Source organism: Cellulosimicrobium sp. TH-20 (genome assembly GCF_002105775.1).
GTDB lineage: Bacteria > Actinomycetota > Actinomycetes > Actinomycetales > Cellulomonadaceae > Cellulosimicrobium > Cellulosimicrobium funkei.
This window is the reverse complement of the sequence record NZ_CP020857.1, coordinates 3,608,059-3,665,729: the sequence shown is the minus strand read 5'-3', so window position 1 is coordinate 3,665,729 and position 57,671 is coordinate 3,608,059. Positions and strand designations below refer to the sequence as shown.

General features: G+C 74.7%; 54 protein-coding genes (2 of these 54 only partly in view). 40 read left to right on the top strand and 14 right to left on the bottom strand.

Going from position 1 to position 57,671, the window contains the following annotated elements; genetic code table 11:
• From B8281_RS16395 to B8281_RS16360, 8 genes are all read left to right on the top strand, one after another.
• A protein-coding gene (locus B8281_RS16395) for a BCCT family transporter (protein WP_085388267.1) crosses the window boundary here: on the top strand, positions 1–1,691 show its 3' portion. It extends 202 nt beyond the left edge of the window; the window shows 1,691 of its 1,893 coding nt (coding positions 203–1,893); the start codon falls outside the window, past its left edge; it ends in the stop codon at positions 1,689–1,691.
• 182 nt (positions 1,692–1,873) lie between these two features.
• On the top strand, positions 1,874–3,784 hold the full coding sequence (gene typA, locus B8281_RS16390; protein ID WP_021479795.1) for a translational GTPase TypA: 1,911 nt from the start codon (positions 1,874–1,876) through the stop codon (positions 3,782–3,784).
• 13 nt (positions 3,785–3,797) lie between these two features.
• The gene (locus tag B8281_RS16385) at positions 3,798–4,808 is read left to right on the top strand and encodes a PIG-L family deacetylase (protein ID WP_232322601.1); all 1,011 of its coding nucleotides are present in this window, start codon (positions 3,798–3,800) and stop codon (positions 4,806–4,808) included.
• A 10-nt stretch (positions 4,809–4,818) separates the two neighbouring features.
• Positions 4,819–5,268 carry a hypothetical protein gene (locus B8281_RS16380; protein ID WP_185981318.1) on the top strand — a complete coding sequence of 150 codons (450 nt, stop codon included), beginning with the start codon at positions 4,819–4,821 and terminating at the stop codon, positions 5,266–5,268.
• A 76-nt stretch (positions 5,269–5,344) separates the two neighbouring features.
• Positions 5,345–8,686: a VanW family protein gene (locus B8281_RS19895; RefSeq protein WP_085388266.1), complete on the top strand. Its 3,342-nt coding sequence runs from the start codon at positions 5,345–5,347 to the stop codon at positions 8,684–8,686.
• Between the two features lie 31 nt (positions 8,687–8,717).
• Entirely contained in the window at positions 8,718–9,617 is a 900-nt protein-coding gene (locus B8281_RS16370) for a hypothetical protein (RefSeq protein WP_085388265.1), read from the top strand.
• Positions 9,614–10,561, top strand: a complete 948-nt coding sequence (locus tag B8281_RS16365) for a prephenate dehydratase domain-containing protein (RefSeq protein WP_232322600.1) — start codon at positions 9,614–9,616, stop codon at positions 10,559–10,561. The genes B8281_RS16370 and B8281_RS16365 overlap by 4 nt, the downstream gene beginning before the upstream one ends.
• On the top strand, positions 10,555–11,559 hold the full coding sequence (locus B8281_RS16360) for a prephenate dehydrogenase/arogenate dehydrogenase family protein (RefSeq protein ID WP_232322599.1): 1,005 nt from the start codon (positions 10,555–10,557) through the stop codon (positions 11,557–11,559). Before B8281_RS16365 ends, B8281_RS16360 begins: the two co-directional genes overlap by 7 nt.
• Before the next feature lie 98 nt (positions 11,560–11,657).
• Here the strand turns inward: B8281_RS16360 and B8281_RS16355 are convergent, their stop codons facing one another.
• On the bottom strand, positions 11,658–11,960 hold the full coding sequence (locus B8281_RS16355; RefSeq protein WP_034651460.1) for a hypothetical protein: 303 nt from the start codon (positions 11,958–11,960) through the stop codon (positions 11,658–11,660).
• 154 nt (positions 11,961–12,114) lie between these two features.
• On the opposite strand from B8281_RS16355, the gene fdxA reads away from it, so the two are divergent.
• The 3 genes from fdxA (at position 12,115) to B8281_RS16340 (ending at position 15,008) form a co-directional block, all read left to right on the top strand.
• Entirely contained in the window at positions 12,115–12,432 is a 318-nt protein-coding gene (gene fdxA / locus B8281_RS16350; RefSeq protein ID WP_024841122.1) for a ferredoxin, read from the top strand.
• A gap of 19 nt (positions 12,433–12,451) precedes the next feature.
• On the top strand, positions 12,452–13,594 hold the full coding sequence (dapC, locus tag B8281_RS16345) for a succinyldiaminopimelate transaminase (protein ID WP_085388264.1): 1,143 nt from the start codon (positions 12,452–12,454) through the stop codon (positions 13,592–13,594).
• Between the two features lie 115 nt (positions 13,595–13,709).
• Positions 13,710–15,008: a citrate synthase gene (locus tag B8281_RS16340; RefSeq protein ID WP_085388263.1), complete on the top strand. Its 1,299-nt coding sequence runs from the start codon at positions 13,710–13,712 to the stop codon at positions 15,006–15,008.
• A gap of 192 nt (positions 15,009–15,200) precedes the next feature.
• Here B8281_RS16340 and B8281_RS16335 read toward each other — a convergent pair whose 3' ends face one another.
• Both B8281_RS16335 and dapD read right to left on the bottom strand, forming a co-directional pair.
• The gene (locus B8281_RS16335; protein ID WP_198163086.1) at positions 15,201–16,178 is read right to left on the bottom strand and encodes a hypothetical protein; all 978 of its coding nucleotides are present in this window, start codon (positions 16,176–16,178) and stop codon (positions 15,201–15,203) included.
• A gap of 32 nt (positions 16,179–16,210) precedes the next feature.
• On the bottom strand, positions 16,211–17,203 hold the full coding sequence (gene dapD / locus B8281_RS16330) for a 2,3,4,5-tetrahydropyridine-2,6-dicarboxylate N-succinyltransferase (protein ID WP_051876515.1): 993 nt from the start codon (positions 17,201–17,203) through the stop codon (positions 16,211–16,213).
• A 35-nt stretch (positions 17,204–17,238) separates the two neighbouring features.
• Here dapD and dapE point away from each other — a divergent pair, with 35 nt between their 5' ends.
• From dapE to B8281_RS16300, 6 genes are all read left to right on the top strand, one after another.
• Complete coding sequence (gene dapE / locus B8281_RS16325; RefSeq protein WP_043656457.1) at positions 17,239–18,366, top strand: succinyl-diaminopimelate desuccinylase; 1,128 nt, start codon at positions 17,239–17,241, stop codon at positions 18,364–18,366.
• 10 nt (positions 18,367–18,376) lie between these two features.
• A complete protein-coding gene (locus B8281_RS16320) occupies positions 18,377–19,216 on the top strand; it encodes a TIGR00730 family Rossman fold protein (RefSeq protein WP_085388262.1) in 840 nt (279 codons plus the stop codon).
• Between the two features lie 13 nt (positions 19,217–19,229).
• On the top strand, positions 19,230–20,225 hold the full coding sequence (gene folP, locus B8281_RS16315; RefSeq protein ID WP_198163085.1) for a dihydropteroate synthase: 996 nt from the start codon (positions 19,230–19,232) through the stop codon (positions 20,223–20,225).
• Positions 20,222–21,439, top strand: a complete 1,218-nt coding sequence (locus tag B8281_RS16310) for a hypothetical protein (protein ID WP_085388261.1) — start codon at positions 20,222–20,224, stop codon at positions 21,437–21,439. The genes folP and B8281_RS16310 overlap by 4 nt, the downstream gene beginning before the upstream one ends.
• 122 nt (positions 21,440–21,561) lie before the next feature.
• Complete coding sequence (locus B8281_RS16305; protein WP_064506638.1) at positions 21,562–21,729, top strand: DUF3117 domain-containing protein; 168 nt, start codon at positions 21,562–21,564, stop codon at positions 21,727–21,729.
• 78 nt (positions 21,730–21,807) lie between these two features.
• Positions 21,808–23,355 carry a M17 family metallopeptidase gene (locus B8281_RS16300; RefSeq protein WP_232322598.1) on the top strand — a complete coding sequence of 516 codons (1,548 nt, stop codon included), beginning with the start codon at positions 21,808–21,810 and terminating at the stop codon, positions 23,353–23,355.
• Between the two features lie 9 nt (positions 23,356–23,364).
• Here B8281_RS16300 and B8281_RS16295 read toward each other — a convergent pair whose 3' ends face one another.
• Positions 23,365–23,970 (bottom strand): O-methyltransferase, encoded by a 606-nt coding sequence (locus B8281_RS16295; protein WP_369824879.1) that lies wholly within the window; start codon positions 23,968–23,970, stop codon positions 23,365–23,367.
• A gap of 243 nt (positions 23,971–24,213) precedes the next feature.
• On the opposite strand from B8281_RS16295, the gene sigE reads away from it, so the two are divergent.
• The 7 genes from sigE (at position 24,214) to B8281_RS16260 (ending at position 30,500) form a co-directional block, all read left to right on the top strand.
• The gene (gene sigE / locus B8281_RS16290) at positions 24,214–24,831 is read left to right on the top strand and encodes an RNA polymerase sigma factor SigE (protein ID WP_232322597.1); all 618 of its coding nucleotides are present in this window, start codon (positions 24,214–24,216) and stop codon (positions 24,829–24,831) included.
• Positions 24,828–25,796, top strand: coding sequence for a zf-HC2 domain-containing protein (locus B8281_RS16285; RefSeq protein ID WP_085388258.1), 969 nt, complete (start codon positions 24,828–24,830; stop codon positions 25,794–25,796). The genes sigE and B8281_RS16285 overlap by 4 nt, the downstream gene beginning before the upstream one ends.
• Positions 25,793–27,232 carry a S1C family serine protease gene (locus tag B8281_RS16280; protein ID WP_085388257.1) on the top strand — a complete coding sequence of 480 codons (1,440 nt, stop codon included), beginning with the start codon at positions 25,793–25,795 and terminating at the stop codon, positions 27,230–27,232. The genes B8281_RS16285 and B8281_RS16280 overlap by 4 nt, the downstream gene beginning before the upstream one ends.
• Before the next feature lie 9 nt (positions 27,233–27,241).
• Complete coding sequence (locus tag B8281_RS16275; protein WP_034651176.1) at positions 27,242–27,583, top strand: twin-arginine translocase TatA/TatE family subunit; 342 nt, start codon at positions 27,242–27,244, stop codon at positions 27,581–27,583.
• Positions 27,584–27,650: 67 nt separating this feature from the next.
• Entirely contained in the window at positions 27,651–28,742 is a 1,092-nt protein-coding gene (gene trpS, locus B8281_RS16270) for a tryptophan--tRNA ligase (RefSeq protein WP_081599752.1), read from the top strand.
• Complete coding sequence (locus B8281_RS16265) at positions 28,739–29,302, top strand: 2'-5' RNA ligase family protein (protein ID WP_085388256.1); 564 nt, start codon at positions 28,739–28,741, stop codon at positions 29,300–29,302. The genes trpS and B8281_RS16265 overlap by 4 nt, the downstream gene beginning before the upstream one ends.
• A gap of 10 nt (positions 29,303–29,312) precedes the next feature.
• Positions 29,313–30,500: a YihY/virulence factor BrkB family protein gene (locus tag B8281_RS16260; protein ID WP_198163084.1), complete on the top strand. Its 1,188-nt coding sequence runs from the start codon at positions 29,313–29,315 to the stop codon at positions 30,498–30,500.
• Positions 30,501–30,715: 215 nt separating this feature from the next.
• Here the strand turns inward: B8281_RS16260 and B8281_RS16255 are convergent, their stop codons facing one another.
• The 4 genes from B8281_RS16255 to sdhC all read right to left on the bottom strand — a co-directional run bounded on the left by B8281_RS16255 (position 30,716) and on the right by sdhC (position 34,183).
• Complete coding sequence (locus B8281_RS16255) at positions 30,716–31,483, bottom strand: succinate dehydrogenase iron-sulfur subunit (protein WP_034651163.1); 768 nt, start codon at positions 31,481–31,483, stop codon at positions 30,716–30,718.
• The gene (sdhA, locus tag B8281_RS16250) at positions 31,483–33,315 is read right to left on the bottom strand and encodes a succinate dehydrogenase flavoprotein subunit (RefSeq protein WP_021481377.1); all 1,833 of its coding nucleotides are present in this window, start codon (positions 33,313–33,315) and stop codon (positions 31,483–31,485) included. The genes B8281_RS16255 and sdhA overlap by 1 nt, the downstream gene beginning before the upstream one ends.
• Positions 33,316–33,386: 71 nt before the next feature.
• Positions 33,387–33,845 (bottom strand): succinate dehydrogenase hydrophobic membrane anchor subunit, encoded by a 459-nt coding sequence (locus B8281_RS16245; RefSeq protein WP_021481378.1) that lies wholly within the window; start codon positions 33,843–33,845, stop codon positions 33,387–33,389.
• Positions 33,845–34,183, bottom strand: a complete 339-nt coding sequence (gene sdhC, locus B8281_RS16240) for a succinate dehydrogenase, cytochrome b556 subunit (protein ID WP_369824977.1) — start codon at positions 34,181–34,183, stop codon at positions 33,845–33,847. Before sdhC ends, B8281_RS16245 begins: the two co-directional genes overlap by 1 nt.
• 279 nt (positions 34,184–34,462) lie before the next feature.
• Here sdhC and B8281_RS16235 point away from each other — a divergent pair, with 279 nt between their 5' ends.
• The 14 genes from B8281_RS16235 to deoC all read left to right on the top strand — a co-directional run bounded on the left by B8281_RS16235 (position 34,463) and on the right by deoC (position 48,340).
• Positions 34,463–35,611, top strand: a complete 1,149-nt coding sequence (locus B8281_RS16235) for a mannose-1-phosphate guanylyltransferase (protein ID WP_043651340.1) — start codon at positions 34,463–34,465, stop codon at positions 35,609–35,611.
• Entirely contained in the window at positions 35,608–36,837 is a 1,230-nt protein-coding gene (locus B8281_RS16230) for an amidohydrolase (protein ID WP_034651153.1), read from the top strand. Before B8281_RS16235 ends, B8281_RS16230 begins: the two co-directional genes overlap by 4 nt.
• A 226-nt stretch (positions 36,838–37,063) precedes the next feature.
• Positions 37,064–38,176: a BMP family protein gene (locus tag B8281_RS16225; RefSeq protein ID WP_034651151.1), complete on the top strand. Its 1,113-nt coding sequence runs from the start codon at positions 37,064–37,066 to the stop codon at positions 38,174–38,176.
• Between the two features lie 204 nt (positions 38,177–38,380).
• Positions 38,381–40,003 carry an ABC transporter ATP-binding protein gene (locus tag B8281_RS16220; protein WP_051027470.1) on the top strand — a complete coding sequence of 541 codons (1,623 nt, stop codon included), beginning with the start codon at positions 38,381–38,383 and terminating at the stop codon, positions 40,001–40,003.
• Complete coding sequence (locus B8281_RS16215) at positions 40,000–41,316, top strand: ABC transporter permease (RefSeq protein WP_076405246.1); 1,317 nt, start codon at positions 40,000–40,002, stop codon at positions 41,314–41,316. Before B8281_RS16220 ends, B8281_RS16215 begins: the two co-directional genes overlap by 4 nt.
• On the top strand, positions 41,313–42,608 hold the full coding sequence (locus tag B8281_RS16210; RefSeq protein WP_034651148.1) for an ABC transporter permease: 1,296 nt from the start codon (positions 41,313–41,315) through the stop codon (positions 42,606–42,608). The genes B8281_RS16215 and B8281_RS16210 overlap by 4 nt, the downstream gene beginning before the upstream one ends.
• Before the next feature lie 120 nt (positions 42,609–42,728).
• On the top strand, positions 42,729–43,079 hold the full coding sequence (locus B8281_RS16205; RefSeq protein ID WP_044144426.1) for a cytidine deaminase: 351 nt from the start codon (positions 42,729–42,731) through the stop codon (positions 43,077–43,079).
• 29 nt (positions 43,080–43,108) lie between these two features.
• Entirely contained in the window at positions 43,109–44,443 is a 1,335-nt protein-coding gene (locus B8281_RS16200; protein WP_085388819.1) for a thymidine phosphorylase, read from the top strand.
• A 2-nt stretch (positions 44,444–44,445) separates the two neighbouring features.
• A complete protein-coding gene (locus tag B8281_RS16195) occupies positions 44,446–44,853 on the top strand; it encodes a YidH family protein (RefSeq protein WP_034651145.1) in 408 nt (135 codons plus the stop codon).
• A gap of 2 nt (positions 44,854–44,855) precedes the next feature.
• Complete coding sequence (locus B8281_RS16190) at positions 44,856–45,200, top strand: DUF202 domain-containing protein (RefSeq protein ID WP_157446660.1); 345 nt, start codon at positions 44,856–44,858, stop codon at positions 45,198–45,200.
• Complete coding sequence (locus B8281_RS16185; protein WP_085388252.1) at positions 45,197–46,156, top strand: hypothetical protein; 960 nt, start codon at positions 45,197–45,199, stop codon at positions 46,154–46,156. Before B8281_RS16190 ends, B8281_RS16185 begins: the two co-directional genes overlap by 4 nt.
• 28 nt (positions 46,157–46,184) lie before the next feature.
• A complete protein-coding gene (locus B8281_RS16180; RefSeq protein WP_009863298.1) occupies positions 46,185–46,424 on the top strand; it encodes a hypothetical protein in 240 nt (79 codons plus the stop codon).
• A 63-nt stretch (positions 46,425–46,487) separates the two neighbouring features.
• The gene (locus B8281_RS16175; protein WP_085388251.1) at positions 46,488–47,618 is read left to right on the top strand and encodes an adenosine deaminase; all 1,131 of its coding nucleotides are present in this window, start codon (positions 46,488–46,490) and stop codon (positions 47,616–47,618) included.
• Positions 47,615–48,340, top strand: a complete 726-nt coding sequence (gene deoC, locus B8281_RS16170; protein WP_232322596.1) for a deoxyribose-phosphate aldolase — start codon at positions 47,615–47,617, stop codon at positions 48,338–48,340. Before B8281_RS16175 ends, deoC begins: the two co-directional genes overlap by 4 nt.
• A 102-nt stretch (positions 48,341–48,442) precedes the next feature.
• Here deoC and B8281_RS16165 read toward each other — a convergent pair whose 3' ends face one another.
• Complete coding sequence (locus tag B8281_RS16165) at positions 48,443–50,287, bottom strand: phospho-sugar mutase (RefSeq protein ID WP_085388249.1); 1,845 nt, start codon at positions 50,285–50,287, stop codon at positions 48,443–48,445.
• Between the two features lies 1 nt (position 50,288).
• Positions 50,289–51,140, bottom strand: coding sequence for a purine-nucleoside phosphorylase (locus B8281_RS16160; RefSeq protein WP_043651298.1), 852 nt, complete (start codon positions 51,138–51,140; stop codon positions 50,289–50,291).
• Positions 51,141–51,261: 121 nt separating this feature from the next.
• On the opposite strand from B8281_RS16160, the gene B8281_RS16155 reads away from it, so the two are divergent.
• Positions 51,262–52,725 carry an NAD(P)H-quinone dehydrogenase gene (locus tag B8281_RS16155; protein WP_043651301.1) on the top strand — a complete coding sequence of 488 codons (1,464 nt, stop codon included), beginning with the start codon at positions 51,262–51,264 and terminating at the stop codon, positions 52,723–52,725.
• Between the two features lie 39 nt (positions 52,726–52,764).
• On the opposite strand, the gene B8281_RS16150 is transcribed toward B8281_RS16155, so the two are convergent.
• The 4 genes from B8281_RS16150 to B8281_RS16135 all read right to left on the bottom strand — a co-directional run bounded on the left by B8281_RS16150 (position 52,765) and on the right by B8281_RS16135 (position 56,547).
• A complete protein-coding gene (locus B8281_RS16150) occupies positions 52,765–53,346 on the bottom strand; it encodes a shikimate kinase (protein WP_085388248.1) in 582 nt (193 codons plus the stop codon).
• 1 nt (position 53,347) lies between these two features.
• The gene (locus tag B8281_RS16145; protein ID WP_085388247.1) at positions 53,348–53,821 is read right to left on the bottom strand and encodes a hypothetical protein; all 474 of its coding nucleotides are present in this window, start codon (positions 53,819–53,821) and stop codon (positions 53,348–53,350) included.
• An 82-nt stretch (positions 53,822–53,903) separates the two neighbouring features.
• A complete protein-coding gene (locus B8281_RS16140) occupies positions 53,904–55,919 on the bottom strand; it encodes an endonuclease/exonuclease/phosphatase family protein (protein ID WP_085388246.1) in 2,016 nt (671 codons plus the stop codon).
• A 91-nt stretch (positions 55,920–56,010) separates the two neighbouring features.
• Positions 56,011–56,547: an NUDIX domain-containing protein gene (locus tag B8281_RS16135; RefSeq protein WP_043651364.1), complete on the bottom strand. Its 537-nt coding sequence runs from the start codon at positions 56,545–56,547 to the stop codon at positions 56,011–56,013.
• A 106-nt stretch (positions 56,548–56,653) separates the two neighbouring features.
• Here B8281_RS16135 and B8281_RS16130 point away from each other — a divergent pair, with 106 nt between their 5' ends.
• Positions 56,654–57,671 carry the 5' portion of an MFS transporter gene (locus tag B8281_RS16130; protein WP_369824905.1) on the top strand. 281 nt of this gene lie beyond the right edge of the window, so only the first 1,018 of its 1,299 coding nucleotides appear in the window; the start codon lies at positions 56,654–56,656; its stop codon lies beyond the right edge, outside the window.

Here is a 57,671-nt window from a genome sequence, read left to right as displayed (position 1 = left end):
CGCACGATCCCGACGCCCCGCGGACGGGTCGGCCGGACCCGCGCGTCTTCTACCCGGCGGCGGGCATCATCCTGGTCTTCGTCCTGCTCACGGTGCTGTTCACGGACACCGTCACGTCCGTCATGGAGACCCTGCAGTCGGACGTGATCGGCGCCTTCGGGTGGTACTACGTCATCGTCGTCGCCGGCTTCGTGGTCTTCTCGCTGTGGATGGGTCTGAGCCGGTTCGGCGACATCGTGCTCGGCAAGGACGAGGAGACCCCGCTCTTCCGCCTGCCCGTGTGGTTCGCGATGCTGTTCGCCACCGGGATGGGTATCGGCCTCGTCTACTGGGGCGTCGCCGAGCCGCTCTCGCACTACGTGAACCCGAAGCCCGGCGTCGAGGGGAGCGACGCGTCGCTCGCGCAGGCCGCGATGGGGCAGAGCTACCTGCACTGGGGCATCCACGCGTGGGCGATCTACGTCGTCGCGGGCCTCGCGCTCGCGTACGCGATCCACCGCAAGGGCCGCCCCGTCTCGATCCGCTGGGCCCTCGAGCCGTTGTTCGGCGACCGCGTGAAGGGGCGCCTCGGCGACGTCATCGACGTCGTCGCGATCATCGGGACCGTCTTCGGCGTCGCGACGTCGCTCGGTTTCGGGGTCCTCCAGATCGCGGCCGGACTCGGGTACCTCGACGTCGTCGAACCGAGCACCGCGCTCGAGATCGGGCTCATCGCCGCGATCACGGCCCTCGCCACGCTCTCCGTCGTCTCGGGCCTGGGCAAGGGCATCAAGTGGCTGTCGAACGGCAACATGGTCCTCGCCGGCGTCGTGCTGGCGCTCGTGCTGGTTCTCGGCCCGACGCTGTTCCTCCTGCGCGAGTGGGTCCAGTCGCTCGGCTACTACCTGCAGAACGTCGTGCGCCTCACGTTCGACACCACCGCCTTCCAGGGCCAGGCCGGCCTCGAGTGGCAGTCGCAGTGGACGATCTTCTACTGGGGCTGGTGGATCTCCTGGGCCCCCTTCGTCGGGGTGTTCATCGCCCGGATCTCGCGCGGTCGCACGGTCCGCGAGTTCGTCCTCGGCACCCTCCTCGTCCCGACGATCGTCACGACGCTCTGGTTCTCCGTGTTCGGCGGGTCGGCGCTGTACCGCGAGCTCATGGAGCCCGGCAGCATGCTCGTCGACGGCGAGGTCGACACGGACACCGCGCTCTTCCAGCTGTTCGACGGCCTGCCTCTCGGGAACGTCCTCGCCGTGGTGGGGATCGTGCTCATCGTCGTCTTCTTCGTGACGTCGTCGGACTCCGGCTCGCTCGTCGTCGACATGCTCGCGAGCGGGGGTAACCCGAACCCGCCCACCTGGAGCCGCATCTTCTGGGCGGGTACTTCCGGCCTGCTGGCCATCGCGCTCCTGCTCGCGGGCGGTCTCCAGGCGCTGCAGACGGCGGCGATCCTCATCGCGCTGCCGTTCTCCGTGGTGATGATCGGGATGGCGGTGTCCACGGTGCGTGCGCTCCGGGTCGAGCACGCCGCGATCCTGCGCGCCGAGCGGCGCGCGGCGCGCGCCGCCCTCACCGAGCACGTGACGACGCGCGTCTCGGAGTCGATCTCCGAGCAGTGGGAGGAGCTCTACCCCGACCGCCCGGACCGGTGGCGCGCGCTCGTGCGTCGGCCGCGGCGCAAGACGCCCTCCGGAGGAGGCACCTCCTGAGGAGGCACCTCCGAACGGTGCACGACGGCGGGCATGGTGTCCCGAGCGCGGACCCGGTAGGATAGCCGGGCCCGGGTGACGGCCCGTGCTCCGTGATGCTGCGGCGGGCCGAGCCCGCCGTCGTGCGCGCTGAGGTGGCCGGCCGTCGTCGCCCCTCGTACCCCACGAAATGAGAACCGTAGATGTCTGTGCGCTCCGACCTGCGCAACGTGGCGATCGTCGCCCACGTCGACCACGGCAAGACCACGCTCGTCGACGCGATGCTGCGCCAGTCCGGCGCCTTCTCCGCGCACCAGCACGTGGACGAGCGCGTCATGGACTCCGGTGACCTCGAGCGCGAGAAGGGCATCACCATCCTCGCGAAGAACACCGCGGTGCGGTACGCCGGCCCGGCGGCCGCCGCGGTGGGCGAGCCCGACGGCATCACGATCAACGTCATCGACACCCCGGGCCACGCCGACTTCGGCGGCGAGGTCGAGCGCGGCCTGTCCATGGTCGACGGCGTCGTGCTGCTCGTGGACGCGAGCGAGGGCCCGCTCCCGCAGACCCGGTTCGTGCTCCGCAAGGCGCTCGCGGCGAAGCTCCCGGTGATCATCGTCGTCAACAAGGTCGACCGGCCCGACTCCCGCATCACCGAGGTCGTCGCCGAGGCGACCGACCTGCTGCTGGGCCTCGCGTCCGACCTCGCGGACGACGTGCCGGACCTCGACCTCGACGCGATCCTCGACGTCCCGGTCGTCTACGCGTCCGCGAAGGCCGGCCGCGCGTCGCTCGACCAGCCGCTGGACGGCCAGCTCCCCTCGAACGAGGACCTCGAGCCCCTGTTCACGACGATCCTCGAGAAGATCCCCGCGCCGACGTACGACGAGGGCGCGCCGCTCCAGGCGCACGTGACCAACCTCGACGCCTCGCCGTTCCTCGGGCGCCTCGCGCTGCTGCGCATCTTCAACGGCGAGCTCCGCAAGGGCCAGGTCGTCGCGTGGGCGCGCCACGACGGCACGCTCCAGAGCGTGAAGATCACCGAGCTGCTGGAGACGAAGGCGCTCGACCGCGTCCCCACGGACAAGGCCCGGCCCGGCGACATCGTCGCCGTCGCGGGCATCGCGGACATCACGATCGGCGAGACGCTCACCGACCCCGACGACCCGCGCCCGCTGCCGCTCATCACGGTCGACGACCCGGCCATCTCGATGACCATCGGCATCAACACCTCGCCGCTCGCGGGCAAGGGCGGCAAGGGCCACAAGGTCACGGCCCGCCAGGTCAAGGACCGCCTCGACGCCGAGCTCGTCGGCAACGTGTCGCTGCGCGTGCTCCCGACCGACCGCCCCGACGCGTGGGAGGTCCAGGGTCGCGGCGAGCTCGCGCTGGCGATCCTCGTCGAGCAGATGCGCCGCGAGGGCTTCGAGCTCACGGTCGGCAAGCCGCAGGTCGTCACGCGCACGATCGACGGCAAGACGCACGAGCCGATGGAGCGCATGACGATCGACGTCCCCGAGGAGTACCTCGGCGCGGTCACCCAGCTCCTCGCCCAGCGCAAGGGCCGCATGGAGACCATGTCGAACCACGGCACGGGCTGGATCCGCATGGAGTTCATGGTCCCGGCGCGCGGCCTCATCGGGTTCCGCACGCGGTTCCTCACCGAGACGCGCGGCACCGGCATCGCGTCGTCGATCTCCGAGGGCTACGAGCCGTGGGCCGGCGCGATCGAGACCCGCACCACGGGCTCGCTCGTCGCCGACCGTGCGGGCAAGGTGACGCCGTTCGCGATGATCAACCTCCAGGAGCGCGGCTCGTTCTTCGTCGACCCCACGCAGGAGGTCTACGAGGGCATGATCGTCGGCGAGAACTCGCGCAACGAGGACATGGACGTGAACATCACCAAGGAGAAGAAGCTCACGAACATGCGGTCCTCGACGGCCGACAACTTCGAGAACCTCGTGCCGCCGCGCCACCTCACGCTCGAGGAGTCGCTGGAGTTCGCGCGCGAGGACGAGTGCGTCGAGGTCACGCCCGAGGTCGTCCGCATCCGCAAGGTCGTCCTCGACCAGACCGAGCGCGCCCGCGCGGTCTCGCGCGCGAAGCGCGCCTGACGCCACCCCCGGGGTGACCGTCCCGCAGAGGCAGCAGGCCGCCGTCGTGCCCGACGGCGGCCTGCTGGCCGTCCACGCCCACCCCGACGACGAGACCCTGGCGACGGGCGCGCTGCTCGCGACCTGGGCTCGCGCGGGGGAGCCGGTCACCGCCGTGACGTGCACGCGGGGAGAGCGGGGCGAGGTGATCGACACGCCCGCGCACCCGACGGGCGTCGGGCACCTCGAGGGCGACGGGCCCGCGCTCGCGGCGTTCCGCGAGACCGAGCTCGCCCGCGCGCTCGCCGCGCTGGGTGTGCGGGACCACGTCTTCCTCGACACCGTCACGAGCCCGGTCGAGCCGTCCGACGGCGGCGCGACCGTGCGGTTCGAGGACTCGGGCATGGCCTGGGTCGCGCCGGGCGTGGCCGGCGGGGTCGCGACCGAGCAGCTCCCGCCGCGCGCGTTCGTCGGCGTCCCGCTCGACGAGGCCGCCGCCCGCCTGGCGGCGGTGGTCCGGGACCGGCGTCCCGCCGTCGTGGCGACGTACGAGGCGGGCGGCGGCTACGGCCACCCCGACCACGTCCGGGCCCACGATGTCACGGTCCGCGCGCTCGAGCTCCTCGCCGCGGACGGCGAGCCGCTGCCCGCGCTGTGGCAGGTCGTCGCCCCCGAGACCACGGTGCGCGCGGCACGCCGCGCCCTCGCCGAGCACCCCGGCGCGCTCGAGCTGCTCGCGGCCGACGCGCGGCTCACGCTCCCGGACCCGGACGAGGCGCTGCCCCCGCTCGCGCGTCCCGACGCGTCGCTGCCCGCGCTCGTGAGCGTGCCGGTGGGGCCCGTGCTCGACGACGTGCTCGGCGCGATGCGCGCGCACGCGACACAGGTCCAGCACGTGACGGCCGCCGCGGGGGGCGAGCCGGTGCTGCTCGGGTGGTACGCCCTGAGCAACGACGTGCTGGCGCCCGTCCCTTCACACGAGTTCTACGCTCCCTCCGGCCCTGCTCTCCCGGGCGACCAGGTCCCGCCCGGACCCACGCGTTAGCCTGGGGCCCGTGGAGACCGGTACGGGGCGGCTCGTGGGCCGCGGGGTGGCGTGCGCGCTCGTGGGCGCGCTCGTCGGGCTCGTCGGCACGGTCGCGCACCGGGCGCACCTCCTGGGCGTCGACCTCCCGGGCGGGGCCGGGCTCGGCATCGTGCTCGCCCTGCTCACCGTCCTCGCGGCGGCCACCCTGGCCCGCGCCTGGGGCGGGATGGCGGGTCTCCTGGGCTTCGGCATCGGGTGGGTCGTCGTCGTGCAGCTCCTCTCGCTCGAGGGGCCGGGAGGCGACGTGCTCGTCCCGAGCGAGCCCGTCGGGTACGTCTGGATCTACGGCGGCATGCTCGTGGTCGCCGCGGCGGCCTTCCTGCCCCGGTCGTGGTTCAGCGACCGCCCGGTCCGCACGGCCCAGCACGGGCGTCCCACCAGGCACGACGGACCCGAGAACCCCCTCGCGTCCCGCTAGTATTCGCCGTGCGGATCCCCGCACACCCCTCGTCGTCGCGCGGACCGCCGCGCGCCTTTCGTCACGGAGACAGTGGATGGGTCAGCCGACCGACCGAGACGCCGATCTCGACTCCCCTCAGGACGCCGTGCCGGAGCCCGCCGAGACGGTCGAGCCCGCGGCTCCCGAGACGGCGTCCGGCCCCGACGCGCAGCGTACCGACGCTTCCGGCGACGTCGCCCCGGGCGCTCCCACGCCGACGGACGAGCCGACGAGCGCGTCGACGGACGAGCCGACGAGCGCGCCGACGGACACCGCCCCGGACGGTCCCGCCCCCGCCGCGCCTGCGGACCCCGGTCCCGCGGGTGCCGGCCCGGCCGAGCCTGGCTCCGCACCCGGAGCGACCCCGGCGGACGACGCGCCGACGTCCGTGGAGCCGTCGGCGGTCGACGCGCCGGCCACCGGCGCAGCCACCGCCGACGCGTCCGCGGCTGGCTCTCCCGCCGCGGAGAGCCGCCCGGAGGTCGCCTCCTCGGAGCCGGTCGCCGCTGCGGAGCCGCTCGTGCCCTCGGAGCCTGTCGCGGTCCCCGAGCAGACGGCCGCGGCCCCCGAGCAGACGGCCGCGCAGCGCACCGCCGCCTCGGAGCAGCGCTCCGCGGTGCCGGACGACGCTAGCCCGGCACCCGCCGCGTCGTCAGACGCTGTGGATGCGAGCCCGGCCACCCACGCGGCGCCCGCAGCCGCGGCGGACGAGGCGCCCACCGAGACCCAGGTGACGACCGGCACGGTCGCGCACGCCGGCGCTCCGGTGAGCGCCGCCGTGGAGCCCGACGCCCAGGGCACCCCGGTCGAGCGCGGTCCCGACGCGTCCGTCGCGGAGTCGCCCGTCGCGGACGGGTCCGCGCCGGGCGGGTCGACGGCCGACCCGACCGAGGCGAGCGGCGAGCCGACGTCGACCACCCCCGACGCGCCGGTCGCCGGCGCTGCCGAGAGCCCGGCCCCTGTCGGCCACGCGGACGGCGGCACCACGGCCGAGAGCAGCCCGCGGACGGTGGGCACTCCAGGCGGCAGCGGTGCGGACGAGGCCGACGAGGAGCCGTACGTCCCGCGCGTGTTCGCGTTCGACCCGGACGTCCCCGCGGTTCTCGTCCCCGCACCGGGCGCACAGGCCGACTCCCCGGCCGCCCCGGCCGCGGGCACCGCCGACCGGGAGGCCCCGGCACCCGTCGCCCACACCTCGGTCGCCCCGGACACCACGCCCTCGGACGACACGGCCTCGGACGACACGGCCTCCGTCGCGACGGCCGCGGACGCCTCGTCCGCGAGCAGCGCGACACCGGACGACGCGACGTCGGCCGACCGGTCGGCCGCCGCGACCGGGGGAGACCCGGCCGACGAGCGCGCGGCCGAGCGGACCGCCGTCGTGCCCGTGGTGCCGACGCCGGCGGACGGCCCGGCTCGTCCCGCGGGCGAGGGGAGCGACGCCGCGCCCGACGCGACGCAGGTGATCCCACCCGTCGACCCGTGGTCGCGGCCCGCGCCCGTCGTGCGCACGTCGATCCTGTCGCCCGCGTCCCCCGACGAGCCGGCGAGCCCGGCGCCGGACGCCGCCGGCGCGACCGCTCCGACGGAGGCCACCGCAGGGGCCCCGGCCGAGAGCTCCGGTGCGACGGCCCCGGCGACTGCCGCGGGGACCGCCGCACCCAGCGCGTTCACGCCGGTCCCGCCCGACGACTCGCGCGAGGCCTCGCCCTTCGAGGGCTTCGACGAGGACGGGCCGCGGCGCGGCTGGGCCCGCGGGCTGCTGTGGACGGGGATCGCCGTCCTGGTCCTGGGCGGCCTGTACACCGGCGCCCAGTGGTTCTACTCCGACAAGGTCCCGAGCGGGACGAGCGTCGCCGGCGTCGACGTCGGTGGCCTGTCCCGGACGGCGGCCGAGGACCGGCTCGAGTCGGAGCTCGGGCCGCGCGCGGCCGAGCCGATCACGCTCGCGGCGGGCGAGGCGAGCACGACGCTCGACCCGGCGACGGCGGGCCTGACCTTCGACGCCGCGGGGACGGCCGAGGAGCTCACGTCGTTCTCGATGAACCCGGCGCGCCTGTGGCAGCACCTGTTCGGCGGCAAGGACGCGGAGCCCCTGGTCACGGTCGACGACGCGGCCCTCGACGCCCAGGTCGAGGCGCTGCGCGGCAGCCTGGAGATCGAGCCCGTGGACGGGGCCGTGCAGTTCGTCGACGGCGCGCCCACGAGCACGCCGGCCGCGGACGGCTCGGCGCTCGTCACGGACGAGGTGCCCGCGACCATCACGGAGAGCTGGCTCGTCACCGACGGGCCGGTCGAGCTGCCCACCGAGCCCGTCGAGCCCACGATCACGCAGGACGAGACGGACGCCGCGCTCGCCCTGGCGGAGAAGGTCGTGTCCGCGCCCGTCGTCGTCTCCGTCGGCGGCCAGTCGCCGGAGCTGCCCCCCGAGGCGCTCGCCGCGGCCGCCTCCTTCGCGGCGACGGACGGCGTCCTCACGCTGACCTTCGACGGCCCGGCGCTCGTGCAGTCCGTGGTCGACCGGACGAACGACCTGCTCACCGCGGCCGACGACGCGCACTTCGTCTTCCGGGACGGCGCGCCGGTGATCGAGGGCGGCCAGCCCGGCACGACGATCGACCCGGCGGCCATCGCGACGGCCGTCACGACGGCCGCCTCGGGCGACGAGCGCACGGCGACGGTCGAGCTCGTCGAGTCGGACCCGGAGCAGTCGGTCGCGGCGCTCGAGGCGCTGGGGATCAAGGAGAAGGTGTCGGAGTTCTCGACGCCCGTCCCCAACGTCCCCGTCCGCACCGCGAACCTGAAGCGCGGGGCGGAGAAGGTGAACGGGACGCTCGTCAAGCCGGGGGAGACCTTCTCGCTCGTCGACGCGCTCTCGCCCATCACGCTCGAGGGCGGCTACTACGCGGCCGGCATCGTCGAGAGCGGGCGCCACACCGAGGGCGTCGGCGGCGGCCTGTCGCAGATGGCCACGACCACGTACAACGCGGGCTTCTTCGCAGGGCTCGAGGACGTCGAGCACCGCCCGCACAGCTACTGGTTCGAGCGCTACCCCGCGGGCCGCGAGGCGACGATCTTCGTGGGCTCGATCGACATGAAGTTCAAGAACGACACCCCGTACGGCGTCCTCATGCAGTCCTGGGTCGGCGGCGGACAGCTGCACGTCGCGGTCTGGAGCACCAAGTACTACGACGTCGAGACGTCGTCGAGCGGCAAGTCGAACGTGGTCCAGCCGACGACCGTCACGCACTCGGGCGCCGACTGCGCCCCGACGCCCGCGGGCAGCCCCGGCTTCTCCATCACGAACTACCGCAAGGTCTACCGCGAGGGCGAGCTCGTCAAGGACGAGTCCTACCGGTGGACCTACAAGCCGGACAACGCGGTCGTCTGCGAGTAGACCCGGTCCACCCACGAACCACGGAGGTCCCATGCTCGGACGCAGCGAACGGGAGTCGGGAGCGCAGGCGCTGCTCGCGGCCACGGAGGCGGGATGGGTCGACGGCGACCCGACGGAGGCGCTGCTCGACCTCGGGTCGACGACGGCGACGCTGTCGACCGTCGCGAGCATCGACGCGCTGGCCGCCGTCGTGCACCTGGGCCACCCGGCACAGCCGTCGCACGAGCTCGAGCGCGCGCTGCTCGCGGCGCCGCCGTCGCTCGTGCTGACCGGCGCGTCGGCGGTGCCGTCGCAGTGGGTCTGGGTCGGCCGGTCGACGGCGGCCCGCGACCTGACGGGGCACGTGGTGGTCGACGAGGCGGGCATGCGCGACCGGCGCCACGTGCTGCGCACGATGGGCGTCAGCCCGTCGCTCGTCCCGACCCGCACCACGCTGGAGGAGCGGGTCGCGCTCGCCGGCGCCGACGGCAGCCTCGTCGTGGAGCGCTCGGTGGCCCACGGGCCGCTCGCCGCGCTCGGCTATGCCGAGCTCCCGGGGAGCGAGCTCCTCGGCGAGGGCGCGCCCGTCTGGTACGGGCTGCTGGAGAGCCGCGACGCGGCGCCGCGGGCGGAGGGCGTCGCCCAGGTGTGGCTCGCGTTCGGGCCCCGGGACGACCACCGCGGCTCGCTCCAGGAGACGCTCGCGCTCGTCGCCGCCGCCGGGATCGACCTCCAGCACCTGCGCAGCCACCGCTCGCAGGCGGGCCCGCACATCTTCTTCTGCGCGTTCTCGTGCCCCGACGCGACGACGCTCGACGCCCTCGTCACGGGGTTCGGGGAGCGGGGCGTCGCGCACCGGGTGCTCGCGGTCCTGCCCGGGCAGGAGTTCGTGCCCGGCCCGGACGCGCTCGAGCCGCGCTGGGCGACCGCCCCCGACCCCGTCCACGCGTGAGCGTCGGGTACCTCGGCCCCGAGGGGTCGTTCACGCACCAGGCGGCGGCCGCGTGGTCGGCCGAGCACGGCCCGGTGGGTGCCGGGCTCGCGGCCCGCGAGACCGTCGCGGACGTCTTCGCGGGCGTGGCCGCGGGCGAGCACGAGCGGGGCGTCGTCGCGATCGAGAACACGGTCGAGGGGTACGTCGTGCCCTCGCTCGACGCGATCGTCGGGAGCGCGAGCGTCGTCGCGGTCGACGAGGTCGTGCTCGACATCTCGTTCGACGCGTTCGCCCGCCCGGGCCACGGCGACCTCACCGAGGTGACGGCGCACCCGCACGGCCTCGCGCAGTGCCAGGGCTTCGTGCGCCGGACGGGCCTCGTCCCGGTCGCGGCGTCGTCGAACGCCGCGGCGTGCCGCGACGCCGGGCCGCACCAGGTCGCCCTCGGCCCGACGATCTGCGGTGAGCTCTACGGCCTGGAGACTGTCGAGCGCGCGGTCGAGGACTTCGCGGGCGCGCGCACGCGGTTCCTCGTGCTGGCACCGCGTGCGGAGGCCGCCGCGGCGCTCGGCCGCGCGCGCAGCGGTGGCGAGACGACGTGGCGCACGATGCTCGCGGTCACGCCCGTCGTCACGGGCCCCGGGGTGCTCGCCCGCATCACCCAGTCCTTCGGCGCACGGCGCGTCAACCTGTCGAGCCTCATCACCCGACCGCTCAAGGCCGTCGCGGGCACCTACGCGTTCGTCCTCGTGGTCGACGGCGCGCCCTGGGACACGCCGGTGCGTGCGGTCCTGGAGGACCTCGTCCGGGCCGGGGACGCGCTCAAGACGCTCGGGGTCGTCCCGGCGCGCGGCGAGCTCGACGGGGCGGTGCGCGCCGACGTCGACGCCGCGCACGTCCCGGTCGGGAGCGTCGACGCGTCGACCGGCGCGGCGGGCCTCGCGACGGGGCTGCTGTGGTGACCGCCGCGGGTGCCGCGCCGGAGCCGGGCACGTCCCGCGCGGTGGTCCGGGTCGGCGTCGTCGGCCTCGGTCTCGTCGGCGGCTCGGTCGCCCGGCTCCTGCACGAGCGGGGCGTCGAGGTGGCCGGCTATGACGCCACGGCGACCACGCGCGCGGCGGCGCGCGCCGCCGGCCTGCGCGTGGTCGGCGACGTCGCGGAGGTCTGCGCCGACGAGCCGGACGTCCTCGTGCTCGCCGTGCCGCTGCGAGCCATGCGGGCGGTGGCGGCCGACGTCGCCCGGCACGTGCGGGGCGCGACGGTCGTGACGGACGTCGGGAGCGTCAAGGGCGCGGTGCGCGACGCCGTCCGGTCCGCCGGGCTCGACGCCCGGTACGTCGGGGCGCACCCCATGGCCGGGACCGAGCACTCGGGCTTCGAGGCGTCGGACCCCGCGATGCTCGCGGGCGCGCGCTGGGCCCTGACGGTGGACGCGACCACGCGACCGGACGCGTTCACGACCGTGCTGCGGCTCGTCACGGGTCCGCTCGGCGGCACGGTGCACGTGCTCACCGACGACGTCCACGACGAGTCCACCGCGCTGGTCAGCCACGTCCCGCACGTCCTGGCCACCGAGCTCCTGGGCGTCGTCGCCGACGCGCCCGTGCGCGACGTCGCGCTGGGCCTCGCCGCGGGCAGCTTCCGCGACGCGACGCGCGTGGGGCGCACCGACCCGCGCCGGACCGAGGCCATGGTCACGGACAACGCCGCATGGGTCGCGTCCGCGCTGCGCGTCGTCGTGCGCGACCTCGAGCAGCTCGTGCGCGCGCTGGAGACCAATGCGCCCGTGGGCGAGTTCTTCGACCGGCCCGACCCGGTGCGCGCCGCCACGGGCGGCACCGGCGAGCCCGTGCGCGTCGACCTCGACGACGCGGGCACCTGGCGCGAGACGCTCACCGCCGCGGGGGCCCGCGGCGCCGTCGTCGTGGACGTCGAGGACCGGGCGGTCGTCGTCGCCTGAGGTGCGACCGCGGTCCCGGCGTCGCCCGGGGCGGGTCACGTCGTCGCCGAGGCCCCGTCGAGAGGCCCCGTCGACCGGTCGTCCGTCGGGCCCGGTCGTCAGTCCGGGCGCGAGGCGGGCCGTCGCGGCGGCCGCGGCGGGACCGGCTTGCCGGCCACGATCGCGTCGAGCGGCACGGAGACCAGGGGAGGGGCGTCGTCGCGCGGGCCGTGGCCGCGGTGCGGCGGGGCGCTGCCGCCCGCGTCCTCGCGCAGCACGAGCGTGGTCGCGGTGGTCTCCACGACCACCCCGATCACGTCGGTGAGGGGCTTGCCCGCGGCGGCCGCGTCGTCGGGCGAGAGCCTGCGGCGGACGACGACCCGCGTCCCCGGCGCCCACGTCGTCCAGGGCGAGTCGGGCACGCGGCGGCTCCTCGGGTCGTGTGACGTTCGTCCACGGGCTGGTCAGAGAGGGTCGGGCACCGCCCGACCTGAGCGATACTAGTCGTGCATGTCCCTGTCATGACCTCGCCCCTCGCCGGGCCGGGTCCGGACGAACCCAGAAAGGTACTCGGTCGTGACTTACGTGATCGCCCAGCCGTGCGTGGACGTCAAGGACAAGGCGTGCATCGAGGAATGTCCTGTCGACTGCATCTACGAGGGCAAGCGGTCGCTCTACATCCACCCGGACGAGTGCGTCGACTGCGGCGCGTGCGAGCCGGTCTGCCCCGTCGAGGCGATCTACTACGAGGACGACGTGCCGACGGAGTGGAGCGACTACTACCGCGCCAACGTCGAGTTCTTCGACGACCTCGGCTCGCCCGGCGGTGCCGCGAAGATGGGTCTCATCGAGAAGGACGACCCGATGATCGCCGCCCTGCCGCCGCAGGCCTGAGCCCTCGGCGCCGGCGCTCGTGGGACTCGCCGACCTCTCCGGTCTCGCCTATCCCTGGGACACGCTGACCCCGTACGCGGAGCGCGCGCGAGCGCACCCCCGCGGCGTGGTCGACCTCTCCATCGGCACGCCGGTGGACCCGACCCCCGCCGTGGTGCGCGACGCGCTCGCCGCCGCGTCCGACGCGCACGGCTACCCGACGACGCACGGGACGCCCGCCCTCCGCGAGGCGGTCTCCGCGTGGTTCGCCCGCCGTCGCGGCGTCCCCGGCCTCGACCCCGACGCCGTGCTCCCCACCGTCGGGAGCAAGGAGCTCGTCGGGCTGCTGCCCTCGCTCCTGCGGCTCGGGCCGGGCGACGTCGTCGTGCACCCGCGGACGGCGTACCCCACCTACGACGTCGGCGCGCGCCTCGCGGGCGCGACGCCCCTTGCGACGGACGACGTCGACGCGTGGGCCGGGCGCGACGACGTGCGCCTGGTCTGGGTCAACTCGCCGAGCAACCCGACGGGCCGCGTGCTCGATGCCGCGCACCTCGCGCGCGTCGTCGCCGCGGCCCGCGAGATCGGCGCGGTCGTCGCGAGCGACGAGTGCTACGCGGAGCTCGCGTGGACCGAGCCCTTCACGACGACCGGTGTCCCGAGCCTGCTCGACCCGGCGGTGTGCGGCGGGTCGCACGACGGCCTGCTCGTCACCTACTCGCTCTCCAAGCAGTCGAGCATGGCGGGCTACCGCGCGGCGTTCGTGGCCGGGGACGCGGCGCTCGTCGCGGACCTGCTCGCGACGCGCAAGCACCTCGGCATGATCGTCCCCGCACCGGTCCAGGCCGCGATGGTCGCGGCCCTGTCCGACGACGCGCACGTCGCCGCGCAGCGGGACGTCTACGCGCGCCGCCGCGAGGTGCTCGTCGACGCCCTCACCGGCGCGGGCCTCGCGATCGACCACTCCGAGGCGGGCCTCTACCTGTGGACGCGGCCCGTCGACGAGGCGGCCGGCGACTGCTGGCGGACGATCTCCGCCCTCGCAGACCGGGGCATCCTCGTCGGGCCCGGGGCGTTCTACGGGACCGAGGGTGCGGGGCACGTGCGCGTCGCCCTCACCGCGACCGACGAGCGGGTCCACGAGGCCGCGGCTCGACTCTCCGGAGGCCTCCCGCTGGCGTGACCTGGATCACAGCGGGTGTGGTGTTCTCGTGACGGTTCCTGATTGGTCACGTGCGGGTGGGGCGGGGTACGGTCGACCGCGCGGCAACGGCGCGAGCAGCAGCAGGAAGGGAACCATGACCATCACTCAGCAGGCGAAGGTCCGCCTCCTCGTCGACGACCAGGCGCAGGACCTGCCCGTGGTCGCGGCGACCGAGGGCAACGACGGCATCGTCGTGTCCTCCTTGCTCAAGTCGACCGGCCTCGTGACCGTCGACCCCGGCTTCATGAACACCGCGTCGTGCGAGTCGAGCATCACGTACATCGACGGCGAGGCCGGGATCCTCCGGTACCGCGGCTACCCGATCGAGCAGCTCGCCGAGCGGTCGAGCTTCCTCGAGGTCGCCTACCTCCTCATCCACGGCGAGCTTCCCGACGCCGCGACGCTCGACGCCTTCGTCGAGCGCGTCAACCGGCACACGCTCGTGCACGAGGACTTCCGCACGTTCATGGGCACGTTCCCGCGCAACGCGCACCCCATGGCGGTGCTGTCGTCCGCGATCAACGCGCTGTCCACGTTCTACCCCGAGTCGCTCGACCCGTTCGACGACGAGACGGTCGAGCTCGCGACGGTCCTGCTCCTCGCGAAGTCGCGCACCATCACGTCGTACCTGCACCGCCGCCGCGTCGGCGAGCCGCTGCTCTACCCGGACTACTCGCGCGGGTACGTCGACGACTTCCTGCGCATGACGTTCGCGACGCCGTACCAGCAGTACGAGGCCGACCCGGTCGTGGTCGACGCGCTCGACAAGCTGCTCATCCTGCACGCCGACCACGAGCAGAACTGCTCGACCTCGACGGTCCGCGTCGTCGGGTCCTCGCACGCGAACCTCTACGCGTCCGTCGCGGCCGGGGTCAACGCGCTCTCGGGCCCGCTGCACGGCGGCGCGAACGAGTCGGTGCTCACCATGCTCGACAAGATCGCGGGCGCGGAGTACGACGTCGACACCTTCATGAAGAAGGTGAAGAACAAGGAGGACGGCGTCCGCCTCATGGGCTTCGGCCACCGGGTCTACAAGAACTACGACCCGCGCGCGGCGATCGTCAAGAAGTCGGCCGACGCCGTGCTCTCCACCCTCGGCAAGAAGGACCAGCTCCTCGACATCGCCATGGGCCTCGAGGAGATCGCGCTCAACGACGACTACTTCATCGAGCGCAAGCTCTACCCCAACGTGGACTTCTACACGGGCCTCATCTACAAGGCCATGGGCTTCTCGCCCGCCATGTTCACGCCGCTCTTCGCGCTGGGCCGCATGCCCGGCTGGATCGCGCAGTGGCGCGAGATGATGAAGGACCCGCAGACCAAGATCGGCCGCCCGCGCCAGGTCTACGTCGGCGAGACCGAGCGCGACTACGTCGCCGTCTCCGACCGCTGACGCCCGTCCACCGAGACGCCGCGCCGCTCACCCCACGGTGAGCGGCGCGGCGTCTCGTCGTCCCCCCGGCGGCGAACCCCGGGACGAGTCGCGAGACGTGGCCCCGCCGCGGGGGGTGCGCGAGGGCCACTTCTCCCGTCTCGGCGAGGCACCGTCCGCGACACCGCGCCGGCGCGGGCCGACGGCGGTCGGTCAGGACGCGTCGGGGACGGCGACGTGGACGCGCAGGACGCCCGGGTCGAGCGGGGCGAGGTCGGCCGGGTCGGGGGTCGTCCACGTCGCGCCGTCGCGCGACCAGCGGCGGTCGCCGACCTCGACGGCGACGACGTTCGTGGCGTCCGCCGTCGCCACGGCCCACTGGGCGACGGCCCACGCCGACCGCTCGACGCTGCCGTCCTCCGCGGCGCCGGGGAGCGCGGACGCGTCGACCACGACCAGGCCCCCGTCCCCGCCGTCCGACGGGGCGACGCGGACGGCGTCCCCGAGGTCGCGCGCGACGCGCTCCCGGAACGGCTCGGCCGGGTCGCCGTCGGCCGGGACCTCCTCCGCCGGGACCGCCGCGAGGTCGCACGTGAGCGACGCGGGCGACCAGCCGGTCAGCGCGGAGGCCCACGCGCGCGAGCGGGGCTCGTGCTGCGCGTACGCGTCGGGGAACGCGGACCGCTGGACGGTCTGCGCGGCGACCGTGACCTCCATGCCCTCGTAGCCCTCGACCGTCTCGAGCGCGTCGTAGAACGTGTTGGTCGAGTAGACCGGGTCCATGATCTCCGCGACGGTGCCCCACCCCTGCGAGGGGCGCTGCTGGAACAGACCGACGGAGTCGCGGTCGCCGTAGTCGATGTTGACGAGCCGCGACTCCTGCAGCGCGGTCGCGAGCCCGATGGTGGCGGCGCGGGCGGGCAGCCCGCGCCGCACCGTGGCCCCGGTGATCAGCGCCGCGTTGTCGGCCTGCGTCACGGAGAGGTACCACGTGCGGCCGTCGGCGGTCGCGGCGCAGCGCTCCGCGACGGGCGTCGCGTCGTCGAGCCGGTTGAGCGCGACCACGACCGCGCCGACCCCCACCGCGGCCACCGTGACGAGGGTGACCGCGGTGCGCAGGGGGCGTCGGCGCGACCGGACGCGCCCCGGCGCCGGGGCGTTCGGGGAGCGCAGGGGCTGCGTCGTCGTCATCGTCGAGGCGGGGCGTGCTCGGCAGGGGCCGGTCAGTTCGCGTGCAGCGCGGCGTTGAGCTCGACGCCCGCGCCGGTCCGCGAGACCGCCTCGACCCCGCCGGTCAGCGAGTTGCGCCGGAAGAGGATGCCGGACCGGCCGGCGAGGTCGCGCGCCTTGACGACGAGCGGCTCGCCCGAGGCGTCCTGCTGCCCGACGACCGTCACCTTGGTCCCGGCGGTGACGTACAGGCCGGACTCCACGACGCAGTCGTCGCCGAGCGGGATGCCGAGGCCCGCGTTCGCGCCGAGCAGGGAACGCTGCCCGACCGAGATGACCTCGCGGCCGCCGCCGGACAGCGTGCCCATGATCGACGCGCCGCCGCCCACGTCGGAGCCGTCGCCCACGACGACGCCCGCCGAGATGCGACCCTCGACCATCGACGTGCCGAGCGTGCCCGCGTTGAAGTTCACGAAGCCCTCGTGCATCACCGTCGTGCCGGCCGCGAGGTGCGCCCCGAGGCGCACGCGGTCCGCGTCGGCGATGCGGACGCCCGACGGTACGACGTAGTCCACCATGCGGGGGAACTTGTCGACGCCGAGCACGGTCACGGGCTGGCCGGTCGCGCGCAGGCGCAGGCGCGTCTCCTCGAAGCCGTCGACGGCGCACGGGCCGTGGTTCGTCCACACGACGTTCGTCAGCACGCCGAAGAGGCCGTCGAGGTTCAGGCCGTGCGGGACGACGAGGCGGTGGGAGAGCAGGTGCAGGCGCAGGTAGGCGTCGGCGGTGTCGGCGGGGGCGGCGTCGAGGTCGATCTCGGTCCGCACCACGACGACGTCAACGCCGCGCAGCTCGTCGCGCTCGGCGAGCGCGTCGAGGGACGCGGGGACGGCGGCGTCCGCCGGGGCGGCGCCGAGCTCCGGCGCGGGGTACCAGACGTCGAGGGTCGTGCCGTCGTCGGTGACGGTCGCCAGGCCGTAGCCCCACGCCGTACGCGGCTCGGACGCGCCCGCCGAGGGGGCGGGCGCGGGGGTCGCAGAAGTCATGCGCCCACCCTATCCGGCACCGGTAGGGTGCTGGCGTGACGTCTCCCACCCCTGGTACCGGACCCGTGCTCGACCTCCGCGGCGACCTCGTCGCCCTGTTCCGCGCGGTGTGCGACGTGCCGTCCGTGAGCGGGGACGAGCGCGCTCTCGCGGACGCGGTCGAGGCCGCGTTGCGCACGGTCGCGCACCTGGAGGTCGTCCGCGACGGCGACACGGTCGTCGCGCGCACGGCGCTCGGCAGGGAGCGGCGCGTCGTGGTCGCGGGCCACCTCGACACCGTGCCGCTCACGGTCCCGCCGAACCTGCCGACGCGCGTCGTCGGCGAGGGCGCGCACGCCGAGGTCTGGGGCCGCGGCACGGTCGACATGAAGGGCGGCGTCGCCGTCGCGCTCGCGCTCGCGGCGGAGCTCGACGCCCCTGCCCAGGACGTCACGTGGGTCTTCTACGACAACGAGGAGGTCGCCGCGGACCTCAACGGGCTCGGGCGCCTCGCGCGCAACCGTCCGGACCTGCTGGAGGCGGACTTCGCGGTGCTCGGGGAGCCCACGTCGGCCGGCCTCGAGGGCGGGTGCAACGGGACGCTGCGCGCCGAGGTGCGCGTGCCGGGCGTCGCGGCCCACTCCGCGCGCTCCTGGACGGGGACCAACGCGATCCACGCCGCGCACGAGGTGCTGGACCGCCTGGCCGCGTACGTCCCCCAGGAGATCGAGGTCGACGGCCTCGTGTACCGGGAGGGGATGAACGCCGTCGGCATCACGGGGGGCATCGCGGGCAACGTCGTGCCCGACGAGTGCGTCGTCACGGTGAACTTCCGGTTCGCCCCCTCCCGCAGCGTGGCCGAGGCCGAGCAGCACGTCCGCGACCTCTTCACCGGGTTCGCGGTCACGCTCACCGACGCGGCGCCCGGCGCGCGGCCCGGCCTCGACGACCCGCTCGCGGCGGACTTCGCGGCGGCCGTCCTCGGCGTGACCGGCGGGGCACCGGCCCCGAAGTACGGCTGGACCGACGTCGCGCGCTTCGCCGAGCTCGGCGTCCCGGCGGTGAACTTCGGCCCCGGGGACCCGCTGCTCGCGCACAAGGACGACGAGCGGTGCCCCGTCGGGCAGCTCGCGCTGTGCCGCGACGCGCTCCGTGCGTGGCTGACGGCCACCCCTGCGGCATAGGCTCGTGGCCATGAGCGACACGGTGCGTGACCAGCAGGGTTCCGACGACGGCGTGCCCCAGACGGGTACCGGGTACCGCAAGGGGCCGGTGCTGCTCCGTGGCGACCAGATCCCCGGCCAGACGACGGACCAGCGCCTCCTCGACTCGCGCGGCAACGCGGACTGGGTGCACTCCGACCCGTGGCGCGTGATGCGCATCCAGAGCGAGTTCGTCGAGGGTTTCGGCGCGCTCGCGGAGGTCGGCCCGGCCGTCTCCGTGTTCGGCTCGGCGCGGACCAAGCCGGACCACCCGGACTACGCGCTCGCCGAGGACGTCGGTCGCCTCCTGGTCGACGAGGGCTTCGCGGTCATCACGGGCGGCGGCCCCGGCATCATGGAAGCAGCCAACAAGGGGGCGTCGGAGGCGGGCGGCCTGTCGATCGGGCTCGGGATCGAGCTGCCGTTCGAGCAGGGGATGAACCGCTACGTCAACCTCGGCGTGAACTTCCGCTACTTCTTCGCCCGCAAGACGATGTTCGTCAAGTATGCCCAGGGCTTCGTCGTGCTGCCGGGCGGGTTCGGCACGTTCGACGAGCTGTTCGAGGCGCTCACGCTCGTCCAGACGCACAAGATCACCGAGTTCCCCGTCGCGCTCGTCGGGACGGACTACTGGACCGGCCTGCTCGACTGGGCGCGGACCGCCGTCGTGGGGCGCGGCATGATCAGCGAGCACGACCTCGACCTCGTCCACCTGTGCGACGACCCGGCCGAGGCCGTCGAGTACGTGTGCGACCGCGGCGCCGAGCTGCGCGCGGAGGAGCGCGAGGCGACCGAGGAGCTCGCCCGGGCGCAGGTCGGCGACGCGAGCTGACGGGCGCGGCACGATGACCGCAGGTCCCGGCGCGCCCGGCTCCGGCGGGGGCGAGCCGGGGGCGCGCCCGTCCGAGGGCGCGCCCGTCCCGCTGCCGCCGCTCGGGGTGCCGCCGCGCGGCACGTCGCTCGTGCTGCGCGGGCGCGAGCTCGACCGGCCCGCCGTGATGGCCATCGTCAACCGCACCGACGACTCGTTCTACGCCGGCGCGCGCCAGCTCGACGACCGCCAGGCGCTCGCCGCCGTCGAGCGCGCGGTCCGCGAGGGCGCCGAGATCCTCGACGTGGGCGGCGTGCGCGCCGGGGTCGGCCCGGAGGTCACCCCGGCGGAGGAGATCCGCCGCGTCGTCCCGTTCGTCGCCCTCGTGCGGTCGGAGTTCCCGGAGCTCCTCGTCAGCGTGGACACGTGGCGGGCCGACGTCGCGCACGAGGCGGCGCTCGCGGGCGCGGACCTCGTCAACGACACGTGGGCCGGGCACGACCCGCGGCTCGTCGAGGTGGCCGGGCAGCACGGGATCGGGGTGGTGTGCTCCCACACCGGGGGAGCGCGGCCGCGCACGGACCCCGTCCGCGTCGACTACCCGGCCCGCCCCGGAGCGGCCGACCCGCGCGACGGCGTCGTGCAGGACGTCGTGACGACGCTGCGGGCCGCGGCCGAGCGGGCGGTGTCGTGCGGCGTCCCGCGCGCGTCGGTGCTCGTCGACCCGACCCCCGACTTCGGCAAGAACACGTGGCACTCGCTGCACCTGCTCCGCCGCACCGAGGTGCTCGCGGGTCTCGGCTTCCCGCTCCTCATGGCCCTGTCGCGCAAGGACTTCGTGGGGGAGACGCTCGACCTCCCGGCCGACGAGCGCCTCGAGGGCACGCTCGCGGCGACGGCCGTCGCCGCGTGGCTCGGCGCGCGCGTCTTCCGCGCGCACGACGTCGCGGCGACGCGCCGCGTCCTCGACCTGGTCTCCGCCGTCCGCGACGAGACGGCCCCGGCAGCGGCCCTGCGGGGCCTGGCGTGACGACGCCGCGCACGGCCGCCCTCCCCGCGGCGCGGGCGCGGCTGCTGCGGCCCGCCACCTGGCGGTGGTGGGTGCAGGTGCTCGTGGTCTACGCCCTGGCCCGGGCGGCGAGCGCCGGCGTCCTGCTCGTCGCCGCGCGGTCCCAGGAGCAGAACCTGTGGACCGACGCCGCGCCGTCGTACCTCGCCTACGTCGGCCGGATGTGGGACGCGAGCTGGTACGAGCAGATCTACGCCTCCGGCTACCCGGACACGCTCCCCGTGGGCCCCGACGGCGCCGTGCAGCAGAACGTGTGGGCCTTCTTCCCGCTCTTCCCCGCGCTCGTCCGCGCGCTCGACGCGGGCACCGGGCTCGGCTGGGAGGTGCTCGCACCAACCGTCGCGCTCGCGTGCGGGGCGGGCGCGGCGCTCGTCGTCCATCGGCTCGTCGCGACGGCCGGGGCGGCCGCCGTCGAGCGCCGCCCGGGCCTCCCGCTCGCGACGGTGCTGCTCGTCAGCGTCTTCCCCTCCAGCCCGGTCCTCCAGGTCGCCTACACCGAGTCGCTCGCCCTGCTCCTCGTGGCCGGTGCGCTGCTCCTGCTCGCGCGGCGCCGCTACGCCGGGGCGGCGCTCCTCGTCGTGCTCCTCGGCTTCTGCCGCGCGGTCGCGCTGCCGATGGCGGCGGTCGTGCTGTGGCACGGGATCGTGCGGTGGCGCCGCGGGGACCTGCGCGGGCCCGACGCCGCCCGGCTGGGCGGGCTGCTGGTCGTCGCCCTCGGGAGCGGGCTCGTGTGGCCCTGGCTGTGCGGCGCGGTGACGGGCGTGCACCAGGCGTACTTCCGCACCCAGGAGGCCTGGCGCGGCGGCGCGGAGGTCGTGCCGTTCGTGCCGTGGGTGGACGTCTCGCGGTGGCTCGCGGGTGACGCCGGCCCGTGGCTGCTCGCGCTCGTCCTCGTGGTGGCCGCCGCGCTCGTGCTCAACCCGGTGGCGGCGCGTCTCGGCCCGGAGATGCACGCGTGGTCCGGGGCGTACCTGGCGTACCTCGTGGCGACGGTCCAGCCGGGCACGTCGCTCGTGCGCTTCCTCCTGCTCGCGTTCCCGCTCGGCGCGGTGACGGTCGGGTGGACGCGGTCGCGGGCGTGGCTCGCGGCGGTGACCGTCGCGTGCGTCGTGGGTCAGGTGTGGTGGGTCTGGTCGCTGTGGCGGCTGGTCCCGCCGTCGGGCTGGCCGCCGTGACCGGGACGCCCGGGATGTCGGCACGCGTGAACTAGACTGTCCCCCGGGCGTCGTCCGAGGTCGGACGCCCCTCCTCGCGCGTGCGGGGTGGACTCGGGACAAACGGAAATGGAGTGCCATCGATGGCTGCGATGAAGCCGCGGACGGGTGACGGACCGCTGGAGGTCACCAAGGAAGGGCGAGGCATCGTCATGCGGGTCCCGCTCGAGGGTGGCGGGCGTCTGGTGGTCGAGCTCAACGCGACCGAGGCCAGCGAGCTGGGTGAGGCGCTCCAGGCCGTGGTGGGCTGATTGCCCGCACGTGAGCGCCGGGTCTCCGGAACCTCGGAGATCCCGCGCGCGCTGCCGGAGGTGGTCGGTGCACGGGGCGTGCTCAGCGACGCCCCGCTCGTCGACGAGGCACAGGCCGACGCGGTCGTGGTCGCCGTCGCGCCGCCGCGCGAGGCGGAGGACGGGCTGCAGCCGCGCGCCGGCACGGTCGACGCGACCCTGCGGTACGGGGTCGACCTCGCCGAGCTGGCCGAGCGCGCGGGTGGCCCGGGCTTCCGCGGCGCGGCCGGCGAGGTCGTGCGCGTGGACCTGCCGCGCGCGCACGTCGGGTCCACGACCCGGCTGCCGTGGGCGGGCCTGCCGCCCCGCCTCCTGCTGCTCGGCGTGGGCGCCGGCACCGCGACGGACCTGCGCCGCGCCGGGGCCGCGCTGGCTCGTGCGTCCCGCGGCCTCGAGCGGGTCGTGAGCGCCGTGACCGCGGACGCCGGGGCGGCCGAGGTCCGCGCCTACGTCGAGGGCTACCTGCTCGCCGCGTACGCCCAGCCGCGCCGCGGCGACGCGCCCGCCGGCGCGCAGGACGCCGCCGCGCAGCTCGTGCTGCTCACGCCGCCCGACCGTCCCGACGTGGCGGCACCGATCGAGGCGGCGACCCGCGCGGCCGCCGCGACGTGGCTCGTGCGCGACCTCGCGAACACGCCGTCCGACGTCAAGGACCCGGCCTGGTTCGCCGACCGCGCTCTCAGGCTGGCCGACGCGCTCGGCCTCGACACCACCGTCCGCGGCCCCGCCGAGCTCGCCGAGGAGGGCTTCGGCGCCCTCCTCGCCGTGGGCGCCGGCTCGGCGCGCGGGCCCCGGCTCGTCACCGTCACGTACGACCCCGCGGACCACGGCGTGACCCCGGCGACGGACCGCTCCGCGCCGCGGCACGTGGTCGTCGTCGGCAAGGGCATCACCTACGACACGGGCGGCCTGTCCATCAAGCCGCGCGAGGCGATGGTGCCCATGAAGACCGACATGGCGGGTGCCGCCGTCGCGCTCGCCGTCGTGCTCGGGGCCGCCCGCGCGCGCTCGGACCGGCGCGTCACCGCCGTGCTGCCGCTCGCGGAGAACCACGTCGGCGCGGCGTCCTACCGTCCCGGTGACGTGCTGCGCACGTGGTCGGGGCGCACGGTCGAGGTTGCGAACACGGACGCCGAGGGCCGCCTCGTCCTCGCCGACGCCGTCGGGTACGCCGTGCAGGAGCTCGCCCCGGACGTGCTCGTCGACGTCGCGACGCTCACCGGCGCGGCCAGCATGGGCCTGGGTCGTGGTCACGGCGCGTTGTTCGCGACCGACGACGCTGTCGCCGACGCGCTGGAGGACGCCGCCCGCACGACGGGCGAGCGGGTGTGGCGCATGCCGCTCGTCGAGGACTACGCGGGTGCCCTGCGCTCCGACGTCGCCGACCTGCGGCACGTCCCGGTCGAGAGCCCCGGCGGCGGGGCCATCACGGCCGCGCTGTTCCTCCGGGAGTTCGTGGGCGACGTGCCCTGGGCCCACCTCGACGTCGCGGGACCGGCGCGCGCGACGGCCGACCGGCACGAGGTCGTGGCCGGGGCGACGGGCTTCGGCGCCCGGCTGCTGCTCGAGGCGCTCGACCGGCTCTGACCTGGCCGGTCAGCGGCGGACGGCGAGCAGGAGGCCGTCGCCGCTGGGCAGCAGCGCCGGCAGCACGCGCTCGTCGGACCGGAGCGACCGGCCGACCTCGCGCACGATCGTCGTGACCTCGTCGCGCCGCGCGGGGTCGGCGACGCGGTCGTGCGAGAGGGCGCCGTCGACCGCCAGCACGCCGCCCGGCCGCAGGAGGCGCAGCCCCTGCTCGACGTACTCGGGGTAGCTGTGCTTGTCGGCCCCGACGAGGACGAGGTCGTACGCGCCGTCGGTGAGGCGGGGGAGCACGTCGCTCGCGCGGCCCGGGATCGTGCGCGTGCGGGACGCGGGCACGCCCTCCTCCGCGAACGCCGCCTTCGCCGCGCGCTGGTGCTCGACCTCGACGTCGATCGTCGTCAGCACGCCGTCGGCGGGCATGCCGCGCAGGAGCCAGATCGAGGCGACGCCCGTGCCGGTGCCGATCTCGACGACCGCGCGGGCCGCGAGGGACGCGGCCAGGACCTGGAGCACGGCGCCGACGCCCGGGAGGACCGCGGGGCAGCCGAGCTCGGCCGCGCGGTCGCGCGCCCGCAGGAGGACCTCGTCCTCGGGGACGAACTCCTCGCTGTACACCCAGCTCGCCGCCTTGGCGCTGCGGTGGGTGCCGACGTCGCTGGTGATCAGGTCCTCCTGGTGGTCCGTCGTCCGGCCCCGGGGGCCGGGCCGGCACTGTCTCGGATCGTACCCGCCCCCTCCCACGCCGGCCCGTTCCCGCGCCGCGCGCGTGTGCACGGGCCGTGGACGTCGCGCGCACGTCCCGCGCGAGCCGGGGAACACGCGCCGAGGGCGGGACGTTCTTCTGGGACGATGGACCACGTGGACGACGCACGACCGAGGACCAGCACGCACGGCCAGCCGGACGCGGGCACGTGGGTGCCGCCGTCGTGGGACTCGATCGTGCGCGAGCACTCGGCGCGGGTCTACCGGCTCGCCTACCGCCTCACCGGCAACCGTCAGGACGCGGAGGACCTCACGCAGGAGACGTTCGTCCGGGTGTTCCGCTCGCTGTCGAGCTACACCCCGGGCACGTTCGAGGGCTGGCTCCACCGGATCACGACGAACCTGTTCCTCGACCAGGTGCGGCGCAAGCAGCGCATCCGGATGGAGGCCATGGGCGACGACGACGGGCACTACCCGGCGCGCGCCGAGGCCCAGCCGGAGCGCGGGTTCGAGCACGCGAACCTCGACCGCGACGTGCAGCGCGCGCTCGACGCGCTCTCGCCCGAGTACCGGGCCGCCGTCGTGCTGTGCGACATCGAGGGCCTCTCCTACGAGGAGATCGCCGTGACGCTCGGCATCAAGCTCGGCACGGTCCGCTCGCGGATCCACCGCGCGCGCTCGCAGCTGCGCGCCGCCCTGCCCCACCGCGACCCCGCGGAGCGTCCGGCGTCGGACGACGCGCCGACCGCCGTGGGCGCCCGGGGGGCGGCGTGACCCATCTCGGCTCGCGGCTCTCCGCGCTCGTCGACGGGCAGCTGTCGCCCGCGGAGGCGGAGCGCGCCCTGGAGCACGTGGCCTGCTGCCCGCGGTGCGCGGCAGAGCTCTCCGCGGCCCGGGCGGCCCGGCGCGCGCTGAGCGCGGCCGGGCCGGTGGAGCCAGCGCCGGACCTCGCCGCGCGCCTGCTCGCGCTGTCCGCCCAGATCCCGCCGACGGACGGCGACCCGCTGCGCGCGGCGCCCGCGCCGAGCGACCCCTGGGCGGAGACCGCGACGCTCCCGCGCGGCGCGTGGAGCGGCGAGGTGCGCCGCGGCTCGCTCCGGCGGCGCGTGGTGGGCCTCGTCGTCGGCGGCGTCGGCGTCGCGGCGGTGGGCCTCTTCGCGCTGGGGGAGAGCCCGCTCGTCACGCCGGACCTGCACCGCAGCGACCCGCTCACCGTGCTCGCGCAGGCCGCACCCCGGGCCACGGGCGCGCTCGTCGTCGGCGGCGCGCGGACCGACGGTTCGGACGGCGGGTCGGGCGGGGGGACGGTCGCGGACGGCGGCGCGTCCGCCCTCGCGGCGCTCGCCGCGCAGGGCTGGACCTGCCCGACGCCGCTCCCCGAGGGATTCCGCGTGGCCGACGTGCGCGACGACGCGCGGCGCGGCGTGCTGGAGATCGACCTCGAGGCGCCGGGCGGGGAGGCGGTCGTGCGCGAGCAGACCGGCCTGCTGGACACGTCGGCGCTCGCGGGCGGCGAGACGTGGGACGTCGACGGGCGCCGCGTGCACGTGCTGTCCGAGGCCCCGTGGCACGTCGTGTGGCAGTCGGGCGACACGGTGATCGACGTCGTCGCCGACACCGAGCAGGAGACGGTCGCCGCCCTCGTGGCGGCGTTCCCGGCCCGTGACTACGATGCCGGGGTCCCGGCGCGCATCTCCCGGGGCTGGACGACCATGACAGGAGCGCTCGGCACCTCATGACCGACCCCCAGACCGGACCGGAGCAGCCCGGTCCGCGCGACGCCGCGCCGAACCCGTTCGCGCCGCCGTCGGCCTACCGCAGCGTGCCCGTCCCGCCGTCCGCCGAGGCGCCACGGCCCACCGAGGGAGCTGCGTCGGGCCACGCCGCGCCCGCGTACGGTCCGGGACCGGTCCCGCCGCCGCCTGCGGTGCCCGCGCCTGCGGAACCCTCGACTGCGGCGCCCACGGACCCCTGGGAGCGGCTGAGCGCGTTCGGCCAGCCCGAGGCGCCGACGCGCCCGGGCGGGTCCGTCGACCCGACCCTCGTGGGCGTGCCCCGCGGACCCGCCGGCACCGCCCCGCGACGCGGCCTGCGCCCGGCCGCCGTCGCGGGCGTCGCGGTGCTCGCGCTCGTCGCGGGCGCCGTCGGCGGCGTCGCGGCCGACCGCCTCGCCGACCCGCAGCCCTCCGGCTCGTCCGTCTCGGCGCTGCCGCCCGCGAGCGTCGAGCCCGGCGCGGACCGCCCCGACGGCTCGGTGGCGGACATCGCGGCGACCGTGCTGCCCAGCGTCGTCTCGCTCCAGGTCCGCGGGGCCGACGGCGTCGCGACCGGATCGGGCTTCGTGCTGCGGGAGGACGGCTTCATCCTCACGAACAACCACGTCGTCGCGTCGGCCGCCGACGGCGGCGACATCGTCGTGCTCTTCTCCGACGGGCACGAGAGCCCGGCCGAGCTCGTCGGGCGGACGGTCGACTACGACCTCGCGGTCGTCAAGGTCGAGGACTCGGGCCTCACGCCGCTCGCGCTCGGCGACTCCGACGAGGTGGTCGTCGGGGACCCGGTGGTGGCCATCGGCGCGCCGCTCGGGCTCAACGGGACCGTGACCACGGGGATCATCAGCGCGCTCAACCGCCCGGTCCAGGCGGGTGCCGCGGCGGAGACGGCGTTCATCAACGCGATCCAGACGGACGCCGCGATCAACCCCGGCAACTCCGGCGGCCCGCTCGTCGACGGCCGGGGCCAGGTGGTCGGCATCAACTCGGCCATCGCGCAGCCGCCGGGGAGCGGCGAGGCCACCGGGAGCATCGGGCTCGGGTTCGCCATCCCGTCGAACCAGGCCCGCCGGACCGCCGAGCAGCTCATCGCCGACGGCGTCGCGACGTACCCGGTGATCGGCGTGCTCCTCGACCAGCGCTACCAGGGCGAGGGCGTGCAGGTCTCGACCGACGCGCAGTCCGGGACGCCCGCGGTGACGCCCGACGGCCCGGCGGACGCCGCCGGGATCCGGCCGGGAGACGTGATCCTGTCCATCGACGGCCGGCCCGTCACCGAGTCGGACGAGCTCATCGTCGCGATCCGGGCGAAGGCGCCGGGGGACGCGGTGACCCTGCGTGTGCGGACCGGCGACCAGGAGCGCGACGTGCGCGTCGTCCTCGACGAGGCCACGAGCGAGTAGTCTGTCGGCGTGTTCGGGATCAACGGAGCCGAGTTCGTCGTGCTCCTCATCGTGGCGGTCGTCGTCATCGGTCCCGAGCGCCTGCCGCGCTACGCGGAGCAGCTCGGGGCGTTCGTGCGGTCGGCGCGGGGCTACCTGCGCGACGCGAAGTCGCGCGTGGACGCGGAGCTCGGCGAGGAGCTGTCGGACGTCGACTGGGCCAAGCTCGACCCGCGCCAGTACGACCCGCGCCGGATCGTCCGCGAGGCACTCCTGGACGACGACCCCCTGCCCGAGCGCGTCTCCCCGCCCCGCCCGGCCGCTCCCGTCGCGCCGACGGGGCCCGCCCCGTTCGACGACGAGGCCACCTGACCCCGTCGTCCGACCGCGGTACGACGGCGATTCGTTCCGGCGCCCGAGCACCTGTCAGAATGGGGCAATGTCCATCGAGGCGACGCACATCGGTCCGGCACCGGTCCCGGAGACCACGCAGGAGCCCGGGAGCCCGACGGGCACCCGGCCACGGATCCTCTCGGGCATGCAGCCCACCGAGGACTCGCTGCAGCTCGGGAACTACATCGGTGCGCTGCGCCAGTGGGTCTCCCTCCAGGACGCGTACGACGCCCTGTACTGCGTCGTCGACCTCCACGCGCTGACGGTCAACCCGGACCCGGAGCGGCTCCGCGAGCGCACCCGCCGCACGGCCGCCCAGTACCTCGCCGGCGGCGTGGACCCGGACCGCTCGGCGCTGTTCGTCCAGTCGCACGTGCCGCAGCACGCCGAGCTGTCGTGGGTGCTGTCGTGCCAGACGGGCTTCGGCGAGGCGGGCCGCATGACCCAGTTCAAGGACAAGTCCGCGAAGCAGGGCGCCGACGGAACGACCGTCGGGCTGTTCACGTACCCCGTGCTCATGGCGGCCGACATCCTGCTCTACGACGCGGCGCTCGTGCCGGTCGGCGAGGACCAGCGCCAGCACCTCGAGCTCACCCGCGACCTCGCGGAGCGGCTCAACGCCCGCTTCGGCGACGGGACCGCCGTCGTGCCGGAGGCCCACATCGTCCGGTCGGTCGCGAAGATCTACGACCTCCAGGAGCCGACGGCGAAGATGAGCAAGTCCTCGTCGAACGGCAAGGGCGTCATCTGGCTGCTCGACGACCCGAAGGTCGCCGCCAAGCGGATCCGGTCGGCTGCGACCGACTCCGGCACGGAGATCCGCTACGACCCGGTCGCCAAGCCCGGCGTGTCGAACCTGCTGACCATCTACTCGGCGCTCACGGGGCGGGACGTCGAGGCGATCGCCGCCGAGTACGACGGCCAGGGCTACGGGCGCCTCAAGGTGGACCTGGCGGACGTCGTCGTCGACTTCCTCGTGCCGTTCCAGGAGCGCGCGAACACCTACCTGGCGGACCCGGCCGAGCTCGACGCGGTGCTCGCGCGCGGCGCGCAGAAGGCCCGCGAGATCGCGGCCGGCACGCTCGCCCGCATCTACGACCGCGTCGGCCTGCTGCCCGTGGGCGGGACGACCGCGTGAACCTCCCGGAGCGCGAGCCCCACCAGGTGCGGATCGGCATCGCGATCGAGGTGCCCGAGCCGTTCGCGACGCAGCTCCAGGACGCGCGCGCACGGTTCGGCGACCCGCTCGCGCGGTCGATCCCGCCGCACGTGACGCTCCTCGGCCCGACGGTCCTGGACCGCACCGCGCTCGACACGGCGCGCGCGCACCTGGCGGAGGTCGCGTCGACCGCGGCGCCGTTCCGCCTCCACCTGCGGGGGAGCGCGACGTTCCGGCCCGTCTCGCCCGTGGTGTTCGTCCAGGTGGTCGAGGGCATCGCGGAGTGCGAGCACCTCGAGAGCGCGATCCGCACCGGCCCGCTCGCCCAGGACCTGCGGTTCAACTACCACCCGCACGTGACCGTCGCGCACGAGGTGCCCGAGGCCGCGCTCGACGCGGCGTTCGACCAGATGGCGACCTACGACGCGCAGTTCGACGTCGCCGGCTTCTCGCTCTACGAGCACGGGGACGACGGCGTCTGGCGCCCCGAGCAGGTGTTCCCCCTCGGCGCGGATGCCGCGGGAGCGACCGCCTCGTAGGGTTCGGGGCGTGACGTCGCCCCGCCCTGCCGCCCCGCGCGTCGTCACGCGCACGCGCGCGCGGGTGGACGCGCTCGTCGAGCGCTGGAAGGACAGCCGGCCCGGCCGCGCGACCTACCGCTACCTGTACGCGCGCGGTGCGCTCCTGTGCGGCGGCATCGCGTACTCCGCGCTGTTCTCGCTGTTCGCCGCGCTGACGATCGGCTACACCGTCTTCATGCGGGTCCTGGGCGGGCGCGAGGAGCTCATGGACGTCGTCTTCGGCGAGATCAACGAGCTCGTCCCCGGGCTCATCGCCCTCGACGGCGAGCCCGGCGAGATCCGGCCTGACCAGCTCCTGCTCGACTCCGGGCTCAGCGTCACGAGCGTCGTCGCGGGCGTGGTGCTGCTCTTCTCCGTCGTGTCGTTCATGTACCACCTGCGCGGCGCCGTGCGGACCATGTTCGGTGTGAGCGACGTCGGCCAGAGCCCCGTGCTCGCCCGGGCGCGCGCCCTCCTCGGGTTTTTCCTGCTCGCGCTGTTCCTCCTCGTCTCCGCCGTCGCCGGCATCGCCGTCACGTCCCTCGGCAACCAGATCCTCGAAGCGATCGGCCTCTCCGGCGGGCCCGCCGTCCTCGTCACCGGTGCGGGCCTCGTCGTGAGCGTCCTGCTCGACGCGCTCGTCGTGGTCGTCGTCGTGCGGCTCCTCGCCGGGGTGCAGGTCCGACGCCGCGACCTCCTCGTCGGATCGCTCACCGCCGCCGTCGGGTTCGGCGTGCTCCGCTACCTCGGGTCGTCGTTCGTCGAGAGCAGCGCCACGCGGAACGCCCTCCTGGCGTCGTTCGCCGTCCTCGTGACGCTGCTGCTCCTCGTCAACTTCACCGCGCGCATCCTCCTGGCCGTGTGCGCGTGGATGGCGAACCCGCCGCGCCCGCCCGACCCGGTGCCCGACGGCGCCCGGCACGCGCGCGACGGCCGTCCCGAGCTGCCCGTGCTCGACGGCGACCCCCCGGCCGACGGCCGCCACCTCCGGGCGCCCCGCCACGCCGTCGAGAGCGCGCGCGACGACGTCCAGAAGAGGCGCGACGCCGTCGAGGGCACGCGCGACGCCGTCGTCCCGTCGCCCGAGGAGCACCTCCGCGCTGGTCACGGGTCGCACCGCCCGTGGAGCCCCCTGGTCCGCGGAATCCGCCGGGGCCGCCTGCCGCGCGGGACGTGACCGCCGCGCTCGGGCGGCGGGACGAGATCGGCACGCGCTGCCGAGATCTGCACGTGCGGCTGCCGATCTGGGCCGCAGATGCCGATCTCGGTCGAGGCTGCCGATCCCGGCCGTGGGTGCCGATCGGTGCGGGGCCGCGTGGGCGCGGCGTCACCCGGGGACGACGAAGGGCGCCGACCGTCCGGTCGGCGCCCTTCGGGGCGGTGCGGGGGGTGTCAGAACGCGCGGGTGATCATCGCGCGCTTGACCTCCTGGATCGCCTTCGTGACCTCGATGCCGCGCGGGCAGGCCTCGGTGCAGTTGAAGGTCGTGCGGCAGCGCCACACGCCCTCCTTGTCGTTGAGGATCTCCAGGCGCTGCGTGGCGCCCTCGTCGCGGCTGTCGAAGATGAACCGGTGCGCGTTGACGATGGCGGCGGGGCCGAAGTACTGGCCGTCGGTCCAGAACACCGGGCAGGACGACGTGCACGCGGCGCACAGGATGCACTTGGTGGTGTCGTCGAAGCGCTCGCGCTGCGCGGCGGACTGGAGGCGCTCCTTGCTCGGCTCGTTCCCGGACGTGATGAGGAACGGCATGATCTCGCGGTAGGACGCGAAGAACGGCTCCATGTCCACGACGAGGTCCTTGACCACGGGCAGGCCCTTGATGGGCTCGACCGTGATCGGCTTGTCGGGGTTGACGTCCTTGAGGAGCGTCTTGCACGCGAGCCGGTTGCGGCCGTTGATGCGCATCGCGTCCGACCCGCACACGCCGTGCGCGCACGAGCGGCGGAACGTCAGGGAGCCGTCGTGCTCCCACTTGATCTTGTGCAGGGCGTCGAGCACGCGGTCGGTGCCGTGCGCCTGGACGGTGAACTCGTCCCAGTACGCCTCCTCGCCGTGCTCCGACTCGGGGGAGTAGCGGCGGACGCGGAGCGTGACCTCGAACGAGGGGATCTCCCCGGCCTTGGGCTCGGCGGCCGGGCTCTCGAGTGTGGCAGTCATCAGTACTTCCGCTCCATGGGCTCGTACCGGGTCTGGGTGACGGGCTTGGAGCCCAGGGCGACCTTGTAGCCGTCGAACTGCTCGACGTGGTCGAAGTAGCCCGCGACGTGCCCGTCGGCGACGTCGCTGGCGGACGTCGGACGGCGGTAGGCCATCGTGTGCAGCATGTAGTTGGCGTCGTCGCGGTCCGGGAAGTCCTCGCGGTAGTGGCCGCCGCGGGACTCCTTGCGGTTGATCGCCGCGACCACGGTGACCTCGGCGATGTCGAGGAGGAACCCGAGCTCGATCGCCTCGAGGAGGTCGGTGTTGAACAGGCGGCCCTTGTCCTGCACGGACACGTTCTTGTAGCGCTTCTGCAGGTCGCGGATGTCCGCGAGGGCCTGGTTGAGCGACTCGCCCGTGCGGAACACCTGGGCGTTGGCGTCCATGGTCTCCTGGAGCGCCTTGCGGACGTCGGCGACGCGCTCGCCGTCGGGACGGTTGCGCATCTCCTCGAGCTGCGCGACGACGGCCGCGGCGGGGTTCTCCGGGAGCTCGCTGTACGACGCGGTCGCGGCGTAGGCGGCGGCCGTGCGGCCGGCGCGCTTGCCGAAGACGTTGATGTCGAGCAGCGAGTTGGTGCCGAGACGGTTGGAGCCGTGCACGCTGACGCACGCGACCTCACCGGCGGCGTAGAGGCCCTTGACGACGTTGTGGCTGTCGCGCAGCACCTCGGCGTCGACGTTCGTCGGGATGCCGCCCATCGCGTAGTGCGCCGTGGGGTACACGGGCACGGGCTCGGTGTACGGCTCGATCCCGAGGTAGGTCCGGGCGAACTCGGTGATGTCGGGGAGCTTGGCGTCGATGTGCGCCGGCTCGAGGTGCGTGAGGTCGAGCAGGACGTAGTCCTTGTTCGGCCCGGCGCCGCGGCCCTCGCGGACCTCGTTCGCCATGGACCGGGCGACGATGTCGCGCGGCGCGAGGTCCTTGATGGTGGGGGCGTAGCGCTCCATGAAGCGCTCGCCGTCCGCGTTGCGCAGGATGCCGCCCTCGCCGCGGGCGGCCTCCGACAGGAGGATGCCGAGGCCCGCGAGGCCGGTCGGGTGGAACTGGAAGAACTCCATGTCCTCGAGCGGCAGGCCGCGGCGGTAGGCCAGGGCCATGCCGTCGCCCGTGAGCGTGTGCGCGTTGGACGTCGTCTTGAAGATCTTGCCCGCGCCACCGGTGGCGAAGATGATCGCCTTCGCCTGGAAGACGTGGATCTCGCCGGACGCGAGGTCGTAGGCGACGACGCCGGTCGCGGTGACCGTCTCGTCGTCGGGGATCTCGCCCGCGGAGAGGTCGTGGTCGGTGATGAGGTCGAGGACGTAGAACTCGTTGAAGAACTCGACGTCCTGCTTGACGCACTGCTGGTAGAGCGTCTGGAGGATCATGTGACCGGTGCGGTCCGCGGCGTAGCACGAGCGGCGCACCGCGGCCTCGCCGTGGTTGCGGGTGTGCCCACCGAACCGGCGCTGGTCGATGCGGCCCTCGGGCGTGCGGTTGAACGGCAGGCCCATGCGCTCGAGGTCGAGGACGGCGTCGATGGCCTCCTTGGCCATGATCTCCGCGGCGTCCTGGTCGACGAGGTAGTCGCCGCCCTTGACCGTGTCGAACGTGTGCCACTCCCAGTTGTCCTCCTCCACGTTCGCGAGCGCGGCGCACATGCCGCCCTGCGCGGCGCCCGTGTGCGAGCGCGTGGGGTAGAGCTTGGAGATGACGGCCGTCCGGACCTTGCCGGACGACTCCAGCGCCGCGCGCATCCCGGCGCCGCCTGCGCCGACGATGACGACGTCGTACTGATGGGTTTGCATCGGGGTCGATGCCTCCTGGGAGAGAGCCGGGTGGAGCGAGAGGAAGACGGGGGCGTGCGGTGGTGCGGTGCTCAGGCCGTGCAGAACGACGCGAGCAGCTCGGCCGGGGCGTTCGCGGGGCAGGGCTCGAACGTGAAGATCACGAGCGTGCCGAGGACCGTGACGATCGTGAAGGCGAGGTACAGCGCGAGCTTGAGGACGAGGCGAGTGCCGTCACGCTCGGCGTAGTCGTTGATGATCGTGCGGACGCCGTTGGTGCCGTGGAACATGGCGAGCCACAGCATGAGCAGGTCCCAGATCTGCCAGAACGGCGAGGCCCACTTGCCGGCGACGAAGCCGAAGTCGATCGCGTGCACGCCCTCGCCGACCATGAGGTTGACGAACAGGTGCCCGAAGATGAGGACGATCAGCACGACGCCGGAGGCGCGCATGAAGATCCAGCTGTACAGCTCGTAGTTGCTGCGCGTGGCCTTGCGGCGCTTGTACGGGTCGCGCGGGCTCGCGACCTCGACCGTGGGTGCGGCGGCCATCAGTGCCCCCCTCCGAAGACGTTCATCAGGTGGCGCGGCAGGAACCCGGCCATCGTCACGACGAACAGGCCGACGACGACCCAGAGCATCGTGCGCTGGTACCGCGGGCCCTTGGACCAGAAGTCGACCAGGATGATGCGGATGCCGTTGAAGGCGTGGAAGACGATGGCCGCGACCAGGCCCGCCTCACCGACGCCCATGATCGGCGTCTGGTACGTCCCGATGACGGCGTTGTACGCCTCGGGCGAGACCCGCACGAGCGCCGTGTCGAGCACGTGCACGAGCAGGAAGAAGAAGATGAGCACGCCGGTCACGCGGTGCGCGACCCACGACCACATGCCTTCGCGGCCGCGGTAGAGCGTGCCGGCTGGTGCACTGGGCACTTTGGGGGCCTCCTGTGGCGAGATCAGGGGGAGATGTCACGTTCCGGCCGTGGTCCGGAACTCCCTCAGTCCGGACCCCGGGACCGTCGTCGGCATCGGTCTCAGGGCTTCCACCATAGTGACATCGACGTCATGATGCGGACCGCCGGGGGCGGCGGAACGGCCCCCTGCCGTGGGTTTGTGACTGATCCCACAGCCCGCGGGGGAACTGCGGCCCTCACTATGCTGGCCCTCATGGCCTCTTCGCCGCACGACTCCTCCGGCCCGTCCGGGTCGCCGATCCCCGGCTTCTTCGCCGTCGTCCCCGCGGGAGGCGCCGGCACCCGGCTGTGGCCGCTCTCGCGGGCGGGCTCCCCGAAGTTCCTGCTCGACCTCACCGGCTCGGGGCGCTCCCTGCTCCAGGCGACGGTCGACCGGCTCGTGCCGCTCGCGGGGGAGCAGGGCGTCGTGCTCGTCACGGGCGACCGGCACGTCGCGGCGGCGCGCACGCAGCTCCCGGGCCTGCCGGCCGAGAACGTGCTCGCGGAGCCGTCGCCCCGGGACTCGATGGCGGCCATCGGGCTCGCCGCGGCGGTGCTCGAGGCGCGGCACGGCGACGTCGTCGTCGGGTCGTTCGCCGCGGACCAGGTGATCACGGGTCGTGCCGCCTTCGAGTCCTCGGTGCGCGAGGCGGTGGAGGCGGCGCGCGCCGGGTACGTCGTGACGATCGGCATCGCGGCGTCGCGGCCGTCGACGGCGTTCGGGTACGTGCACAGCGGCGCCCCGCTCGGCGTCGCGGGGGCGCCGACCGCGCAGCACGTGCGCGGCTTCACGGAGAAGCCGGACGCCGCGACCGCGCAGCGCTACCTCGCGTCCGGGGAGTACCGGTGGAACGCCGGCATGTTCATCGTGCGCTCGTCCGTGCTCCTCGGGCACCTCGCGGACCAGCGCCCCGAGCTGCACGACGGCCTGCGCGCGATCGCGGCCGCGTGGGACGGCCCCGACCGCGACCGCGTGCTCGCGGAGCGGTGGCCGGCGCTCGAGCGGATCGCGATCGACCACGCGGTGGCCGAGCCGGTCGCCGCGGTCGGGGGCGTCGCCGTCGTCCCCGGCACGTTCGGGTGGGACGACGTGGGCGACTTCAACTCCCTGGCCGCCCTCCTCCCGTCCGTCGACGGGGCGGGCTCCAAGGTGCTCGGCGACACGGGGCGCGTCGTGCGCCGCGAGAGCGCGGGCTCGGTCGTCGTGCCCGCGAGCGACCGCGTCGTGACGGTCCTCGGTCTCGACGACGTCGTCGTGGTCGACACCCCCGACGCGCTCCTCGTCACGACGCGGGCGCGCGCGCAGCAGGTGAGGTCGATGGTCGACACGGTGCGCGAGCTCGGGATGGACGAGCTCCTGTGAGCGCCGACGTGACCCTCGCCGCCCGCATCGGGGCCGCCGTCGCGCGCCACGTGGACGAGGTCGTGGCGATCCGCCGCGACATCCACGCCCACCCCGAGGTCTCGCGCGCCGAGACGCGCACCACGGCGCTGCTCGCCGACCGCCTGCGCGCCGCGGGCCTCGAGCCGCGGCTCCTGCCGGGCACGGGGCTCGTGTGCGACGTCGGCCCGGAGCCGGGCGCGACCACCGCGGGCGTGCCCGACGGCGCGGCCGTCCCGGAGGGCCGCGTCGCGCTGCGCGCGGACATCGACGCGCTGCCGCTGCAGGACCGCTGCGGCCTCCCGTGGGCGTCGACCGTGCCGGGCGTCGCGCACGCGTGCGGCCACGACGTGCACACGGCCGTCGTGCTCGGTGCCGGGCTCGTGCTCGCGGACCTGCACGCGCAGGGCGTGCTGCGCCGCGGCGTGCGACTCGTGCTCCAGCCCGCCGAGGAGGTCCAGCCGGGCGGGTCGCTCGACGTCCTCGCGGCCGGGGCGATGGACGGGGTCGACGAGATCTACGCCGTGCACTGCGACCCGAAGGTCGACGTGGGTCGCATCGGCACGCGGATCGGCCCGATCACGTCGGCGTCCGACGAGGTCTCCGTGACGATCGCCTCCCCGGGCGGCCACACGTCGCGACCGCACCTGACCGGCGACGTGGTGTACGCGCTGGGCCAGGTCATCACGCAGGTCCCCGCGGTGCTCGGCCGTCGGCTGGACCCGCGCTCGGGCGTCAACCTCACGTGGGGCGCCGTCCACGCGGGCTCCGCGCACAACGCCATCCCGAGCACCGGCACGGTCCGCGGCACCCTGCGCTGCCTCGACGTGCGCGCGTGGGAGTTCGCGGGGCAGGTGCTGCACGACGCGGTGGAGCAGGTCGTCGCGCCGTACGAGGTCGAGGTGACCGTGCACCACACGCGCGGCGTCCCGCCCGTCGAGAACGACGAGCGCTGCACCGGCCTGCTCGAGGCTGCCGCGCGCGACGTCCTGGGCCCGGACAGCGTCGTGCTCACCGAGCAGTCGCTCGGGGGCGAGGACTTCGCCTGGTACCTCACGAAGGTGCCCGGGGCGATGGCCCGCCTCGGCACGCGGACGCCGGGCGGGCGCAGCTACGACATCCACCAGGGCGACCTCCAGGTGGACGAGCGCGCGATCGGCCTGGGCATGCGGCTCCTCGCGCGCGTCGCTGCGGGCCAGGACGGGTGAACCGGTCCCGACCCGTGGACAGGGGTGTGTCACGCCTCAGACGCAAAGTGACGCTTGCATAACGAAGCGCCCGCGTTACCGGCAAGTAACGTGCTGGACCCCTCGGGCTGATTAGTCTTCGGTCCTATAGAGGCCGACGGACCGGTCCTCCCGTGCAACGGTGCTCGGGAGGGCCCAGGGGTCCTTCCCTGCGCGGCACTGCTACGAGAACGACAGGAGCTATCAGGTGAAGAGAGCGACTCAGGTCACCGCCCTCGCGGCGGTCGCCGCGCTCGCGCTGGCCGCGTGCGGCGCCGCGCCCGAGGACGACGAGACGAGCGGCGGCGGCGACAGCACCGCGGGCGGCAACTCCGACTTCTCCGCGTGCATGGTCTCCGACGCCGGCGGGTTCGACGACCAGTCCTTCAACCAGTCGGGCTACGAGGGCCTCGAGAAGGCCAAGACGGAGCTCGGCATCACGACGCACGAGGTCGAGTCCCAGGCGGACACCGACTACGGCCCGAACATCGACAGCCTCGTCCAGCAGGGCTGCAACCTCATCATCGGTGTGGGCTTCCTCCTCGAGGACCCGATCCAGTCGGCGGCCGAGGCCAACACGGACGTGCACTTCGCCCTCATCGACTCGGCGTTCAGCAACCCGGGCGCCACGGCGGACGACCCGCCGGAGTCGGTCGAGATCGACAACGCGAAGCCGATCCTGTTCAACACCGCGGAGGCGGCGTTCCTCGCCGGCTACCTCGCGGCGGGCATGACCGAGACGGGCACGGTCGCCACGTTCGGCGGCATCCAGATCCCGTCGGTCGCCATCTTCATGGACGGCTACGCCGACGGCGTCGCGCAGTACAACGAGGACAACGGCACCGACGTCAAGGTCCTCGGCTGGGACAAGGAAGCGCAGACCGGCACGTTCACCGGCGACTTCGACAACCAGGCGAACGGCCAGAACGTCACGCAGGGCTTCATCGACCAGGGCGCGGACATCATCATGCCCGTGGCCGGCCCGGTGGGCCTCGGTGCCGCCGCGGCGGCCGAGAGCGGTGGCGCGAAGATCATCTGGGTCGACTCGGACGGCTTCCTCACGACGGACTACGGGAGCATCATCCTCACGTCCGTGATGAAGCAGATCGGCCCGGCGGTCTTCGACACCGTGAGCGAGTCGGCGGACGGCAACTTCACGAGCGAGCCGTACGTCGGCACGCTCGAGAACGAGGGCGTCGGCCTGGCGCCGTTCCACGACTTCGAGGACGCGGTCCCGGCCGAGCTGCAGGACCAGATCGCCCAGTACCAGGAGCAGATCATCGCGGGCGACCTCGTCGTCGAGTCGCCGAACGCGCCGTGACGCGACGCTGAACCCGCCGGCCGCCCACGGGCGACCGGCACCGGTGGCCCGGGCCCAGCGCCCGGGCCACCGTCATGACGACGACGGTGTCGTCGGGGCCGCGACGACGCGCCGCGCTCCCGCGGGTGCGGTTCGATGGAGTACCTCGACGGGATCGAGGTCGACACCGCGGTACGACTGCGAAGCACGAGGAGAGGCAGACCGGTGAAGCTGGAGCTGCGAGGGATCACGAAGGTCTTCGGGTCCCTGGTCGCCAACGACCACATCGACCTGGTCATCGAGCCCGGCGAGATCCATGCCCTGCTCGGGGAGAACGGGGCGGGCAAGAGCACGCTCATGAACGTGCTGTACGGGCTGTACGACCCGGACGACGGGCAGATCCTCGTCGACGACGTGCCCGTGCAGTTCGCGGGCCCGGGCGACGCGATGGCCGCCGGCATCGGCATGGTGCACCAGCACTTCATGCTGGTCCCGGTGTTCACGGTCGCCGAGAACGTCGCGCTGGGGCACGAGCCCGTGAAGGGCGCGGGTCTCATCGACGCGCGGCGCGCGCGCCGCCTCGTCCAGGAGATCTCGGACCGGTTCGGGTTCGAGGTGAACCCGGACGCGATGGTCGAGGACATCCCCGTCGGCGTGCAGCAGCGCGTCGAGATCATCAAGGCCCTGTCGCGCGACGCGCGCGTGCTCATCCTCGACGAGCCGACCGCCGTCCTCACGCCGCAGGAGACGGACGAGCTCATCGCGATCATGCGCGAGCTCAAGGCGGCGGGGACGTCGATCGTCTTCATCACGCACAAGCTGCGCGAGGTGCGCGCCGTCGCCGACCGCATCACGGTCATCCGCCGCGGCAAGGTCGTCGGCACCGCCGACCCGAGCGCGAGCGAGACCGAGCTCGCGTCCCTCATGGTCGGGCGCTCCGTCTCCCTCGGGGTCGACAAGGCGCCTGCGGAGAACGGTGACACCACGTTCCACGTCGACGAGCTCACGGTCATGGACGACGCCGGCACGGCCGTCGTCGACCGCGTGAGCCTGGAGGTCGCGCGCGGCGAGATCCTCGTCGTCGCGGGGGTCCAGGGCAACGGCCAGACCGAGCTCACGGAGACGATCGTCGGGCTGCGCAAGCCGGTCGCGGGCTCGATCCTGCTCGACGGCAAGGAGCTCGTGGGGCGCAGCGTGTCCCAGGTGCTCGAGGCGGGCGTGGGCTACGTGCCCGAGGACCGCAGCACCGACGGGATCATCGGGACGTTCTCCGTCGAGGAGAACCTCGTGCTCGACCTCGTGACGTCCGCGCCCTACTCGCGCGGCGGCGCGCTCGCGCGCGGCACGATCCGCGCGAACGCCGAGCAGCGCATCGGCGAGTTCGACGTGCGCACCCAGTCGGTCGAGACCCCGGCGGGCACGCTCTCCGGCGGCAACCAGCAGAAGGTCGTCCTCGCGCGCGAGATGTCGCGCCCGCTGCGCCTGTTCATCGCGTCGCAGCCGACGCGCGGCCTCGACGTCGGCTCGATCGAGTTCGTGCACCGGCGCATCGTGCAGGAGCGCGACAACGGCACCCCCGTGATCATCGTGTCGACGGAGCTCGACGAGGTGCTCGCCCTCGCCGACCGGATCGCCGTCATGTACCGCGGCCGCGTCGTCGGGGTCGTGCCCGGCGACACCGACCGCGACGTCCTCGGCCTCATGATGGCCGGGGTCCCGCTCGAGGAGGCCGTCGTGCAGGCCGCCGAGCACCACACGACCCTCGGCGAGGCGGACGCCGTCGCCGAGGACGCGCCGTCGGGCGCCGCGCAGGACGCGGCCGCCGCCCGCGAGGAGGAGATCCAGTGACCCAGCAGGCCACGCCCGACGACGCGTCGGCGCTCCCGCCGACGGCCGCACCGCCGAGCGACCCGCAGAAGCCGGAGGCGCCCGCCGGGCAGGGCGTCCTGCGCGAGATGCTCGAGAGCAGCTGGCTCGTCTCGCTGCTCGCGATCGTCGCCGCGCTGATCCTGGGCGGCGTCCTCATCGCGGCGGCCGACCCCGCGGTCCAGGAGGCGGCGTCCTACTTCTTCGCGCGCCCATCGGACTTCTTCCAGGCCGTCTGGGACGCGGTGTTCGGCGCGTACGCCGCGCTCTTCCAGGGCGCGGTCCTCAACGTCGACGCGCCCGACGTCTCGCGGGCGCTGCGCCCCCTCACCGAGACGATGACGGTCGCGACGCCGCTCATCCTCGCGGGCCTCGGGCTCGGCATCGGCTTCCGCGCGGGCCTGTTCAACATCGGTGCGCAGGGCCAGATCATCCTCGGCGGCATCTTCGCCGGGTTCGTCGGCTGGACGTTCGCGCTCCCGCCGGGGCTGCACCTCCTGCTCGCCGTGCTGGGCGCCGCGCTCGGCGGGGCCCTGTGGGCGAGCATCGCGGGCGTGCTCAAGGCCCGCACGGGCGCCCACGAGGTGATCGTCACGATCATGCTCAACAACATCGCGATCTACCTCGTCGCGTACCTGCTCACGACGAAGCCGTTCCAGGCGCCGGGCAGCTCCAACCCGATCAGCCCGCGCATCCCGGGGAACGCGCAGTTCCCGCTGCTGCTGGGCGAGGGCTTCCGCCTCCACGCGGGGTTCGTCCTCGCGCTGCTCGTCGCGGTCGGCGTGTGGTGGCTCATGGAGCGCTCGACGCTCGGCTTCCGCTTCCGCGCCGTCGGAGAGAACCCGCACGCGGCCCGGACCGCGGGCATGTCGGTCCCGTGGACGACGGTGTGGGTCATGGCCATCGCGGGCGCGCTCGCGGGCCTCGCGGGCAGCGCGCAGGTGCTCGGCACGGAGCACGTGCTCACCGCGGGCGTCGCGGCGAGCTTCGGGTTCGACGCGATCACGGTGGCGCTGCTCGGGCGGTCCCGTCCGCTCGGGACGGTGCTCGCCGGCCTGCTGTTCGGCGCGCTGCGCGCGGGCGGGTTCGTCATGCAGGCCCGCACGGGCACGCCGATCGACATCGTCCTCGTCGTGCAGTCGCTGATCGTGCTCTTCATCGCCGCGCCGCCGCTCGTGCGGGCGATCTTCCGCCTCCCGACCCCGGGCGGCCCGACGCGCGCCGAACGGCAGGCAGCCCGCCGCCGCGCGAAGGCCGTCCCGACCACGACGACCACCCAGGAGGCCGGAGCATGAGCACCGCGACCACCACCCCGGCACCGGCCGCCGCGCCGGAGCGCGCGGCCAAGCCGCTGCCGCCCATCAGCTGGAAGGCCCCGGTCGCGTACGGGGTCATCGGGCTGCTGGCCCTCGTCTTCTTCGCGCTGCTCCCCGCGGGCGGCCAGCAGACGACGTTCCGCCTCTCGACGGCGAAGGACTTCTTCCAGATCGAGCCGATCACGGTGAGCTCCACCGGGGCGGCGCTGTTCCTGTCGATCCTCGCGCTGCTCCTCGCCGGCCTGTCGTTCTGGGCCGCGCGCGACCGGCGCAAGGTCGGCGTGTGGCTGCCGATCGTGTACGGCGTCGCGGTCGTCTTCGCGTTCCTCTCCTGGGCCGGGGCCGGGAAGTCGGCGATCCCGCTGACGGGCCTGCTCCAGGGCTCGCTCTTCCTCGCGGTCCCGCTCGTGTTCGGCGCGCTCTCCGGCGTGCTGTGCGAGCGCGTCGGCATCATCAACATCGCGATCGAGGGCCAGCTCCTCGCGGGGGCCTTCCTCGCCGCGGTCGTCGCCTCGCTCACGTCGTCGGCGTACGCCGGCCTCATCGCCGCGCCGATCGCGGGCGCGCTCGTGGGCGTGCTGCTCGTGATCTTCTCCGTGAAGTACTGGGTGAACCAGATCATCGTCGGCGTCGTACTCAACGTGCTGGTCGTCGGCGTGACGAGCTACCTCTACTCGACGGTCCTCAGCGCGGACCCGGCGACGTGGAACTCGCGCAACCCGCTGCCCGTCATCGAGATCCCGGTGCTGTCGCAGATCCCGGTCGTCGGGCCGGTGCTGTTCCGCCAGACCCTCCTCGTGTACCTCATGTACGTGGTCGTGATCCTGCTGCAGGTCTTCCTGTTCCGCAGCCGCTGGGGCCTGCGCCTGCGCGCGGTCGGCGAGCACCCGAAGGCCGCCGACACCGTCGGCATCAAGGTCAACGCGACGCGCGTGCGCAACACGATCCTCGGCGGCGCGGTCGCCGGCCTCGGCGGCGCGTTCTTCACCGTCGCCGCGGGGCTCGCCTTCGGCAAGGAGATGACGGGCGGCAAGGGCTTCATCGCGCTCGCCGCGATGATCCTCGGGCGCTGGAACCCGGTCGGCGCGCTCGTCGCGGCGCTCCTGTTCGGGTTCTCGGACAACCTCCAGACGGTGCTCGGCATCGTCGGGACGCCGATCCCGAGCCAGATCATGCTCATGACGCCGTACGTCGTGACGATCTTCGCCGTCGCCGGCCTCGTCGGGCGCGTGCGCCCGCCGGCCGCCGAGGGCATCCCCTACGTCAAGTGAGGACGGCATGACGGACGTGCACGACGGCGGTACCCGGCCGGGCGGGGGACGGACCCGGACGGGTCCGCCGCCGGGCCGGCCGTCGACTGGGACGCGCTGCGCACCGCGGCGCGCGACATCATGACCCGCGCCTACGCGCCGTACTCGGGCTTCCCCGTGGGTGCGGCCGCGCTCGTGGACGACGGCCGCGTCGTCGTCGGCTGCAACGTGGAGAACGCCGCGTACGGCGTGACGCTGTGCGCGGAGTGCTCGCTCGTGAGCTCGCTCGTCGGCTCGGGCGGCGGCCGCCTCGTGGCGTTCGCGTGCGTCGACCGGCACGGCGCGCCGCTCATGCCGTGCGGCCGGTGCCGCCAGCTCCTGTGGGAGCACGGAGGGCCCGACCTGCTGGTCGAGACGGTGCGTGGTATCAAGACGATGAGGGACGTGCTGCCCGACGCCTTCGGGCCCGAGGATCTGGAGGAGCGCTCGTGACCAGCGACGACGTGGCCACGCAGGACGGCATCGAGGACGACGGCGAGGACCGCGCCACCGAGGGGCCGGCCCCGGAGGCGTTCGACGCGGTCGACGTCATCCGGACCAAGCGCGACGGGGCGCGGCTCGCGCCCGAGCAGATCGACTGGGTGATCGACGCGTACACGCGCGGCGTCGTGGCCGAGGAGCAGATGGCCGCCCTCGCGATGGCGATCTACCTCAACGGCATGGACCGCGCCGAGATCGGCCGCTGGACGCAGGCGATGATCGCGTCGGGCGAGCGCATGGACTTCTCGGGGCTCTCGCGCCCGACGGCGGACAAGCACTCGACCGGGGGAGTCGGCGACAAGATCACGCTGCCCCTCGCGCCGCTCGTCGCGGTGTACGGCGTCGCGGTGCCGCAGCTCTCCGGCCGCGGCCTGGGCCACACGGGCGGCACGCTCGACAAGCTCGAGGCGATCCCGGGGTGGCGAGCGGCGCTGACCAACGCGCAGATGATGAACGCGCTCGAGCACGTCGGCGCCGTGATCTGCCAGGCGGGCTCGGGCCTCGCGCCCGCCGACCGCCTCCTATACGCGCTGCGCGACGTCACGGGCACGGTCGAGTCGATCCCGCTCATCGCGAGCTCGATCATGAGCAAGAAGATCGCGGAGGGCACGGGCGCGCTCGTGCTCGACGTCAAGGTCGGCTCGGGCGCGTTCATGAAGGAGCTCGGCTCGGCGCGCGAGCTCGCGCGCACGATGGTCGACCTCGGGACCGACGCCGGCGTGCGCACGGTCGCGCTGCTCACCGACATGTCGACCCCGCTCGGCCTCACCGCGGGCAACGCGCTCGAGGTGCGCGAGTCCGTCGAGGTGATGAAGGGCGAGGGGCCGCAGGACGTCGTCGACCTCACGGTCGCGCTCGCGCTCGAGATGCTCGCCGGGGCGGGCCGCCCGCAGGACGAGGACGACGTGCGCCACGCGCTCCTGGGCGGGCGCGCGCTCGACAAGTGGCGCGAGATGATCGCGGAGCAGGGCGGCGACTCGCGCGCCCCGCTGCCCGTCGCGCGCGAGCGCGAGCACGTCGTGGCCGACCGCGACGGGGTGCTCGAACGGCTCGACGCGTACGCCGTCGGGGTCGCCGCGTGGCGCCTCGGGGCGGGCCGGGCCCGCAAGGAGGACCCGGTGCAGGCGGGCGCGGGCGTCGAGCTCTTCGCCAAGCCCGGCGACACCGTCCGCAAGGGCCAGCACCTCATGACCCTGCACACCGACACCCCGGAGCGCTTCGAGCGCGCGGTGCAGGCCCTCGACGGCGCGTGGTCCGTCGCGGAGCCCGGCACCGTGGTCGAGCGCGGCTCGGTCGTCCTGGACCGCGTCGACTGAGCGTGACGGGCGACGAGCAGGCCCCGCCCGAGCCGGCCGACACGCGTCGGCCGCGGTCGGTCTACGGCGTGGGGACCGAGCCCGACGCGCGGTTCAGCCTCGCCAACGAGCGCACGGCCCTCGCGTGGGTGCGCACCGGGCTGGGCCTGGTCGCGGGCGGCGTCGCGCTGACGTCGTTCGCGACGTTCGCGGGCATGGCGGGCCTGCTCGACGTCGTCGCGGGCGTCGCGTGCCTCGCCGGCGCCGGGTTCGCGGGCTACGCGCTCGTGTCGTGGCGCCGTAACGAGCGGGCCCTGCGGCTGCGGTGGCGCCTCCCGGCGCCGAGCGGCCTGCCGGTGCTCGTCGTCGGCGTCGTCGTGCTGGCACTGCTGCTCGCGGGCTACGCCGTCGGGGCGGCGACCGGAGGGTGAGCGTGCCGTCGGGGGAGCCCGGCGCCGTGCCGCCGCAGGACGAGGGGCTGCAGCCCGAGCGCACGGCGCTCGCGTGGCAGCGCACGGTGCTCGGGGTCGTGGTCGGTGCGCTCGTGCTCGCCGCCGCCGGGCTGCGCTCCGGCTCCGTGGTCACGGTGTGCGCGGCGGTCGCGGTGGCCGTGCTCGCGCTCGTCCCCGCGGTGCTGCGCCCGCCGACCGGCGGGCTCCCGCGTGACGGGCGGCTCCACTCGTGGTCGTTCCTCGTGCGCGTCGGCGGCCTCGTCGTCGTGCTCGCCCTCGTGGGCGCGGCCTGGGCGTTCGACCGGGTTCTCGGCGGTGCCGCGTGAGGCGCGGGCCGGAGGCGCTGCGGGCGACCGACGTCGCGCGCCTCCTCCCGGCGCGCACCCTGCCGCCGTCCCCGCCGCCCGGCGCCTACGCGCCCGACGCCGCGACCTCCCACGTGCTCGACCTCGCGCGCCGCGCGGGGCACCCGGAGCACCGCGTGAGTGCGCTCGCGACGACCCTCGACGGGCTGCGGCCCGCGGACCGGCGTGCCGTCGTCGACCCGCTGCGCCGGCTCGACCGGCCCGACGAGGGGCCCGCGGTCCGGACGCTGGAGATCGCGGGCGCGCCCGCGCGCCAGACCGACGGCACGGCGTGCGGCTCGGCCGTCCTGGGCCTCCTCTCCGCGGCGGGCGACCCGGTGCTCGCCCTGTGGCTCGCCACCGGGCTGCGCCCGGGGGACGCCGCGCGGCACGACCCGGAGGACGCTCGCGCACGGGGCGGCGTCGAGCGGTTCCGGACGCTCCAGCAGGCGCTCAAGCGCCGCACGAACCGGCGCGCGCTGGGACCGCTGCCGTGGCCCGCGGCGCTCGGGACGCCGCCCTGGGGCGCCGCCCGGACCGCACGCCACGCGGACGTGCGGTTCGTGGACCGGGTCGTCGCGGGGCCGGGCGCGGAGCGCGTCGTGCGCGCCGCGCTCGCCGCGGCGGCGCGCGGCGTGCCCGTGCCGCTCTTCACCGGCGGAGACCTCGCGCTCGGGCTCGCGACCGCCGTCCCGCGCCACGTCGTGCTCCTCACCGACGCCGACGCCGGGGCGAGGTGGTGCCGGGTCTACGAGCCGTCGTCGGGCACGCTCCGCACCGTCGCGGCGGGTGCGCTCCTCGACGGTGCCCGGGTGCCCGCCGTGCGCCACGCGCTCGGGGGCTGGCCGCACGTGTGCTGGGCGCTCCTGCCCGACGGCCGCGCTGGCGAGGCCGTGCGCCCGGCGGCAGGATGGGCGCAGCCGCCACGACCGTGGTGAGCACGCCGATCGTCGAGGAGGAGTCGCGATGAGCACCGTGCCCGGGAACGACGCATGGCGGGACGCCGGTCTGGACGAGCAGGGCGAGGACGCCGTCAGCCTGGTGGAAGAGGTCGAGGACGACGACCCCGGGGTCGAGGACCCCGTGCACGAGGTCGACGAGTACCAGCCGCGGACCCCGCGCCCCGACCTGGAGGGCGAGGCCGCCGAGGCCGACGTCGTCGAGCAGGCGTCCGCCGTGCCCGGCAGCGACGACGACTACGCCTGACCGTCCGCACCCGGCCGGTGCGCTCGGCGCGAGGCGGGGCGTACCGGCCGGTACCGTGAGCGCATGACCACCGAGAACGCCCCGCTGACGGTCGACGTCATCCGCGCGCTGCCCAAGGTCGTGCTGCACGACCATCTTGACGGCGGGCTCCGCCCCGCCACGATCCTCGAGCTCGCCGCCGACGTGGGGCACCAGCTCCCCGCGGACGACGCCGAGGCGCTCGGCGCCTGGTTCGCGGAGTCCGCGGACTCCGGGTCGCTCGTGCGCTACCTCGAGACGTTCGACCACACGATCGCCGTCATGCAGACGCGCGACGCCCTCGCCCGCGTGGCGCGCGAGGCGGTGCTCGACCTCGCGCGCGACGGCGTCGTGTACGCCGAGCAGCGCTGGGCGCCCGAGCAGCACCTCCAGCGCGGCCTCACCCTCCAGGAGACGGTCGACGCAGTGCAGTCCGGCATCGAGCAGGGCGTCGCCGAGGCGGCCGCGGAGGGGCGGACCATCCGCGTCGGGCAGCTCGTCACCGCGATGCGGCACGCCGACCGCTGGTCGGAGATCGCGGACCTCGCGGTCGCGAACCGCGAGAACGGCGTCGTCGGGTTCGACATCGCGGGCGCGGAGGACGGCTTCCCGCCCTCGCGCCACGTCGAGATCTGGCGCTACCTGGCCGAGCAGAACTTCCCCGTGACGATCCACGCGGGCGAAGCGGCGGGACCGCAGTCGATCGCCGAGGCCGTGCACCTCGGCCAGGCGAGCCGCATCGGTCACGGCGTCCGCATCGTCGAGGACATCGCGTTCGACCCGGAGTTCCCGCACAGCGCCGAGGGCGAGCCCGGGACGGCCGCGCTCGGCCTCCTCGCGCACTGGGTCCGCGACCACCAGGTCCCGCTCGAGCTGTGCCCGTCGTCGAACGTGCAGACCGGGGCGGCGACGTCGATCGCGGACCACCCGATCACGCGCCTCAAGGAGCTCGACTTCGCGGTCACGCTCAACACCGACAACCGGCTCATGTCGCGCACGACGATGACCCAGGAGATGGCGCTCCTCGTCGAGCACGCCGGCTGGACCATCGACGACCTCGCGGACGTCACGATGACCGCCGCATGGAGCGCGTTCGTGCACCACGACGAGCGTCGTGCGCTCGTCGACGACGTCATCCTCCCCGGCTACCAGCAGATCGAAGGAGCGCAGCTGTGAGCGACGCGACCGGCACGCAGCCCCTGGACGCCGCCGGCCTGGCCCGCTTCGTCGACCACACGCTGCTCAAGCCCGAGGCCACCCCCGCGGACGTCGCGGCGCTCGTCGAGGAGGGCGTCCGCCTGGGCGTCTACTCCGTGTGCGTCTCCCCGTCGATGCTGCCCCTGGACCCGGCGACCACGCGCGAGCGCGGGCTGCTCGTCGCGACGGTGTGCGGCTTCCCGTCGGGCAAGCACCACAGCGACGTCAAGGCGTTCGAGGCGGCCCGGTCCGTCCGCGACGGCGCCGACGAGGTCGACATGGTCATCGACGTCGGCGCGGCCAAGGCCGGCGCCTGGGACGCGGTGCGCGACGACGTCGCGGCCGTCCGCGCCGCCGTCCCTGCCGACAGGGTCCTCAAGGTCATCATCGAGTCCGCCGCGCTCACGGACCACGAGATCGTCGAGGCGTGCCGTGCGTCCGAGGCGGCGGGCGCGGACTTCGTCAAGACCTCGACCGGGTTCCACCCCGCGGGTGGTGCCTCCACGCACGCCGTCTCGATCATGGCCGAGACCGTCGGCGGTCGCCTGGGCGTCAAGGCGTCCGGCGGCGTCCGCACGCTCGCCGACGCCCTCGCGATGATCGAGCACGGCGCCACGCGGCTCGGGCTGTCCGGCACCGCCGCCGTCCTCGCGGGGTTCGACGGCGCGGACGCCCCCTCCGCCGGGGACGCGGGCTACTGAGCGTCGTGACGGCGTCGGTGACCGTCGTCGCGCAGGTGTGACGAGCCGGGGTCCCCGGTCGCCGGAACGTTCCGGCGACCGGGGACCCCGGCTCGTGGTGGCTCAGAGGCCGAGCGCGCGCGTCATGTCGGCCTTGACGCGGTCGAGGCGGTCGCGGGCGAAGGCGCGGGCCGCGGTGAGGTCGTCGTGCGAGGCGTCCGGGGCGACCGGGACCACGACCTCGAGGTAGCACTTGACCTTCGGCTCCGTGCCGCTCGGGCGCACGATGACGCGCGTGCCGTCCGCGGTGAGGATCCGCACGCCGTCCGTCGGCGGGAGCCCGTCCAGGCCCGCGGAGAGGTCGGTGACGTCGGAGACGCCGGCCCCCGCGAGGGTGCGCGGGGGAGCGGCCCGCAGGTGGGCCATCGTCTCGCCGATGCGGTCGAGGTCCTCGAACCGGGCGGAGAGCTGGTCGCTCACGTGCAGGCCGTGGGCGCGCGCCAGGTCGTCGAGCGCGTCGACGATCGAGCGCCCCTCGGCCTTGAGGCGGTTCGCGAGCTGCGCGACGAGCAGCGCCGCGCTGATGCCGTCCTTGTCCCGGACGTGGGCCGGGTCGACGCAGTAGCCGAGCGCCTCCTCGTAGCCGAACACGAGGCCGTCGACGCGCGAGATCCACTTGAACCCGGTGAGCGTCGTCGCGAAGCCGAGCCCGTGCGCGGCCGCGATCTTCCCCAGCAGGCGCGACGACACGATCGAGCAGGCCAGCACGCCCCCCGGGGCGCCGGACGCGGCGACGCGGCGCGCGACGTCGTCGCCCAGGAGCGCGCCGACCTCGTCGCCGTGCAGCATGCGCCAGCCGTTCGACCGGGCCGTCTCCGCGCCCTGGTAGGTCCCGACGCGCGGGTCGAGCACCGCGACGGCGCACCGATCGGCGTCGGGGTCGTTGGCGAGCACGACGTCGGCCGCCGCGTCCTGCGCGACGGCGAGCGCGAGGTCCATCGCGCCCGGCTCCTCCGGGTTGGGGAACGCGACGGACGGGAAGTCGGGGTTCGGGTCGAGCTGCTCCTCGACCGGCACGACCGTCGTGAAGCCCGCGTCGCGCAGGACGTGCGCGACCGTCTCGCCGCCCACGCCGTGCAGCGCCGTGGTGACGACCTTGAGGTCGCGCCGTGCGCCGTCGGACAGCGCGAGGACCGACCGCTCGTAGGCGACGACGACCTCGCGGTCCAGCACGGTCCACCCGGACGACGCGCGCGGGACGGACCGCGCCGGCCCGACGGCCGCGATCGCGGCGGCGATGTGCGCGTCGTACGGCGGGACGATCTGGGCGCCCTGGCCCGAGTCGGTGACGACACGGCCGCCGAGGTAGACCTTGTACCCGTTGTCGGCGGGCGGGTTGTGGCTCGCGGTCACCATGACGCCCGCGTCGGCGCCGAGGTGGCGCACCGCGAAGGCGAGGACGGGCGTCGGCAGGGCCGACGGCAGGACGAGCACGTCGAGGCCCGCCGCCGTGAGCACGGCCGCGCTGTCCACCGCGAACGTGCGGGAGCGGTGCCGCGCGTCGAACCCGACGACGACGCGCGGTCGCGCCGCGCCACCCGCGCCCGCCGGGCCCAGGGTGTCGAGCAGGTAGGCGCCCAGGCCCGCGGCCGCGCGGATCACGACCGCGCGGTTCATGCGGTGCGGCCCCGCCTCCATGCGCCCGCGCAGGCCCGCCGTGCCGAACTCGAGCGGACCGGAGAAGCGGTCCTGCAGGTCGGCGAGCGCGCGCACGCGGACGTCGTGCTTGCGCGGGTCGGGGGAGTCGACGAGCTCGAGCAGACGGCGCAGCTCGTCCTGGTCGCCGGCGTCGACGTCGTCGTTGATCCACGCCGTGACGCGCGCGAGGAACGCCGCGTGGTCGGTCCCCGGGTCGAAGGTCGGGTCGTCGGCCGGGTCGGCCCGGTGCCCCGCAGTGCGGTCCGTCATGTCACACCAGCTTCGCGATGTCGGCCAGGAGGGCGCTGATCCGGGGTCCCGCGGCCTGGCCGGCCTCGATGACCTCGGCGTGGGAGAGCGGCGTCGGGCTGATCCCGGCGGCGAGGTTCGTCACGAGCGAGACGCCGAGCACCTCCAGGCCGCAGTGCCGGGCCGCGATGGCCTCGAGCGTCGTGGACATGCCCACGAGGTCGGCGCCGAGGACCCCGGCCATCCGCACCTCGGCGGGCGTCTCGTAGTGCGGCCCGGGGAACTGGGCGTACACGCCCTCGGGCAGCGTCGGGTCGACGCGGTGCGCGAGCTCGCGCAGGCGCGGCGAGTACACGTCGGTGAGGTCGACGAACGTCGGCCCCTCCAGCGGGCTGCGGGCCGTGAGGTTGATGTGGTCGGAGAGGAGGACGGGCGTGCCCGCGCCCCACTCCTGGTTGAGCCCGCCGCAGCCGTTCGTGAGGATGAGCGTCTCCGCGCCGGTCGCGGCGGCCGTGCGCACGCCGTGCACGACGGCGCGCACCCCCTTGCCCTCGTACAGGTGCGTGCGCGAGCCGAGCACGAGGGCGTGCCGCACGGAGCCGTCGGCGCGCTCGACCCGGATGGACCGCGTCACCGAGAGGTGCCCCGCGACCGCGGGTGCGGAGAAGCCGGGGATCTCGTGCGTCGGGACCTCCGCGACGACCTCGCCGAGCAGCTCCGCGGCGCCGCCCCAGCCCGACCCCAGCACGAGGGCCATGTCGTGGCCCTCGACCCCGGTGGCCTGCGCGATGTGGTCGGCCGCGGCCCGGGCCACGAGGAAGGGGTCGGTCGCGGGATCGTCGAGCGGGGGTGTGCTCGGAGGCGTCGTCGTCATGGTCGCAAGGCTAGTCCGTCCCCGGGCCCGCGACCTGACGAGCACCGCCGTCCCGTGCGGCGCGCCGGACCTGCCGCGACGTCTCGCATGCTGACACCGAGGGACGCGACGGCCTGACAGAATGTGCGGCGTGACGCACGTGAGCATGGACTCCTCGACCGCCCCGGACAGCACCCGCATCGTCGTCGTGGGGGGTGGGCCCGGCGGCTACGAGGCCGCCCTCGTCGCCCGTCGCCTCGGCGCCGACGTCACCGTCGTCGAGCGCCACGGGCTCGGTGGCGCGGCCGTCCTGACGGACGTCGTCCCCTCGAAGACGCTCATCGCCACCGCCGACTGGATGACGATCGCCGAGCGCGCCGCCGAGCTCGGCATCCGCCTCCCCGTCGACACGGCCAAGGCGCAGCACCCCGCGATGCGGCGGCACATCGTCGACCTCGAGGCCGTGAACACGCGCGTCATGGCGCTCGCGGCGGCGCAGTCCGCCGACATCCACGCGCGGCTCGAGCGCGAGGGCGTGCGCGTCGTCATCGGGGAGGGCCGGCTCGACGGCCCCGAGCGCGTCGTGGTCGACGCGCCCGACGGCACCGACGGCCCGCTCGTGCTCGACGCCGACGTCATCCTGCTCGCGCTCGGCGCGACGCCGCGCGTGCTCCCGACCGCGCAGCCCGACGGCGAGCGCATCCTCACGTGGACGCAGCTCTACAACCTCTCCGAGCTCCCGGAACGGCTCGTCGTCGTGGGGTCGGGCGTCACCGGCGCCGAGTTCGCGGGCGCGTACAACGCGCTGGGCTCGGACGTCGTGCTCGTGTCGAGCCGCGACCGCGTGCTCCCCGGCGAGGACGCCGACGCCGCCGAGCTGCTCGAGGGCGTGTTCCGCTCGCGCGGCATGACGGTCATGTCCCGCTCGCGCGCCGAGTCCGCCGAGCGCACCGAGGACGGCGTGCGCGTCACGCTCTCCGACGGCCGCGTCGTCGAGGGCTCGCACGTGCTCATCGCCGTCGGCGCGATCCCCTCGACGAGCGGCATCGGCCTCGAGGAGGCCGGGGTCCGGCTCACGCCCAGCGGGCACGTCGAGGTGGACAAGGTGTCGCGCACGTCGGTGCGCGGGATCTACGCCGCGGGCGACTGCACCGGCGTGCTGCCCCTCGCGTCCGTCGCGGCGATGCAGGGCCGCGTCGCCATGTCGCACGCGCTCGGCGACGCCGTCGTGCCGATCAAGCTGCGCACCGTCGCGGCGAACATCTTCACGGCGCCCGAGATCGCGACCGTCGGGTACAGCGAGGAGCAGCTCAAGGCGCAGAGCAGCAAGTACGTCACGACCGTCCTGCCGCTCGCGCGCAACCCGCGCGCCAAGATGCTCGGGATGCGCGACGGCTTCGTCAAGCTGTTCGCCCACCCGGAGGCGGGGGTCGTGCTGGGCGGCGTGGTCGTCGCGCCGCGCGCGAGCGAGCTCGTGTTCCCCATCACGCTCGCGGTCTCGCACCGCCTCACGGTCGACGACGTCGCGTCGGCCTTCACCGTCTACCCGTCGCTCAGCGGCTCGATCGCCGAGGTGGCGCGCATGCTGCACCACCGGGAGGACTGAGCACCCGCACCCGCAGGCGGTCCCGGCGGGCGGAGCGCCTCAGCCGAGCGCGGCGGCCAGCCGGCGTGCGCTCGCGGCGGGGTCCTCGGTGCCCGTGACGAGCGTGCGGTGCGCGAGGCTCCGCGTCCCCGGGTCGTCGAACCACTCGGCGAGGAAGTCGTGCCCCGCGGGTCGCCAGTCGGTGCCCTTGGCGGCGAGGGAACGGGCACGCAGCACGCCGAGCGCGTGCTCGCGGTCGGTGCTCGGCAGCACGAGGACGACGTGGGGGACGGACGCGAGCGCGGCGCGGACGCGGGCGAGCTGCGCGGGGTCGGTGTACGACGCGTGCCCCGCGCCGAGCGCCAGCACCGAGCCCGGGTGCTCCGCGACCGCGCGCTCCGTCGCGTGCGCGCGGGCCGGCTCCCACTCGCGCTCGGCCGCCACGCGGCCCACCACGCCGACGCGCTCGACGAGGCGCTCGACGCTCCAGCCGACCTCGGGGTAGTAGCGGTCGGCCACGGCGTCGAGGTCGACGAACGGCACCCCGAGCCGCTGCGCGACGAGGGCGCCGAGCGTCGACTTGCCGGTCGCCGCGGGACCGAGCAGGACGAGGACGGGCGCCGGGGGACGAGCGTCCGGCACGTCAGAGCCGTCCGTCGAGACGCAGGCTCCCGTCCGACCACGCGAGCTCGGTGAGCTGGAAGCCGGGGAACGTGTGCTCGAGCACGCCGCCCAGGAGCGCCTGCACGTCGACCGCGACGCGCGCCTCGGGCAGCACGCGCACGGCCTCGGGCGGCAGGCCGTGCGAGCGCAGCGCGCCCTGCAGCGGCCCCTCGACGAAGCCGAGGAGCTTGTGGGCGGGCAGGCCGGCCGCGCTCGCCTCGACCGCGAGCACCGCGGTGCCCGCGACGACGGACTCCACGCGCAGCGTCGCGCGGACGACCGGGACGAGCCGGGCCGCGAGCCGGAGGGCCGACGGCGGGTCGGGCACCTCGCGCAGGTCGACGACGACCCGCACGTCGTCGCCCTCGCTCGCGACCGACCGCACGTACGGCGGCAGACCGCCCGTCGCGCGGGCGATCTCGACGGCCTCGGTCACGGTCAGCTCGATGCGCACCCGTCGACCCTAACCCCGCCGCCCCGCGCCCGGGTCGGGCCGCGGGCGCCGGGCTCCCGGGCCGAGGTGGCCGGGACGGGTCTCAGTCCTGCGCTCGGAGCTCGGCGAGCAGCGGGCGGTGGTCGGACGTCGTGACGTCGAGGACCTCGACCGACCGGAACGTCACCGCGGGGGAGCCCAGGACCCAGTCGATGCGGTGCGCGGGGGCCACGGCGGGCGACGTGAGCGCCGCGGGGTCGCCCGCGACGTCCTGCCCGCTCTCGAGACCGGCGTCCTCGAGGAGGGCGATCTCGTCCCAGCCGGGCTCCGCGTTGAGGTCGCCCGCCAGGACGTACGCGTCCTCGACCGGCTCCGCGGCGAGGAGCGCGTCGAGCTGGCCGAGGCGGGTCGGGGTGTTCTCCTCCCGGTGCTGCACGTGCACCGACGTGACGCGCACCGGGACGCCCGCGGCGTCGACCGTCGCGGAGAGGGCCGAGCGCTCCTGGGGGCCGGCCCCGTAGGGGAGGGCGTGGCGCACGACGTCGGTCAGGTCGCCCCGCAGCGGGTCCCAGAGGATCGCGTTGCCGAACTGGCGGTCGGCCGCGGGCGCGAAGACGACCCGCATGCCGGTCGCGCGCGCGAGGTACGTCGCCATGTCGGCGCCCCCGCCGAGCACCCAGCCGCGGGACACCTCCTGGAGCGTCACGACGTCGGCCCCGGACTCCGTGATCGTCGCCGCCATCTCGTCGAGCCGGACCGACGGGTCGGCGCTCACGCCGTAGTGCAGGTTCCAGTCCAGCAGCCGGAGGTCGCCCACCGGGTAGTCGGCGACGGCGGACGTCGTCGTCGGCACGTGGACCTGGGTGACGCCGACGAGCGCGAGCAGCGCGACCGCGCCCCCGAGGGCGAGCGCGAGCGGCCCGCGCTGCCGAGGGGCGGGCCGCTCGTCCTCCGGGGTCGGCGCGGCGCGGTGCGCACGCCTCCCCGCGACCACGGCGGGGACGGCCACCGCGAGCGCGGCCGCGACGGGCAGCAGGGTGTGGGGGAACGGCAGCGGCACGTCGTACTCGAGCTGGTAGCCCAGCAGCGGGACGGCGACGCCGAGGCCCGCGGCGCTCGCGGCGCCGGCGAGCCGGAGCCACGTGAGCGGCAGCGCCGGGCGGGTCAGCGCGAGGGCGAGGGTGCGCCCCGCGACCGGGACCAGCAGCACGAGCAGGGCCAGCAGCGCCCAGCCCCACGCGCCCGGACCGTCGACGCGGGGGCGCGCGAGCAGGACGACGGCGACGCCCACCACGAGCACCGCGGGCGGGAGCCACACCGCACCGGGACCGGACCGCGCGGGGCGCGGGACGGCCCAGGCCGTGAGCAGCGCGGCGACGGCGAGCCCGGCGACCGCGAACGGGAGCGCGACCCCCGTCTGCGCCGCCGCGAACGCCGGGTTGACCAGCACCTGCACGGCGAGCGCGACGAACGGGCCGAGCACCCACAGCCCGCGCGACCCCGGCAGGGCGTCGCGCCCGCGCAGCACCCACGCGCAGGCGAGCGCCGCCCCCGTGACGGCGACCGTCACGACCCACGCGCCGACGTCGGCCCGCCAGTAGGCGTCCCATGTCCCCAAGACCGCGCTCAGCGCCGCGGCGAGGAGCGCGCCGAGCACGACGCCCAGGGCCACGAGGCGGCCCCGCGCGAGGCCGTCGGCCGCGCCCGCGCGGACGCCGCTCGTGAACCCCGCCACGAGGACGAGCACGCCGATCCCGAGCGCGACGGTCGCCAGGCCCACGCCGTACCGGACGAGCCCGAGGTCCGCGCCCGAGGCGATCGCCGTGCCGAGCCCCTGGAGCACGAGCCGCGCCACGACGAGCGCGGAGACGGCGAGCAGCACGACGCGGCCGGTGAGCTCGAGCCGCGCGGCGATCATCGCGACGAGCAGCCCCGGCGCCGCGTACGTCGCGAGGGCCGTCAGGGCCACGGTGACGACCCCCGCGGAGAACGCGTGGTCGAGCAGCGGGCCGCTCGACCGCACGAGCTCGACCACCGTCGCCGTGACGGTGACGACGAGGAGCAGGAGGGCGAGGTCGGCGCGGTCGCGCGGGACGACGGGGGCCGGCGCGGGGTTCACGAGGTGTGACGCTACCGCCCCGGGCGCGCGCGGCACAGGGCGGCCGGCGTCCGGGCGGGCGGGGTCGGTGCTCGGGACGGCGCCCGGGCCCTCAATCCTCGGGCGGGCCCTCCAGCAGGGCGCGCAGCCCCGGCCAGGCGTCCGCGAAGGCCGGGAGGAGGTCGAGTCCCGCGACGTCGTCGACGGGGACCCACCGGACCTCGATGCTCTCGGCGTCGGTCGCACGCGGCTCGACCGGCGTGCCGTCCACGACCTCCGCGAGGACCGTCGTGTACCGCCACGGGCCGTGGTCGAGCACGCGCTCGCCCACGACGCGCACGGCCGCGGGGTCGATCCCCGCCTCCTCCTCCGCCTCGCGCAGGGCTCCCTGCGCGGCGGTCTCGTCCGGCCCGACGGCGCCCCCCGGCACGCCCCACGTCCCGCCCTGGTCGGACCACGGGGCCCGGTGCTGGAGCACGACGTCGGTCGGCCGCCCGGCGCCGTCGCGCCGGGCGAGCAGCAGCCCGGCCGCCCCGAACAGCCCCCAGTGCCGGCGTCCGCACGCGCACTCGACCCAGCCGTCGCCGGGCTGGAGGTGGCGGGGGAGCCGGGTCGGCGGCTCGTCGGGGTCGCGGGGGGCGGTCGGGATCGTCACGAGCCCCATGCTGCCAGCCCGGTGCCGCCCCGCCGCGCGCGGCGGTGCGCCGTCGGCGAATTCCGTGGACCGTGTGGGTGGCGCCCGGCACGATGTCCGGGTGAGCCATACGCCGTACGAGAACACCGACACCGCGCCCGCGGACGCCGTCGACCGTCCCGCCGAGGACGACACGCTCGCCCGGCCCCGGTGGCGCCGGGACACAGCGGTGTTCCTGTCGGGGCAGACGGTGTCCCTGTTCGGCTCGATGCTCGTCCAGTACGCCGTCATGTGGCACCTGACGATCGAGACCAAGTCCGGCTCGGTGCTCGCGCTGAGCACGCTGTTCGGGTTCCTGCCGCAGGCAGTCGTCTCCATCTTCGGCGGCGTGTGGGCGGACCGGGTGAACCGCAAGGTGCTCGTCATCGCCGCCGACGCCACGATCGCCGTGACGACGCTGGCGCTCGCGCTCCTCATGCTCGGCGGGGCCGACGACCTCTGGCTCATCTACGCCGCGCTCGCGGTCCGCTCGACGGGCGCCGGCGTCCAGACCCCGGCCGTCGCGGCGCTGCTCCCGCAGATCGTGCCGACGAGCAGGCTCCTGCGGGTCAACGGCATCAACCAGTCGATCCAATCCGCGATGATGCTCCTCGCGCCCGCGGTCGCCGCCGCCCTGTACGCGAGCCTGTCCCTGGTCGCCGTGTTCTTCGTCGACGTCGTCACCGCCGTGGTCGGGATCGGGCTCCTCCTGCTCGTGCCCGTCCCGACCCTCGCGCGCGCCGCCGCGGGCGAGCGTGCGGGGTACTTCGACGACCTCGTCGAAGGGTTCCGCTACCTCGGGTCGCACCCGTTCGTCCGGTGGGTGCTGGGCCTCTACGCCGTCGTGTTCCTGCTCATCGTCGCGCCGTCGTACCTCACGCCGCTCATGGTCGCGCGCACCTTCGGCGAGGAGGTCTGGAAGCTCACTGTCAACGAGGTCGCGTTCTCCGTCGGGATGCTCCTCGGGGGCGTGCTGCTCGCGACGTGGGGCGGCCTCAAGAACCGGATCGCGATGATCGTCGGCTCGACGTTCGTCTTCGGCCTGCTGTCGGTCGCGATGGGCGTCTCGACGAACATGTGGGTGTTCTTCGCCTTCATGT

Coding starts and splice junctions, on each gene's coding strand:
- B8281_RS16255 (WP_034651163.1), bottom strand. CDS start 31,483: ATGACTGCCACACTCGAGAGCCCGGCCGCCGAGCCCAAGGCCGGGGAG.
- B8281_RS16210 (WP_034651148.1), top strand. CDS start 41,313: ATGAGCACCGCGACCACCACCCCGGCACCGGCCGCCGCGCCGGAGCGC.
- B8281_RS16335 (WP_198163086.1), bottom strand. CDS start 16,178: ATGACGACGACGCAGCCCCTGCGCTCCCCGAACGCCCCGGCGCCGGGG.
- B8281_RS16320 (WP_085388262.1), top strand. CDS start 18,377: ATGAGCGACACGGTGCGTGACCAGCAGGGTTCCGACGACGGCGTGCCC.
- B8281_RS16175 (WP_085388251.1), top strand. CDS start 46,488: ATGACCACCGAGAACGCCCCGCTGACGGTCGACGTCATCCGCGCGCTG.
- B8281_RS16370 (WP_085388265.1), top strand. CDS start 8,718: ATGCTCGGACGCAGCGAACGGGAGTCGGGAGCGCAGGCGCTGCTCGCG.
- folP (WP_198163085.1), top strand. CDS start 19,230: ATGACCGCAGGTCCCGGCGCGCCCGGCTCCGGCGGGGGCGAGCCGGGG.
- sdhA (WP_021481377.1), bottom strand. CDS start 33,315: ATGCAAACCCATCAGTACGACGTCGTCATCGTCGGCGCAGGCGGCGCC.
- typA (WP_021479795.1), top strand. CDS start 1,874: ATGTCTGTGCGCTCCGACCTGCGCAACGTGGCGATCGTCGCCCACGTC.
- B8281_RS16305 (WP_064506638.1), top strand. CDS start 21,562: ATGGCTGCGATGAAGCCGCGGACGGGTGACGGACCGCTGGAGGTCACC.
- B8281_RS16340 (WP_085388263.1), top strand. CDS start 13,710: ATGACCATCACTCAGCAGGCGAAGGTCCGCCTCCTCGTCGACGACCAG.
- B8281_RS16180 (WP_009863298.1), top strand. CDS start 46,185: ATGAGCACCGTGCCCGGGAACGACGCATGGCGGGACGCCGGTCTGGAC.
- B8281_RS19895 (WP_085388266.1), top strand. CDS start 5,345: ATGGGTCAGCCGACCGACCGAGACGCCGATCTCGACTCCCCTCAGGAC.
- B8281_RS16155 (WP_043651301.1), top strand. CDS start 51,262: ATGTGCGGCGTGACGCACGTGAGCATGGACTCCTCGACCGCCCCGGAC.
- B8281_RS16280 (WP_085388257.1), top strand. CDS start 25,793: ATGACCGACCCCCAGACCGGACCGGAGCAGCCCGGTCCGCGCGACGCC.
- dapD (WP_051876515.1), bottom strand. CDS start 17,203: ATGACTTCTGCGACCCCCGCGCCCGCCCCCTCGGCGGGCGCGTCCGAG.
- sdhC (WP_369824977.1), bottom strand. CDS start 34,183: ATGTGGTCGTGGGTCGCGCACCGCGTGACCGGCGTGCTCATCTTCTTC.
- B8281_RS16160 (WP_043651298.1), bottom strand. CDS start 51,140: ATGACGACGACGCCTCCGAGCACACCCCCGCTCGACGATCCCGCGACC.
- B8281_RS16235 (WP_043651340.1), top strand. CDS start 34,463: ATGGCCTCTTCGCCGCACGACTCCTCCGGCCCGTCCGGGTCGCCGATC.
- B8281_RS16245 (WP_021481378.1), bottom strand. CDS start 33,845: ATGGCCGCCGCACCCACGGTCGAGGTCGCGAGCCCGCGCGACCCGTAC.
- B8281_RS16205 (WP_044144426.1), top strand. CDS start 42,729: ATGACCCGCGCCTACGCGCCGTACTCGGGCTTCCCCGTGGGTGCGGCC.
- trpS (WP_081599752.1), top strand. CDS start 27,651: ATGTCCATCGAGGCGACGCACATCGGTCCGGCACCGGTCCCGGAGACC.
- B8281_RS16165 (WP_085388249.1), bottom strand. CDS start 50,287: ATGACGGACCGCACTGCGGGGCACCGGGCCGACCCGGCCGACGACCCG.